At 61.0% G+C, this 56969-nt stretch carries 52 protein-coding genes; 31 read left to right on the top strand and 21 right to left on the bottom strand.

Features of this window, described 5'->3' with window-relative positions:
• Positions 1-81 precede the first annotated feature (81 nt).
• The 4 genes from ptsP (at position 82) to ACSSNI_RS08330 (ending at position 8191) form a co-directional block, all read left to right on the top strand.
• A complete protein-coding gene (gene ptsP / locus ACSSNI_RS08345) occupies positions 82-2964 on the top strand; it encodes a phosphoenolpyruvate--protein phosphotransferase (protein ID WP_200636574.1) in 2883 nt (960 codons plus the stop codon).
• Complete coding sequence (pfkB, locus tag ACSSNI_RS08340) at positions 2964-3902, top strand: 1-phosphofructokinase (protein ID WP_200636572.1); 939 nt, start codon at positions 2964-2966, stop codon at positions 3900-3902. The genes ptsP and pfkB overlap by 1 nt, the downstream gene beginning before the upstream one ends.
• Positions 3903-3922: 20 nt before the next feature.
• A complete protein-coding gene (locus ACSSNI_RS08335) occupies positions 3923-5662 on the top strand; it encodes a PTS fructose-like transporter subunit IIB (RefSeq protein WP_200636570.1) in 1740 nt (579 codons plus the stop codon).
• A 123-nt stretch (positions 5663-5785) separates the two neighbouring features.
• Positions 5786-8191: a membrane-bound PQQ-dependent dehydrogenase, glucose/quinate/shikimate family gene (locus ACSSNI_RS08330; RefSeq protein ID WP_200636568.1), complete on the top strand. Its 2406-nt coding sequence runs from the start codon at positions 5786-5788 to the stop codon at positions 8189-8191.
• A gap of 126 nt (positions 8192-8317) precedes the next feature.
• On the opposite strand, the gene ACSSNI_RS08325 is transcribed toward ACSSNI_RS08330, so the two are convergent.
• Both ACSSNI_RS08325 and ACSSNI_RS08320 read right to left on the bottom strand, forming a co-directional pair.
• Positions 8318-8770 carry an REP-associated tyrosine transposase gene (locus ACSSNI_RS08325; RefSeq protein WP_102836906.1) on the bottom strand — a complete coding sequence of 151 codons (453 nt, stop codon included), beginning with the start codon at positions 8768-8770 and terminating at the stop codon, positions 8318-8320.
• Between the two features lie 101 nt (positions 8771-8871).
• Entirely contained in the window at positions 8872-10455 is a 1584-nt protein-coding gene (locus ACSSNI_RS08320) for a peptide chain release factor 3 (RefSeq protein WP_148925128.1), read from the bottom strand.
• Positions 10456-10893: 438 nt separating this feature from the next.
• On the opposite strand from ACSSNI_RS08320, the gene ACSSNI_RS08315 reads away from it, so the two are divergent.
• Positions 10894-12057: a type III PLP-dependent enzyme gene (locus tag ACSSNI_RS08315; RefSeq protein WP_102836904.1), complete on the top strand. Its 1164-nt coding sequence runs from the start codon at positions 10894-10896 to the stop codon at positions 12055-12057.
• Between the two features lie 157 nt (positions 12058-12214).
• On the opposite strand, the gene ACSSNI_RS08310 is transcribed toward ACSSNI_RS08315, so the two are convergent.
• Positions 12215-12910: an SIMPL domain-containing protein gene (locus ACSSNI_RS08310; protein ID WP_448259098.1), complete on the bottom strand. Its 696-nt coding sequence runs from the start codon at positions 12908-12910 to the stop codon at positions 12215-12217.
• Between the two features lie 149 nt (positions 12911-13059).
• Between ACSSNI_RS08310 and ACSSNI_RS08305 the strand changes: the two genes are divergently transcribed.
• The 3 genes from ACSSNI_RS08305 to ACSSNI_RS08295 all read left to right on the top strand — a co-directional run bounded on the left by ACSSNI_RS08305 (position 13060) and on the right by ACSSNI_RS08295 (position 15981).
• Positions 13060-14316, top strand: coding sequence for an ATP-binding protein (locus ACSSNI_RS08305; protein ID WP_102836902.1), 1257 nt, complete (start codon positions 13060-13062; stop codon positions 14314-14316).
• Positions 14317-14348: 32 nt separating this feature from the next.
• Positions 14349-14909, top strand: coding sequence for a response regulator transcription factor (locus tag ACSSNI_RS08300; protein WP_102836901.1), 561 nt, complete (start codon positions 14349-14351; stop codon positions 14907-14909).
• Positions 14910-15039: 130 nt separating this feature from the next.
• A complete protein-coding gene (locus tag ACSSNI_RS08295; protein ID WP_448259096.1) occupies positions 15040-15981 on the top strand; it encodes an AEC family transporter in 942 nt (313 codons plus the stop codon).
• Between the two features lie 17 nt (positions 15982-15998).
• Here ACSSNI_RS08295 and ACSSNI_RS08290 read toward each other — a convergent pair whose 3' ends face one another.
• From ACSSNI_RS08290 to gatC, 6 genes are all read right to left on the bottom strand, one after another.
• Positions 15999-17090: a calcium/sodium antiporter gene (locus ACSSNI_RS08290; protein WP_448259094.1), complete on the bottom strand. Its 1092-nt coding sequence runs from the start codon at positions 17088-17090 to the stop codon at positions 15999-16001.
• Between the two features lie 37 nt (positions 17091-17127).
• Complete coding sequence (locus tag ACSSNI_RS08285) at positions 17128-18210, bottom strand: calcium/sodium antiporter (RefSeq protein ID WP_102836898.1); 1083 nt, start codon at positions 18208-18210, stop codon at positions 17128-17130.
• A gap of 28 nt (positions 18211-18238) precedes the next feature.
• A complete protein-coding gene (locus tag ACSSNI_RS08280) occupies positions 18239-18619 on the bottom strand; it encodes a septal ring lytic transglycosylase RlpA family protein (RefSeq protein WP_102836897.1) in 381 nt (126 codons plus the stop codon).
• Between the two features lie 169 nt (positions 18620-18788).
• Complete coding sequence (gene gatB, locus ACSSNI_RS08275) at positions 18789-20234, bottom strand: Asp-tRNA(Asn)/Glu-tRNA(Gln) amidotransferase subunit GatB (protein WP_448259092.1); 1446 nt, start codon at positions 20232-20234, stop codon at positions 18789-18791.
• 11 nt (positions 20235-20245) lie between these two features.
• The gene (gatA, locus tag ACSSNI_RS08270) at positions 20246-21697 is read right to left on the bottom strand and encodes an Asp-tRNA(Asn)/Glu-tRNA(Gln) amidotransferase subunit GatA (RefSeq protein ID WP_448259090.1); all 1452 of its coding nucleotides are present in this window, start codon (positions 21695-21697) and stop codon (positions 20246-20248) included.
• A 14-nt stretch (positions 21698-21711) separates the two neighbouring features.
• Positions 21712-21999 (bottom strand): Asp-tRNA(Asn)/Glu-tRNA(Gln) amidotransferase subunit GatC, encoded by a 288-nt coding sequence (gatC, locus tag ACSSNI_RS08265; protein ID WP_148925119.1) that lies wholly within the window; start codon positions 21997-21999, stop codon positions 21712-21714.
• Between the two features lie 300 nt (positions 22000-22299).
• On the opposite strand from gatC, the gene mreB reads away from it, so the two are divergent.
• The 8 genes from mreB to tldD all read left to right on the top strand — a co-directional run bounded on the left by mreB (position 22300) and on the right by tldD (position 33320).
• Positions 22300-23337 (top strand): rod shape-determining protein MreB, encoded by a 1038-nt coding sequence (mreB, locus tag ACSSNI_RS08260; protein WP_045424672.1) that lies wholly within the window; start codon positions 22300-22302, stop codon positions 23335-23337.
• Positions 23338-23433: 96 nt separating this feature from the next.
• Positions 23434-24432 (top strand): rod shape-determining protein MreC, encoded by a 999-nt coding sequence (mreC, locus tag ACSSNI_RS08255; protein ID WP_448259161.1) that lies wholly within the window; start codon positions 23434-23436, stop codon positions 24430-24432.
• On the top strand, positions 24429-24917 hold the full coding sequence (gene mreD, locus ACSSNI_RS08250; protein WP_102836893.1) for a rod shape-determining protein MreD: 489 nt from the start codon (positions 24429-24431) through the stop codon (positions 24915-24917). Before mreC ends, mreD begins: the two co-directional genes overlap by 4 nt.
• A 79-nt stretch (positions 24918-24996) precedes the next feature.
• A complete protein-coding gene (locus ACSSNI_RS08245) occupies positions 24997-25587 on the top strand; it encodes a Maf family protein (RefSeq protein ID WP_448259087.1) in 591 nt (196 codons plus the stop codon).
• Between the two features lie 89 nt (positions 25588-25676).
• Complete coding sequence (rng, locus tag ACSSNI_RS08240) at positions 25677-27134, top strand: ribonuclease G (RefSeq protein ID WP_159967228.1); 1458 nt, start codon at positions 25677-25679, stop codon at positions 27132-27134.
• A 49-nt stretch (positions 27135-27183) separates the two neighbouring features.
• On the top strand, positions 27184-30984 hold the full coding sequence (locus tag ACSSNI_RS08235) for a YhdP family protein (RefSeq protein WP_448259085.1): 3801 nt from the start codon (positions 27184-27186) through the stop codon (positions 30982-30984).
• Between the two features lie 45 nt (positions 30985-31029).
• On the top strand, positions 31030-31875 hold the full coding sequence (locus tag ACSSNI_RS08230; protein WP_448259084.1) for a carbon-nitrogen hydrolase family protein: 846 nt from the start codon (positions 31030-31032) through the stop codon (positions 31873-31875).
• Between the two features lie 2 nt (positions 31876-31877).
• The gene (gene tldD / locus ACSSNI_RS08225; RefSeq protein WP_448259082.1) at positions 31878-33320 is read left to right on the top strand and encodes a metalloprotease TldD; all 1443 of its coding nucleotides are present in this window, start codon (positions 31878-31880) and stop codon (positions 33318-33320) included.
• Between the two features lie 37 nt (positions 33321-33357).
• Here the strand turns inward: tldD and yjgA are convergent, their stop codons facing one another.
• A complete protein-coding gene (gene yjgA, locus ACSSNI_RS08220; RefSeq protein ID WP_148925113.1) occupies positions 33358-33879 on the bottom strand; it encodes a ribosome biogenesis factor YjgA in 522 nt (173 codons plus the stop codon).
• A gap of 105 nt (positions 33880-33984) precedes the next feature.
• On the opposite strand from yjgA, the gene pmbA reads away from it, so the two are divergent.
• A complete protein-coding gene (gene pmbA / locus ACSSNI_RS08215; RefSeq protein ID WP_148925112.1) occupies positions 33985-35331 on the top strand; it encodes a metalloprotease PmbA in 1347 nt (448 codons plus the stop codon).
• A 92-nt stretch (positions 35332-35423) separates the two neighbouring features.
• Here pmbA and ACSSNI_RS08210 read toward each other — a convergent pair whose 3' ends face one another.
• The 10 genes from ACSSNI_RS08210 to ACSSNI_RS08165 all read right to left on the bottom strand — a co-directional run bounded on the left by ACSSNI_RS08210 (position 35424) and on the right by ACSSNI_RS08165 (position 42549).
• On the bottom strand, positions 35424-35696 hold the full coding sequence (locus tag ACSSNI_RS08210) for an HPr family phosphocarrier protein (protein ID WP_148925111.1): 273 nt from the start codon (positions 35694-35696) through the stop codon (positions 35424-35426).
• 8 nt (positions 35697-35704) lie between these two features.
• Complete coding sequence (rapZ, locus tag ACSSNI_RS08205; protein ID WP_102836884.1) at positions 35705-36562, bottom strand: RNase adapter RapZ; 858 nt, start codon at positions 36560-36562, stop codon at positions 35705-35707.
• Positions 36563-36693: 131 nt separating this feature from the next.
• Positions 36694-37158 carry a PTS IIA-like nitrogen regulatory protein PtsN gene (gene ptsN / locus ACSSNI_RS08200; protein ID WP_448259080.1) on the bottom strand — a complete coding sequence of 155 codons (465 nt, stop codon included), beginning with the start codon at positions 37156-37158 and terminating at the stop codon, positions 36694-36696.
• Between the two features lie 6 nt (positions 37159-37164).
• Positions 37165-37473: a ribosome hibernation-promoting factor, HPF/YfiA family gene (gene hpf / locus ACSSNI_RS08195; protein ID WP_102836882.1), complete on the bottom strand. Its 309-nt coding sequence runs from the start codon at positions 37471-37473 to the stop codon at positions 37165-37167.
• A gap of 78 nt (positions 37474-37551) precedes the next feature.
• Entirely contained in the window at positions 37552-39069 is a 1518-nt protein-coding gene (locus ACSSNI_RS08190; protein WP_448259079.1) for an RNA polymerase factor sigma-54, read from the bottom strand.
• Positions 39070-39214: 145 nt separating this feature from the next.
• Positions 39215-39940, bottom strand: a complete 726-nt coding sequence (gene lptB / locus ACSSNI_RS08185; RefSeq protein WP_102836880.1) for an LPS export ABC transporter ATP-binding protein — start codon at positions 39938-39940, stop codon at positions 39215-39217.
• Positions 39940-40485 carry a lipopolysaccharide transport periplasmic protein LptA gene (gene lptA, locus ACSSNI_RS08180; RefSeq protein ID WP_342407306.1) on the bottom strand — a complete coding sequence of 182 codons (546 nt, stop codon included), beginning with the start codon at positions 40483-40485 and terminating at the stop codon, positions 39940-39942. Before lptA ends, lptB begins: the two co-directional genes overlap by 1 nt.
• Entirely contained in the window at positions 40472-41044 is a 573-nt protein-coding gene (gene lptC, locus ACSSNI_RS08175; protein WP_448259076.1) for an LPS export ABC transporter periplasmic protein LptC, read from the bottom strand. The genes lptA and lptC overlap by 14 nt, the downstream gene beginning before the upstream one ends.
• An 8-nt stretch (positions 41045-41052) precedes the next feature.
• A complete protein-coding gene (locus tag ACSSNI_RS08170; protein ID WP_448259074.1) occupies positions 41053-41574 on the bottom strand; it encodes a KdsC family phosphatase in 522 nt (173 codons plus the stop codon).
• Positions 41575-42549 carry a KpsF/GutQ family sugar-phosphate isomerase gene (locus ACSSNI_RS08165; RefSeq protein WP_102836876.1) on the bottom strand — a complete coding sequence of 325 codons (975 nt, stop codon included), beginning with the start codon at positions 42547-42549 and terminating at the stop codon, positions 41575-41577.
• A gap of 258 nt (positions 42550-42807) precedes the next feature.
• Between ACSSNI_RS08165 and ACSSNI_RS08160 the strand changes: the two genes are divergently transcribed.
• From ACSSNI_RS08160 to hisC, 11 genes are all read left to right on the top strand, one after another.
• Positions 42808-43623 (top strand): ATP-binding cassette domain-containing protein, encoded by an 816-nt coding sequence (locus tag ACSSNI_RS08160; RefSeq protein WP_159967239.1) that lies wholly within the window; start codon positions 42808-42810, stop codon positions 43621-43623.
• Positions 43616-44413, top strand: a complete 798-nt coding sequence (gene mlaE / locus ACSSNI_RS08155) for a lipid asymmetry maintenance ABC transporter permease subunit MlaE (RefSeq protein WP_448259071.1) — start codon at positions 43616-43618, stop codon at positions 44411-44413. The genes ACSSNI_RS08160 and mlaE overlap by 8 nt, the downstream gene beginning before the upstream one ends.
• Positions 44413-44871 (top strand): outer membrane lipid asymmetry maintenance protein MlaD, encoded by a 459-nt coding sequence (gene mlaD, locus ACSSNI_RS08150; RefSeq protein ID WP_019342622.1) that lies wholly within the window; start codon positions 44413-44415, stop codon positions 44869-44871. Before mlaE ends, mlaD begins: the two co-directional genes overlap by 1 nt.
• 11 nt (positions 44872-44882) lie before the next feature.
• Entirely contained in the window at positions 44883-45533 is a 651-nt protein-coding gene (locus ACSSNI_RS08145) for an MlaC/ttg2D family ABC transporter substrate-binding protein (protein WP_448259069.1), read from the top strand.
• Entirely contained in the window at positions 45526-45852 is a 327-nt protein-coding gene (locus ACSSNI_RS08140) for an STAS domain-containing protein (protein ID WP_448259066.1), read from the top strand. The genes ACSSNI_RS08145 and ACSSNI_RS08140 overlap by 8 nt, the downstream gene beginning before the upstream one ends.
• A complete protein-coding gene (locus ACSSNI_RS08135; protein WP_102836870.1) occupies positions 45852-46334 on the top strand; it encodes a phosphate-starvation-inducible protein PsiE in 483 nt (160 codons plus the stop codon). Before ACSSNI_RS08140 ends, ACSSNI_RS08135 begins: the two co-directional genes overlap by 1 nt.
• A gap of 100 nt (positions 46335-46434) precedes the next feature.
• A complete protein-coding gene (locus tag ACSSNI_RS08130; protein ID WP_073298764.1) occupies positions 46435-46674 on the top strand; it encodes a BolA family protein in 240 nt (79 codons plus the stop codon).
• A 102-nt stretch (positions 46675-46776) separates the two neighbouring features.
• Positions 46777-48042 carry a UDP-N-acetylglucosamine 1-carboxyvinyltransferase gene (gene murA / locus ACSSNI_RS08125; protein WP_102836869.1) on the top strand — a complete coding sequence of 422 codons (1266 nt, stop codon included), beginning with the start codon at positions 46777-46779 and terminating at the stop codon, positions 48040-48042.
• Positions 48043-48153: 111 nt separating this feature from the next.
• A complete protein-coding gene (hisG, locus tag ACSSNI_RS08120) occupies positions 48154-48783 on the top strand; it encodes an ATP phosphoribosyltransferase (protein ID WP_102836868.1) in 630 nt (209 codons plus the stop codon).
• A 131-nt stretch (positions 48784-48914) separates the two neighbouring features.
• Positions 48915-50225 carry a histidinol dehydrogenase gene (hisD, locus tag ACSSNI_RS08115; protein ID WP_448259063.1) on the top strand — a complete coding sequence of 437 codons (1311 nt, stop codon included), beginning with the start codon at positions 48915-48917 and terminating at the stop codon, positions 50223-50225.
• Between the two features lie 127 nt (positions 50226-50352).
• Complete coding sequence (gene hisC, locus ACSSNI_RS08110) at positions 50353-51408, top strand: histidinol-phosphate transaminase (RefSeq protein WP_448259061.1); 1056 nt, start codon at positions 50353-50355, stop codon at positions 51406-51408.
• 265 nt (positions 51409-51673) lie between these two features.
• On the opposite strand, the gene algW is transcribed toward hisC, so the two are convergent.
• Positions 51674-52831, bottom strand: coding sequence for a Do family serine endopeptidase AlgW (algW, locus tag ACSSNI_RS08105; protein WP_448259059.1), 1158 nt, complete (start codon positions 52829-52831; stop codon positions 51674-51676).
• 213 nt (positions 52832-53044) lie between these two features.
• Between algW and ACSSNI_RS08100 the strand changes: the two genes are divergently transcribed.
• From ACSSNI_RS08100 to cysN, 3 genes are all read left to right on the top strand, one after another.
• Positions 53045-53803: a Nif3-like dinuclear metal center hexameric protein gene (locus tag ACSSNI_RS08100; RefSeq protein ID WP_448259057.1), complete on the top strand. Its 759-nt coding sequence runs from the start codon at positions 53045-53047 to the stop codon at positions 53801-53803.
• Positions 53804-53981: 178 nt separating this feature from the next.
• Positions 53982-54899, top strand: a complete 918-nt coding sequence (gene cysD / locus ACSSNI_RS08095; RefSeq protein ID WP_148925102.1) for a sulfate adenylyltransferase subunit CysD — start codon at positions 53982-53984, stop codon at positions 54897-54899.
• Positions 54900-54911: 12 nt separating this feature from the next.
• Positions 54912-56810, top strand: coding sequence for a sulfate adenylyltransferase subunit CysN (gene cysN, locus ACSSNI_RS08090; RefSeq protein WP_448259054.1), 1899 nt, complete (start codon positions 54912-54914; stop codon positions 56808-56810).
• Positions 56811-56969 lie beyond the last annotated feature (159 nt).

The following is a 56969-nucleotide window of genomic DNA, read 5'->3' as shown; positions in this document are numbered from 1 at the left end:
TCTGAAGCGCCAGCCCAGGATTCGGGCAATGCCGACGCAGCCGTCGGCCACAACAATCGCGAGCCCCGCAGGAGTTCTCCCATGCTTGAGTTGAATGCACAGCACATCCACATGCATCAAGCCGCAGCAGATAAGCCCGCGGCGCTGGCTCTGCTGGGCGAGGTGCTGGTCGCCGACGGGCTGGTGGCGCCCGGTTACCTCGACGGTTTGCGCGCGCGCGAAGCGCAAGGCTCGACCTTTCTCGGTCAGGGCATCGCGATTCCCCACGGCACGCCGGAGACCCGCGATCAGGTGTTCACCACCGGCGTACGGCTGCTGCACTTTCCCGCAGGTGTGGCTTGGGGAAACGGTCAGCAGGTGTACCTCGCCATCGGCATTGCCGCGCGTTCGGATGAGCATCTGCGGTTGCTGCAGCTGTTGACCCGAGCGCTGGGCGAAGGCGATCTGAGCGAGGCGCTGCAAAAGGCGCAGAGCCCCGAGGCGATCATTGATCTGCTGCAGGGTGCGCCGCAGGCACTGGCGCTCGATGGCGAGCTGGTCGGGCTGGGCGTCGTCGCCGATGACTTCGATGAGCTGGCCTGGCAGGGCGTCAAGCTGCTCAAGCGGGCGCAATGCGTGGAGCCTGGCTTCAATGCCAGTCTGCCGCTCGGCCAGTCGCTGCCGCTGGGGGATGGCCTGTGGTGGCTCAGCAGCGAGCAGTCGGTGCAGCGTCCTGGCCTCGCTTTCGTCACGCCAGTCTCGAATCTCGAGCATCAGGGCCAGCCGCTCAATGGGCTGTTCGTGTTGGCCAGCATGGGTGAGGCGCATCAGGCCATGCTCGAGCGGCTGTGCAACCTGCTGATCGAAGGCCGCGGGCAGGAGCTGAGTCAGGCGACTTCCAGCCGCACGGTGCTCGAAGCTCTGGGCGGCGAGGTGCCCGCCGACTGGCCAAGCGCGCAGGTGCCGCTGGCCAACGCCCATGGTCTGCACGCGCGCCCGGCCAAGGTGCTCACCGAAATTGCCCAGTCCTTCGAGGGAGAGATTCGCGTCCGTCAGGCTGGCAGCGAAAACGCCGGCGTGTCGGTCAAGAGCCTGAGCAAACTGTTGGCGATGGGCGCGCAGCGCGGTCAGGTTCTGGAATTCATGGCCGAGCCCGGCATTGCCGGCGATGCGCTGCCGGCGCTGGTGCGCGCTGTCGAGGAAGGCTTGGGCGAAGAGATCGAACCGCTACCGGTGGCGGGGAACGCGAGCGAGCCCCTCGAGATCACCGAGGGGCCTGCAGCGTCAGCCATCGAGCAGGCCGCGCTGCGCGCCGGTGAGCAGGTGAACGGCATCGCCGCGTCGCCGGGCATCGCCATCGGTCCGGTGCTGGTGCGAAAACCGCAGGTGATTGATTACCCGAAACGCGGCGAGTCGCCGGCAGCTGAACTGCAACGGCTGGACGCCGCGCTGGACAAGGTTCATGCGGAAATCGGCACGCTGATCGAAGAAAGCCAGGTTGCCAGCATCCGCGACATCTTCACCACTCACCAGGCCATGCTAAAAGACCCGGCGCTACGCGAAGAAGTCCAGGTGCGCTTGCAGAAGGGCTTGAGCGGCGAAGCAGCCTGGATGGAGGAAATCGACAGCGCAGCGCAGCAGCAGGAAGCCCTGCACGACAAGCTACTGGCCGAGCGTGCTGCGGACCTGCGTGATGTGGGTCGCCGCGTGCTGGCCTGTCTGACCGGTGTCGAAGCCGAGCAGGCGCCGGACGAACCCTACATTTTGGTGATGGACGAGGTAGCGCCCTCGGACGTCGCCACGCTCAATGCCCAGCGCGTCGCCGGCATCCTTACCGCTGGCGGCGGCGCCACCTCCCACAGCGCGATCATCGCCCGCGCACTGGGCATTCCCGCGATTGTCGGAGCCGGGCCGGGTGTGCTCGGGCTGGCACCCAACACCTTGTTGTTGCTCGACGGCGAGCGCGGCGAGCTGCTGGTCGCGCCGACCGACGCGCAGCTGGAACAGGCCCGTAGCGAGCGTGATACCCGCGAGGAGCGCAAGCGCCTGGCAAATGAGCGTCGCCTGGAACCGGCCATCACCCGCGACGGACATCCGGTGGAGATTGCCGCCAATATCGGCGCGGCAGGCGAAACCCCTGAAGCCGTGGCGATGGGGGCCGAGGGCATCGGCCTGCTGCGTACTGAACTGGTGTTCATGAACCATGCCCAGGCGCCGGATCAGGCCACCCAGGAAGCCGAGTATCGCCGTGTACTGGAAGCCCTCGAAGGGCGCCCGCTGGTGGTGCGAACCCTGGATGTCGGCGGCGACAAACCGCTGCCGTACTGGCCGATGCCGGCCGAAGAAAACCCCTTCCTCGGCGTGCGCGGCATTCGCCTGAGCCTGCAGCGTCCGGACATTCTCGAAACCCAGCTACGCGCCTTGCTCGCCTCGGCCGAGGGCCGTCCGCTGCGGATCATGTTCCCCATGGTCGGCAACATTGACGAGTGGCGCAGCGCCAAGGCCATGGTCGATCGCCTGCGTCAGGAGCTGCCAGTGGCCGACCTGCAGGTCGGCATCATGATCGAGATCCCCTCCGCTGCGCTGATCGCCCCGGTGCTGGCGCAGGAGGTCGACTTCTTCAGCATCGGCACCAACGATCTCACGCAGTACACCCTGGCCATCGACCGTGGGCACCCGACGCTTTCGGGGCAGGCCGACGGCTTGCACCCGGCCGTGTTGCGCCTGATCGGCATGACCGTCGAGGCCGCTCACGCCCATGGCAAGTGGGTCGGCGTCTGCGGCGAGCTGGCCGCTGATGCGCTCGCCGTGCCGATGCTGGTCGGCCTGGGTGTGGATGAACTCAGCGTGTCGGCGCGCAGTACTGCGTTGGTGAAGGCGCGGGTGCGCGAGCTGGATTTCACCGCCTGCCAGCAACTGGCCAAGCAAGCGCTGATGTTGCCCGGTGCACATGAAGTCCGTGCCTTCGTTGGGGAGCACTGCTGATGGCTCGCGTCCTCACTGTCACGCTTAATCCGGCCCTCGACCTGACGGTGCAGCTGCCGTCGCTGCGCCTGGGCGAGGTCAATCGCAGCGACAGCCTGCAGGTGCATGCCGCCGGCAAGGGCCTGAACGTGGCGCAGGTGCTGGCCGATCTCGGCCACCAGCTGACCGTTACTGGCTTTCTCGGCGAAGGCAACCCGCAGGCCTTCGAGCAGCTGTTCGCTGCACGGGGCTTTGCCGACGAATTTGTCCGCGTGCCGGGTGATACCCGTAGCAACATCAAACTGGCCGAAGCGGGCGGGCAGGTCACCGACATCAACGGACCGGGGCTGATGGTGAGCGAGGCGCACTGCGCCGAGCTGCTGGCACGCCTGGAGCGCCTGGCGCCTGTCCATGACCTGGTGGTGGTCGCTGGCAGCTTGCCTCGCGGCATCGCCAGCCAGTGGTTCGTCCAGCTACTCAGCAGGCTCAAAGCGCTCGGCGTGCGGGTGGCGCTGGACACCAGTGGCGATGCCCTGCGTAAAGGTCTGGCGGCCTCACCCTGGCTGATCAAACCGAACGAGGAAGAGCTGGCCGAGGCCCGTGGCATCGCGCTGAACAAGTCGTCGGAGCTGACCGCCGAAGCGAGACGACTGCAAGCCCAAGGCATTGAGCATGTGGTGGTTTCGCAGGGCGCAAACGGCGTCAGCTGGTTCTCGCCGAACGCGGCATGGCACGCCCATCCGCCCAAGGTTCGGGTCGTCAGCACCGTCGGCGCCGGTGACTCGCTGCTCGCCGGCATGCTCCACGGCCTGCTGGAAGGATGGCCCGCCGAGCGCACCCTTGCGCAGGCCACCGCGATTGCCGCGCAGGCAGTCGGGCAGGTCGGCTTTGGTATCACCGACACGACACAACTGGCCGACCTCGAGGCCGCTGTGCGCCTCCAGCCGCTGAGCCAATAAATCGAACAAGAGGTGAAGGAATGAATCTTCTCATCGTCACGGCCTGCCCCAACGGAATGGTCACCAGCGTGCTGACGTCACGCCTGCTCGAAGCGGCCGCCCAGCGTCTGGGCTGGTCGACCGCCGTGGAAGTCCACGACCCCAAGGCCATCGGCTCGCCACTGACTCCCGCACAGATCGCCAACGCCGACCTGGTCGTCGTGGTAAAGACCGGACCGTTATCGCTGCAACGCTTCGTCGGCAAGCGCGTCGCCCAGTCCACGCCATCCGAAGCATTGCTCGATCCGGAAGCCTTCCTGCGCAGCGCTGCCGAGGCGGCGACCGAGTTGCAGGCGGCAGATGATGCCGAGCCCACGCCCGCCACCGGCAAGCCCAAACTGGTCGCCATCACCGCCTGCCCAACCGGAGTCGCGCACACCTTCATGGCAGCCGAAGCGCTGCAGCAGGCGGCCATCCGTAAAGGCTATGACCTGCAGGTCGAGACGCGCGGCTCGGTAGGCGCACGTAACGTGCTCGAACCCCAGGCCATTGAGGACGCCGATGTGGTGCTGCTCGCCGCCGACATTGAGGTGGATGTGGCCCGCTTCGCCGGCAAGCGCGTGTATCGCTGCGGCACCGGCGTCGCGCTCAAGCAACCCGAGGCAACGCTGGACCGCGCACTGAAGGAAGGCGCTGTACTCAGCGGTGGCACTGCGGCAAGTGATGCCGGTGGTGAACAGAAAGGTGAGAAGACAGGCGTCTACAAGCACTTGCTGACCGGCGTGTCTTACATGCTGCCGATGGTCGTCGCGGGCGGCCTGCTGATCGCGCTGTCGTTCGTCTTCGGCATCGAGGCGTTCAAGGAAGAGGGCACGCTGGCCGCCGCGCTGATGAAGATCGGTGGCGAAACGGCCTTCCAGTTGATGGTGCCGCTCTTGGCGGGCTACATCGCCTACTCCATCGCTGACCGACCCGGCCTTGCGCCCGGCATGATCGGCGGCTTGCTGGCGGGCACGCTCGGCGCCGGCTTCATCGGCGGCATCATCGCCGGCTTTGTCGCCGGCTATGCAGCCAAGGCCGTCAGTCGCTGGATTCCCTTGCCAGCCAGTATCGAATCGCTGAAGCCGATCCTGATCATTCCGCTGCTGGCGAGCCTGGTGACTGGCCTGGTGATGATCTACATCGTCGGCACGCCGGTGGCCAAGCTGCTCGCCGGGCTGACCGATTTCCTCGACACCATGGGCACTTCCAACGCCATCCTGCTCGGGCTGCTGCTCGGCACCATGATGTGCGTCGACCTCGGTGGGCCGGTGAACAAGGCAGCATACGCCTTCTCGGTCGGGCTGCTCGCGTCGCAAAGCTACGCGCCGATGGCCGCCACCATGGCCGCCGGCATGGTGCCGCCAATCGGCATGGGCATCGCCACGCTGATTGCGCGACGCAAGTTCGCGCAGACCGAACGCGAAGCCGGGAAGGCGGCGCTGGTGCTGGGCTGCTGCTTCATCTCCGAAGGCGCAATTCCCTTTGCGGCGAAAGACCCGCTGCGGGTGATTCCGGCCAGCATCGCTGGCGGCGCCCTGACCGGCGCGCTGTCCATGGCCTTCGGCGCGAAGCTGCTGGCGCCTCACGGTGGGCTGTTCGTGCTGCTGATCCCTAACGCCATCAATCATGCGCTGTTGTACCTGGTCGCGATCCTCGCGGGCAGCCTGGTGACCGGGCTGATCTATGCGGTGATCAAGCGGCCGGAAGCTCAGCCGCTTGCCGTTAGTGCAGCGAGTTGATCGGCAGACCGAAACCGCTGAACTAAAGGCCCTGCTGCCGCATCCACTTAAGGCCGGCGAAACTTGTGTCAAGAAGTTTCACCGGCCTTTTTGATTTAGACCCAACCGGCTGGAGCGTTTTACATGAGCATCGATTATGGGCCGAGGCCCTTGCGGATCACCCTGACGGCCGTCGTCGTTCTGGTGCTGGGTGTGCTGATGACAGGCGGGGGCGGATACCTGGCCGTGCTCGGTGGCTCCTGGTACTACCTGCTGGCTGGCATTGGCTTGCTGGTGGTGGCCGGTTTGCTGTTGGCACGACGCCGTGCGGCGATCTGGTTGTACGCGGTGTTGCTGCTGGCAACCCTGGCGTGGACGTTATACGAGGTGCGTTTCGACTGGTGGCAGCTGGCGCCGCGGATCGATCTCTGGTGCATCCTCGGCCTCTGGCTGATCCTGCCCTTTGTCAATCGCTACGTCAGCGACCGGTTGGTCTGGCGAGATGGCGCGAGCGGGTTGCTCGGGATCGGCTTGCTGGCCGGTGCGCTGATGGCGGGCTACTCGCTGACGCAGGATTACCACTCGATCTCGGGCGAGTTCAGCGATGCGCAGATGCAGGGTCTGGACCCACAGGGCCAGGCCGGTCGCTCGAATAGCGAATGGCCCTCGTACGGCGGATCGGAACAGGGCGACCGCTATTCCACTGCTGACCTGATCACGCCGGATAACGTCGGCAACTTGGTTAAAGCCTGGGAATACCACACCGGCGACCTGCCGGGGCCGAACGATCCGGGCGAATTCACCTATGAGGTCACACCGCTCAAGGTGGGCAATAGCCTGTTCATCTGCACGCCGCACAGCATCGCTATCGCCATTGATGCCGATACCGGCGAAGAGCGCTGGCGTTATGACCCGAATATCAACCGCGAGGCCGGGTACTACCAACACATGACCTGCCGTGGCCTGGCCTACCACGATGGGGCCCGCTATCTCGCCGCAGCCACGAATGGCGGTCAGTCAAATCAACCCGCGGCTCGCTGTGCGCGTCGGCTGTTCTTGCCCACCAACGATGCCACGCTGGTCGCCCTCGACGTCGAGGATGGAAAACCCTGTGAGGATTTCGGCAATGGCGGCGTGGTCGATCTGAAGTTGCGGCTGGGTGAAGGAGCGCTGGGCGTTTATCTACCGACATCGCCGCCGGTGGTCACGGAAAAGCTGGTCATCATTGGCGGTGCCGTCACCGATAACGGCGCTGTGGATTCGCCCGGCGGCTTGGTTCGCGCCTACGACGTGAACACAGGTCGTTTGGTCTGGAATTTCGACCCGGGCAATCCGGACGCCACCGAGCCGTTGCCGCCAGGTGAAACCTACACGCGCAGCACGCCGAACTGGTGGACGACTGCGACGGCCGACGAATCCCTCGGCCTGGTTTATATCCCTACCGGCAACCAGACACCGGACCAGTGGGCCATCGAGCGTTCCGCGCAGGCTGAGCGCTTTACCGACAGCCTGGTTGCGCTGGACTTGGCAACCGGCCAGGTACGCTGGGAGTTCCAGACCGTTCACCATGATCTCTGGGACCGCGATCTTCCGTCCCAGCCAACACTGGTCGACATCGACCGGCCGGAAGGCAAAGTGCCTGCCATCATCCAGCCGACCAAGCGCGGCGACCTGTATGTGCTAGACCGCCGTACCGGTGAGCCCATCGTGCCGGTCACAGAGGTGCCTGTACCGCAAGGCACCGATTATGGCGATTTCACCGCGCCCACTCAGCCGGTCTCGGCGCTTACCTATGCGCCGCAGGAGCCGCTGTACGAGAAGGACATGTGGGGCGGGACGCCGCTGGATCAGATGATGTGCCGCATCCAGTTCCGTCAGCTGCGCTATGAGGGCGACTTCACGCCGCCCTCTCAGAAGGGCTCGCTGATCTATCCAGGCAACGTCGGTACCTTCAACTGGCCATCGGTGGCGGTCGATCCAAGCCGGCAATTGCTGTTCGGTGCGCCTAATTACCTGGCATTCGTCTCGAAGATGTACAAGCGCAGCGAGGTCGATCCCGAAGCGCGTACCGGCGGTGGCGAAACCGGCCTGCAACCCAATCTTGGTGCGCCCTATATGGTCAGCCTGAAGCCTCTGCTATCAGTGTTGGGCCTGCCTTGCCAGAGCCCGCCGTGGGGCTATGTCACCGCCGTGGATCTGCGCACCATGAAAAAGGTCTGGATGCACAAGAATGGCACCAGCCGCGATAGCGCGCCGCTTGGCCTTCCGTTTCCTGTGGGCACGCCCGCGCTCGGAGGGCCCATCGTGACGGCAGGTGGCGTGGCTTTTATGAGCGGTACGCTGGACTACTACCTGCGCGCCTATGACCTGCAGAACGGCAGAGAGCTCTGGAAAGCGCGCCTGCCAGCCGGCGGCCAGGCCACGCCGATGACCTATGTGTCCGAGCAGACCGGTAAGCAGTACGTGGTGCAAGTGGCCGGCGGGCATGGGTCGTTCGGGACGAAGATTGGGGATTCGGTGGTGGCTTTTACCTTGGGGGAGGAGCAGTAGCAAGGCGAGTTGGTTCAACGGCTATTCGCGAGCAAGCTCGCTCCTACAGATACAGCGTGGGGCTTGGACTGCGGATGTAGGAGCGAGCTTGCTCGCGAAGCTGTTTAACGTCGACCAGCAGCCTCGTCACAACCAGGCCGCATCCCAGAACGGGTAATCACCAAGGCGCTTGACCAACCCGGCGCGCAGCGGGTTCGCGACGATGTACCGGGCAACGTTGCGCAGGTCTTCCTCACTACGGACGGCTCTGTCGTGGTAACCCTTTTGCCAGATCGGGCCATGGTCGCCACGAAGCCTGTTGGTGGTGATTGCGCTCCGCGATTTTAGGCTCTGCATCACCTGGCTGAGCGAACCAGTTTTCAGCTGCACGAGCCAATGCAGATGGTCGGGCATGACGACCCAGGCTAAAGACTGAACGGGTCCGGAATTGCCGATCATGTGAATCTCACGCGCCAGTGTCGCCGCTGCGCCTGCCTCTATAAAGATGGACGATCGGTCCAGCGTTACACAGGTCAGTACGTAGGCCTGGTTTGGGAGGCTGACTCGCCCTTTGCGTAAGTCCCGTCCATGAAAGCGCATTCCGTTGCGTCCTTCTGTTGATAGCTGGGAGAGCGATCGTCACCTCATTCGCGAGCTTGCTCGCGAAGCCTTTGATGCATGCATGCTGGCGTGTTGCTGACTCAATGATGCTCGCGCGTCGCCCTGAATTTCACATCCGGCCAGCGCTCTTCCATCAGGCTCAGATTCACTCGAGTCGGCGCGAGATAGGTCAGGTGACCGCCACCATCGACCGCCAGGTTCTCGTAGGCCTTGTCGCTGAATTCCTTCAGCTTCTTCTCGTTATCACACTCGATCCAGCGCGCGGACCAGACGTTGATTGCCTCGTAGGCGCACTCGACCTTGTACTCCTCCTTCAGCCGACTGGCGACGACGTCGAACTGCAGCACGCCGACCGCGCCGAGGATGATGTCGTTGTTGCGCTCGGGGAAGAACACTTGGGTGGCGCCTTCTTCGGCCAGTTCCTGCAGGCCCTGGCGCAGCTGCTTGGATTTCAGCGGATCCTTCAGGCGCACACGGCGGAACAGTTCCGGGGCGAAGTGCGGAATGCCGGTGAACCCGAGGTTTTCGCCTTCGGTGAAGGTGTCACCGATCTGGATGGTGCCGTGGTTATGCAGGCCGATGATGTCGCCAGCCCAGGCCTCTTCCAGCTGCTCACGCTCGCTGGAGAAGAAGGTCAGGGCATCGGCGATGCGGATGTCCTTGCCGATGCGGGCGTGACGCAGCTTCATGCCTTTTTCATACTTGCCCGAGCAGATGCGCATGAAGGCGATGCGGTCGCGGTGCTTGGGGTCCATGTTCGCCTGGATCTTGAAGACGAAGCCGGTGAACTTGTCCTCCACCGGCTCGACAACACGCTCGTTGGCTTCACGCGGCAGCGGGCGCGGCGCCCAGTCGACCACGGCGTCTAGCACATGGTCGACACCGAAGTTGCCCAGCGCGGTGCCAAAGAACACCGGGGTCAGTTGCCCCTTGATGAACTCGTCCTGATCGAATTCATGGCAGGCGCCCTGGACCAGCTCAAGTTGCTCGACGAAGCGGTCGTACTCGTCGCCGATGTGCTTGCGCGCTTCGTCGGAGTCGAGGTTCTGGATGATCTTCACGTCGGTGCGTTCATGCCCGTGGCCCGGCGTGTAGACGATGATGTAGTCGTCCTTGAGGTGATACACGCCCTTGAAGTCGCGGTAGCAGCCGATCGGCCAGGTGATGGGCGCGGCCTTGATCTTGAGGACCGCCTCGATCTCATCGAGCAATTCGATAGGGTCGCGGATGTCGCGGTCGAGCTTGTTGATGAAGCTGACGATGGGCGTGTCGCGCAGCCGGCAGACGTCCATCAGGGCGATGGTGCGTGGCTCGACCCCTTTACCGCCGTCAAGAACCATCAGCGCCGAATCCACCGCGGTCAGGGTGCGGTAGGTGTCTTCCGAGAAGTCTTCGTGGCCGGGGGTGTCGAGCAGGTTGATCATGTGCTCGCGGTAGGGGAACTGCATCACCGAGGTGGTGATGGAGATGCCGCGCTGCTTTTCCATTTCCATCCAGTCGGAGGTCGCGTGACGGTCGGATTTACGCGACTTCACGGTGCCGGCCACGGCAATCGCCTTGCCCATCAGCAGCAGCTTTTCGGTGATGGTGGTCTTACCCGCGTCGGGGTGGGAAATGATGGCGAAGGTGCGGCGCTTCGCGACTTCGGCGGCCTGAGAGGTCATGGCGGTCCCGGTATAGAAAGCGTGTCGGAAAAAGCCGGCGATTATAGCGCAAAGGGCGCCGGAGGACTGCCGTGGCTGAAGCCCGCTCAGCCGCCGCGGGGCGAGACGGATGGAACATCCCCGCAGCGTATCTGTCGGTTTGAATACGGTAGGTTTGCCTGGAGCGATAAAAAAGGGAGTGAGTGCGGATTTTTCATTGATCTGAAACAGCTGTGGTTCTAAAGTTCGCGCCCGAACGTCCATGCTGGCAACGATCCATCCGGCTCAAGTACTGACGACGAGAGATCAGGATTTACCAGGTCGCCGCGCGGTTGCGACGATTTGGCCATGATACTCGGCGACATGCCTTGGGAAGTAGGCGAACCAAAGTGGGGAAACTGATCAGGCGTTCTTGCTCACCCCTAATCCGACTTTACGTTTCCCGATTTGGAGCCTTGCATGTCGATCAAGATCGAAGACTATTATTCCCGATCCACCTTCCAGAAGATGAAGTCCTTCGCTGACCAGCACGAAACGCCGTTTGTGGTCATCGATACCGAAACCATCGACAAGGCGTACGACGATCTGCGCGCCGGTTTCGAGTTTGCCAAGGTCTACTACGCCGTGAAGGCCAACCCGGCGGTTGAAATCATCGACTTGCTGCGTGACAAGGGCTCGAGCTTCGACATCGCCTCGATCTACGAGCTGGACAAGGTCATGTCCCGTGGTGTCGGCCCGGAGCGCATCAGCTACGGCAACACCATCAAGAAAGCCAAAGACATCCGATACTTCTACGACAAGGGCGTGCGCATGTTCGCCACCGACTCGGAAGCGGATCTGCGCAACATCGCCAAGGCCGCTCCGGGTTCGAAAGTCTACGTCCGCATCCTCACCGAAGGTTCGACCACCGCCGATTGGCCGCTATCGCGCAAATTCGGCTGCCAGACCGACATGGCCATGGACCTGCTGATCCTCGCCCGTCAGCTGAAGCTGGAGCCCTACGGCATCTCCTTCCACGTCGGTTCGCAGCAGCGTGATATCTCGGTGTGGGACGCAGCGATTGCCAAGGTCAAGGTGATCTTCGAGCGATTGAAGGAAGAAGATGGCATCGAGCTGAAGATGATCAACATGGGTGGCGGCTTCCCGGCCAACTACATCACCCGCACCAACAGCCTCGAAACCTACGCTGAAGAAATCATCCGCTTCCTCAAGGAAGACTTCGGCGACGAACTGCCGGAAATTATCCTCGAACCGGGTCGTTCATTGATTGCCAATGCGGGCATTCTGGTCAGCGAAGTGGTACTGGTGGCACGCAAGTCGCGCACCGCAGTAGAGCGCTGGGTCTACACCGACGTCGGCATGTTCTCCGGCCTGATCGAAACCATGGGCGAAGCCATCAAGTTCCCGATCTGGACCGAGAAGAAGGGCGAGATGGAAGAAGTGGTGATCGCCGGCCCGACCTGCGACAGCGCCGACATCATGTATGAGAACTACAAGTACGGCTTGCCGCTGAACCTGGCCATCGGTGATCGCATGTACTGGATTTCCACCGGAGCCTACACCACCAGCTACAGCGCGGTGGAATTCAACGGCTTCCCGCCGTTGAAAGCCTTCTACATCTAAGCCTCTGCGCTAACACAAAACGCCGCGAAGTTCGCGGCGTTTTTGTTTCCGCCTTTCGGCCGCTTCAGAGGCTCTGTCAGTGTCGGCTGATCGATGCTTATTGTGGGCCGTGCTTGCTCGCTAGAGACGCGGCCCGTGAGGGCCAAGTGGCATGGCTTCAGGGCATCTGGACTTCGATCACGCCGTCGGCGTTGATGCTGATTTGCCGGGTCCCGGCCTCGACATCAGGCGTCGGCATGGCATCCATGCTCTTCATCGATACGCTGCGCATCATCTCCGGCTGAAAGTTGCCGCCGCTGTTCAGGTTCAGGCTGACGATCTTGTAGTCATTTCCGCCCAGCGCCTCGGTGGCCAGCTGCGCGCGGGCGCGGAAAGCGGTTACAGCGTCCTTGAGCAGGGCGTCTTCGTTCTGTTGGCGGATCGAGTCGGATACGCTGAAGTACATGCCGCCCATCTGCAAGTCTTGCATCAGCTCTCCGGTGAGCTTCGAGAGCGTGGCAAAGTCTCCGCTTTCCAGGCGCAGTTCGGCGCGTTCACGCCAGGCGGTGATCTTCTGGCCTTTTTCCTCATAGACCGGGTAACTGCTACGGCTGCCCTGGCTGACTTCGACCTCTTTTACCTTCCGGGCGCGTTGCAGTGCCTTATTCATTGCACGGGTGGTTTGCGCTGCCAGCTGCGCAGGGTCTTCGTGCTGCGACTCGGTGAACAGCGTTACATGCATGCGGTCCTGGGCGACCTCGCTGCTGGCCTCGGCGCGCAGCGAAATCTGATGGTAGTGTTGCTCGTCGGCTACGGCGGGGAGGCAGGCAATGCAGGCCAGCAGCGCAATGCTGCGAGGAACGGAAACAAACATGAGAGCTCCTGAATTCGAGGCACCAGCGGTGCGGCGCAAAGACTTTAGCCCTTTGCTCGCGAGTGCGCAGTTTTTCCGTGCGGCGCGTTGCCGCAGACAGGCTGTGTTTCGGGCGGCTTGGTTATACTCGCGGCTTCTTTGGAGACCCCATGCACGCATCCGTTCACCTGCTGTCTGCCAGCCGCCAGAACCTCCGTCTGCTCACCCTGATCCGCGTCCTCGTGCTGGCTGCCCAGGCAGGCGCGGTAGGGCTTGCGTACGCCACCCAGCTGTTCGGTCTGCCGTGGTTTCATCTAGGGGTCACGCTTGGTGTGTCGGCGCTAATCTGTTTGGGTACGGCGCTGCGGCTTCGCGGGCCTTGGCCGGTTACAGAGCTTGAGTATGCCGGGCATCTGGCGACCGATCTGTTGATCCACAGCGCCCTGTTGTATTACTCGGGCGGCTCGACCAATCCGTTCGTTTCCTACTATCTGGTGCCGCTTACCATTGCGGCGGCAACGCTGCCGTGGCTGTATTCGGTGGCCTTGTCCGGACTCGCGCTTGCTGGGTACACCTTGATGCTGGTCTGGTATGACCCTGTCATTGTGCCGCCGGTTGATCGCACCACGCTGCTGGTCTATGGCATGTGGTTGAGTTTCGCGCTGGCGGCGGCGTTGATCACTTTTTTCGTAGCGCGCATGGCCGAACAACTGCGGCGTCAGGAGCAGCTTCAGGCTCAGCGTCGTGAAGAAAGCATGCGCGACCAACAGCTGTTGGCCGTGGCGACCCAGGCCGCCGGTGCTGCTCATGAGCTGGGCACGCCGCTGGCGACCATGAGTGTGCTGCTCAAGGAGTTGCGTCAGGATTACAAGGAGCCTGCGGAGCTCAGCGAGGACCTGGCATTGCTGCAATCGCAGGTCCAGTTGTGCAAGGACAGTCTGCGCCAGTTGGTCCGTGCGGCCGAAGCCGATCGGCGTCAGGCCATCGTCGAGCAGACCGTCCGCGAATGGGTCGAGTTGGTGTTACAGCGCTGGCACCTGATGCACCCGGAAGCCACCTATCGCTTCCAGTGCCTCGGCAAGGGCACGCCCCCGCGGCTGATGCCGCCGGCGGATTTGGGGCAATCGCTGCTCAATCTGCTGAACAACGCCACCGATGCCAGCCCGGACAATCTGGACATTCGGCTGGACTGGGACGCACAGTGGATCAGATTGACCATCCGCGACCACGGCGCTGGCGTACCGCTCGCCATTGCCGAGCAGATCGGCAGACCGTTTATCACGACCAAGGGCAAGGGGTTTGGTCTTGGCCTTTTCCTAAGTCAGGCAAGCGTTACGCGCGCGGGTGGCACCGTGAAGCTTTACAATCACGAAGAGGGTGGCACCCTGACCGAGCTGCGTCTGCCGCACGGCTCGGTACGGGCCTGACCAGACGCGATCATTACGCGAGGAATGCAAACATGACCGAAGAGTTGCAGCACGAAGGCGAAGAACAGCCTCATCTGCTGCTGGTAGACGACGACCCGACCTTTACTCGCGTCATGGCACGCGCCATGAGCCGCCGCGGTCTCCACGTCAGCATCGCCGGGTCGGCGGAAGAGGGCCTGGAGATGGCCAAGCAGGACCTGCCTGACTACGCCGTGCTGGACCTGAAGATGGAAGGCGACTCCGGACTGGTGCTGCTGCCCAAGCTGCTCGAGCTGGACCCGGAGATGAAGGTGCTGATCCTGACCGGATATTCGAGCATCGCCACAGCTGTGGAAGCGATCAAACGTGGGGCCTGCAACTATCTGTGCAAGCCCGCCGACGCTGACGATGTGCTGGCTGCGTTGCTGTCCAAGCATGCCGATCTGGATACGCTGGTGCCGGAAAACCCGATGTCGGTGGACCGTTTGCAGTGGGAACACATTCAGCGCGTGCTCGCCGAGCACGACGGCAACATTTCCGCGACTGCCCGTGCGCTGGGCATGCACCGGCGGACGCTGCAGCGCAAACTGCAGAAGCGCCCCGTGCGGCGCTGACCGCACCCAGCGCCAATGGCTCCGGCTGTTGGCGCAGTGTTCTTTCAATGCCGGATCGATAGCCTGCCAAGGCTCGATCCGGCATCGTCGTTATCGTATCGTCCTCTGACTTTTGTTCTCGAGCCTCGCCATGTTGCCCGTGGTTCTGCAGACCCTGAGCGTCACAGCTCCGGTATTCGTGATGCTGTTTATCGGCGTCGCCTTGATGCGCCTGCGCTTGATCGACGCCACGTTCATTCATACCGCATCGACACTGGTGTTCAAGGCTACGATGCCAACCCTGCTGTTCCTGTCGGTCATCAAGGCGGACCTGAGCGCTGCGTTACAGCCAGGGCTGCTGATCTACTACGTTGGCGCTACGGTGGGTGGGTTTCTACTGGCGTGGGGCTGGGCAATCTGGCGCTGTCCGGTTGCCGATCGCGGCGTCTATGTTCAGGGCGCGTTTCGCGGCAATAACGGTGTAGTGGGACTGGCCTTGGCGACCAGCCTCTACGGAGACTATGGGCTGTCACTCGGCGGTGTGCTGGCTGGTCTGGTGATCCTCTTGTACAACAGCCTGTCTGCCGTGGTACTGGCCATCTATAGCCCGGACGGGGAGGCCGATGCGGGCGCGATCGTTCGCAGCATCTTGCGCAACCCTTTGATCATCGGCGTGACAGCGGCGCTACCTTTTGCCTACTGGCAAATCGCATTGCCCGACTGGCTGATGACGTCTGGACAGTATTTCGCTCAGCTGACCCTGCCTCTGGCTCTGATCTGCATCGGCGGCACGCTGTCGATTTCCGTGCTGCGCGAGAGCAGCAGCGTGGCGATGAGCTCGAGCCTGATGAAGATGGTCTGGTTCCCTGCGTTGGCAACGCTGGGTGCCTGGCTATGCGGCTTTAGAGGCGCCGAGCTGGGCATTCTGTTCCTTTACTTCGGCTGCCCGACAGCATCGTCCAGCTTCGTCATGGCGCGTGCGGTCAACTCCAATCACCAGTTGGCCGCGACCATTATCGTCATCACCACGCTCGGCGCGGCGCTGACCATCAATGCCGGGTTGTTTCTGCTGGGCTGGGCCGGCTGGATCTGACCAGCCGGCCCTGTGCGTCAGTTGCGCTGGGTCTTCCAGGCCCGACCGGAGATCACAAGCAAGGTCACCATGGTCAGAGGCACTACGTAGCCGATCATCGCGTCGCCGAAAACCTCAGCCAACGGCCGGCCGGTGCTGACCAGCACCAGGTAGACGGTATAGGCGACGTAGTACGCGACGAAAAGCAGACCTTCCCAGCGATTAATGGCGTAACCGGTAAAGAAGATCGGCAGGCAGGCCAGGGCGACGGCGATCATGACCGGGAAGTCGAAAGCCAGTGCATTGGCAGCCACGCCGATCGCATCGGGTGAGACCAGCGACGCCAGGCCCAGGACGCAAAGCAGGTTGAAGATATTGCTGCCGACGATGTTGCCGACTGCGATATCACGCTCGCCGCGTATGGCTGCGAGGATTGATGTGGCCAGTTCCGGCAGCGAGGTGCCGATGGCGATTACGGTCAGCCCGATGACCAGTTCCGACAGTCCCAGTGCGCGAGCCAGCGACACGGCGCCCTCCACCAGGAAATTCGAGCCGGTCACCAGCAGAACCAGGCCGGCAACGACCAGGCCGGCGTTGATCAAAGAAGCGTAAGGCTTGGGTGTTTCGTCGAGACCGAACTCCTTGGCGAACTCGTCGTCGGCTGTGGCCGCTGCAGTGGCGCGGCGGCTGCTGATGATCAGAAACGCCGTGTAGGCGATCACAGCCGAAAACAGCAGTGCGCCGTCAAGGCGGCTAAGCGAGCCATCCCAGGCCAGGGCATAGGTGACCAGACTGGCCCCGATCATGATCGGCACGTCGAGTCGAATCAGCTGGCGGGAGACGATCAGCGGCGCGACCAGCGACGTCACGCCAAGAATCAGCAGAACGTTGGCGATGTTGCTGCCGAGCACGTTGCCGATGGCGATGTCACCGCTGCCGTTAAGGGCGGCCTGCACGCTGACTGCGGTTTCCGGTGCGCTGGTGCCGAAAGCGACCACGGTGAGGCCGATGATCAACGGCGGGATACCGAACTGAGCGGCCAGTTTTGCGGCGCCACGGACAAGTACCTCAGCTCCAGCCACGAGCAGTACCAGACCGGTTATCAAGTAAACAAACGTCATCGCGGACACGATGGGTAACTCCAAATGGGACAGGAAACGAAGGGACTTAGCGCTGGTGTTTCCAGGCGCGCAGAAAGATCACCAAAAGCGTGATGGCGGTCAAGGGCAATACGTACCAAGTCATTGCATGGCGCAGCAGGTTGATCGCCGGTAGGCCAGTGGAAAACATGATGAGGTAAAGCGTATAGGCGACGTAGTAGCCAAAGAACATCGTGCCTTCCCAGCGGTTGATCCGGTAACCAGAGAAAAAGATCGGCAGGCAGGCGGCGAACACGGCAAGCATCACGGGCAGATCGAACGCCAGCGCATTGGGAGAAATGGACAGGCCTTCAGGCGAAATCGCAGCACCGGCACCTAGCACCAGCAGCAGGTTGAAGATGCAACTGCCTACGATATTGCCCACGGCGATGTCGCGTTCGCCGCGATAGACCGCTAGCAGCGAGGTCGCGAGCTCGGGCATGGATGTTCCAACGGCGATTACGGTCAGCCCGATGACCAGCTCCGACAGTCCCAGCGTCCGAGCCAAAGCCACCGCACCCTCGATGAGCAGGTTTGAACCCAGAATCAGCAAACCCAGACCGACCAGCACCAGGGTCAGTTGAAGCACCCAGCCGAGCGGCTTGGCGTTACGGTCTGGGCCGTATTCGTCCCGAAATTCGTCAGCCTGAACACGTGCTTCCCGCTTGCTGGCGATCACCAGAAAGCCCGTATAGAGCAGCAGCAATGCGAGCAGGATCAACCCGTCAAGCTGGCTGATGCGACCATTCCACGCCAGCGCGAAGGTCAGCAGGCCTGCGCCGATCATCACGGGTACGTCGAGGCGCACCAATTGTCGAGACACCACCAACGGCGCGACCAGCGCCGATAGACCGAGGATGAGCAGGATGTTGGCAATGTTGCTGCCGATCACATTGCCAACGGCGATATCCCCGCTGCCGTTCAGCGAGGCTTGGATGCTCACCGCCGTTTCCGGTGCGCTGGTACCGAACGCGACAACGGTCAAGCCAATGATCAGTGGCGAAATGCCGAAGCGTGCAGCCAGTTTGGAGGCGCCTCGTACCAACGCTTCGGCGCCAGCAACCAGCAGCACCAGGCCGCCGATCAGGTAGGCCAGGGTCATCAAACTCATCAGTGTTCCTTAGAAAGCAGTTCGGCAATCAGTCCAGTGTTTCGATCCTTACTGGCGCGATACCGTCTTCGAGCAGATCGATTCGATTCGCCGCCACTCGTGAGAGATCGATGATCCGGCCCGGTTTGAAAGGCCCGCGATCATTGATGCGTACGGTGACTTGCTTGCCGTTCTCCAGGTTGGTGACTTCAACGCGCGTGTCGAAGGGAAGCGTCTTGTGTGCGGCCACCAGCTCGTTCTGGTTGAAGGTTTCGCCGCTTGCGGTTTCCTTGCCTTGAAAACTGCGAGCGTAGTACGACGCCTTGCCTTTCTGGACAACAGTGCTTTCGGTGGCATCCGCCTCTGGCGACTCGGAACAACCAGCGGCGAGGGCGAGCAGGATCGGGGCGGTCAGCATTCGGGTTTGCATAAGCAATCCTTCCTGAACGGATCAGGCTGCGGTTACGGGTTCAATCTCGTCAGTGTTGGATCGTCAATGGGCGCGGCCGTTCACTCGCTCATGAAGGTGCAGCGGGCGAGGTTGGCATCAGTAAAGGAGTGAAGGAGTAAAGGAACGGGCCCTGTCGGGCCCGTATCGGTCAGCCTTCCAGCTTGCTTTTGAGCAACTGGTTGACCTGAGCGGGGTTGGCTTTGCCTTTCGAGGCCTTCATGGCCTGACCGACAAAGAAACCAAACATCTTGCCGCGCTTGGCTTCGTCACTGGCGCGGTACTGTTCGACCTGCTCTGCATTGGCAGCCAGAACCTCATCAAGCATCTTCTCGATCGCACCAGTGTCGGTGACCTGCTTGAGGCCCTTCTTTTCGATGATCTCGTCGGCCGAGCCTTCGCCAGCCGCCATCGCTTCGAAGACCATCTTGGCGATCTTGCCGCTGATGGTGTTGTCCTTGATGCGCTGAATCATGCCACCCAGTTGCTCGGCGGAAACCGGCGACTGCTCAATAGCCAGGTTGTCCTTGTTGAGCAGGCTCGACAGCTCGCCCATTACCCAGTTAGCAGCCAGCTTGGCGTCGCCGCAAACCCTTTGCACAGCTTCGAAGTAATCGGCCATCTCACGGCTGGCAGCCAGTACGTCAGCGTCGTAGGCGGACAGGCCGAACTCGCGCTCGAAGCGCTCGCGCTTCTCGACCGGCAATTCCGGCAGGCTGGCGCGCACTTCGTCGAGAAAGCTCTGTTCAATTACCACTGGCAGCAGGTCGGGGCAGGGGAAGTAACGGTAGTCGTTGGCTTCTTCCTTGCTGCGCATGGAGCGCGTCTCGTCCTTGTTCGGGTCGTACAGGCGGGTTTCCTGCACCACTTTGCCGCCGTCTTCGATCAGCTCGATCTGACGTTGGACTTCGTGGTTGATCGCCTTCTCGATAAAACGGAACGAGTTGACGTTCTTGATTTCGGCACGAGTGCCGAACTCGGTCTGGCCTTTGGGGCGTACCGATACGTTGCAGTCGCAGCGCAGCGAACCTTCGGCCATGTTGCCGTCACAGATGCCGAGGTAGCGCACCAGGGCGTGGATCGCCTTGACGTAGGCCACGGCTTCCTTGGCTGAGCGGATGTCCGGCTCGGAAACGATTTCCAGCAGCGGCGTGCCGGCACGGTTGAGGTCGATACCGCTCATGCCCTGGAAGTCTTCGTGCAGGCTTTTGCCGGCGTCCTCTTCCAGGTGCGCGCGAGTGATGCCAATGCGGCGGGTGCTGCCGTCTTCCAGGGTGATGTCCAGATAGCCTTTGCCGACGATCGGGTGATCCATCTGGCTGGTCTGGTAGCCCTTGGGAAGGTCCGGGTAGAAGTAGTTCTTGCGCGCGAAGACGTTCTTGTCAGCGATCTCGGCATCAATCGCCAAACCGAACTTGCAAGCCATGCGCACGGCTTCGGCGTTTAGCACCGGCAGGGTGCCGGGAATGCCGAGGTCGACCAGGCTGGCCTGGGTGTTGGGCTCAGCACCAAAGGTGGTGGCGCTGCCCGAAAAGATCTTCGACTGAGTGGCGAGCTGAGCGTGGATTTCCAGCCCGATGACGGTTTCCCATTGCATGTTTTTCGTCCTCAGAATCCGCTCGGTGCTTGTTTGTGCCACTCGGTGACCTGCTGGTACTGATGAGCGACGTTGAGCAGGCGACCTTCCTGGAAGTACGGGGCCAGCAGCTGCACACCTACCGGTAAGCCGTCGATGAAACCGGCTGGCATGGAGAGGCCCGGGATGCCGGCCAGGTTGGCGGTGATGGTGTAGATGTCTTCGAGGTAGGCCGACACCGGGTCGTTGTTCTTCTCGCCAAGCTTCCAGGCCAGGTTCGGCGTGGTTGGGCCGAGGATGACGTCGACTTCGTCGAATGCGCTGACGAAGTCATTCTTGACCAAGCGGCGGATCTTCTGTGCCTTCAAGTAGTAGGCGTCGTAATAACCCGCTGACAGCGCATAGGTGCCGACCATGATGCGGCGGCGGACTTCGTCGCCAAAGCCTTCGGCACGGGAACGCTTGTAGAGGTCGGTCAGGTCTACGGGGTTCTCGCAGCGGTAGCCGAAGCGCACACCGTCGAAGCGTGACAGGTTCGAAGAGGCCTCGGCCGGGGCGATCACATAATAGGAAGGGATCGCGTGCTGCATGTTTGGCAGGCTGATTTCCTTCACCGTGGCGCCCAGCTTCTTCAGCTCTTCGACCGCAGCCATTACCGCGTCGGCAATCTTTCTATCGAGACCTTCGCCGAAATACTCCTTCGGCAGGCCGACGCGCAGACCGGTCAGCGGCTTGGTCAATACCGAGAGGTAATCATCCAGTGGCTGATCGACGCTGGTCGAATCCTTCGGGTCGAAACCGGCCATGGCGCCCAGCATCAGGGCGCAGTCTTCTGCCGTTCGGGCAATCGGGCCGCCCTGGTCGAGGCTGGAGGCGTAGGCAATCATGCCCCAGCGCGAAACGCGGCCGTAGGTAGGCTTGAGGCCCGTCAGGTTGGTCAGCGCCGCTGGTTGGCGGATCGATCCGCCAGTATCGCTGCCGGTGGCGGCAGGCAAGAGGCGCGCCGCGACGGCTGCCGCGGAACCGCCGGACGAGCCGCCCGGTACGCGGCTCATGTCCCAGGGGTTCTTCACTGCGCCGTAGTAGCTCGACTCGTTAGCCGAGCCCATGGCGAATTCGTCCATGTTCAGCTTGCCCAACGAGACCGCGCCAGCGGCAGAAAGCCGTTCAACGACGGTGGCGTCGTAGGGTGCTTGGAAATTGTCGAGAATCTTCGAGCCGCAACTGGTGCGAATGCCCTGCGTGCAGAACAAGTCCTTGTGACCGATAGGCGCACCTAGCAGCGCACCATTTTCACCCTTGGCGCGGCGTGCGTCGGCGGCCTTGGCCTGGGCGATGGCCTGCTCTTCGGTGACGGTGATAAAGCTGTTGAGCTGTGGGTCGAGCTGCTGGATGCGGGTCAGCAGCGAGCGGGTCAGCTCTTCGGCCGAGAACTGTTTAGCAGCCAGTGCGCGAGTAATCTCTGCAAGGGTCAATTGATGCATGTCGGCGTCCTTCATTACTCGATCACCTTTGGAACCAGGTACAGGCCATCTTCCACGGCCGGGGCAATGGCCTGGTAGGCATCGCGCTGGTTGGTTTCGGTGACCGTGTCGGCGCGCAGGCGTTGGCTGGTCTCCAGCGGGTGGGCCAGAGGCTCGATGCCAGTGGTGTCCACGGCCTGCATGCGATCGATCAGGCCGAGGATGTTGTTCAAGGTCTCGGTGGTGCGGGGCAGGTCGTCTTCATTCAGACCCAGGCGGGCCAGATGAGCGATCTTTTCCACCTCGGAGCGTTCAAGCGCCATCGGAATTCTCCAGCGGGAAGCGAGTCGGGTGCCTTTCGTCGGCAAAGCGCGGCGAGTGGCGGCGGGTTCGAGTCGCAGCGGTGGGCATTCGAGCCCGGAAAAGCCGTCAATCTTACATGCCTGAGGGGCTTCTCGGTAGCGCAGCTGCGGCTTGCGGGGTTTTTCAGGGATGGCTGTATTTCGCGCAGTGGCTCACGTGTGCCCCGATAACCGCGGACTCTCGCCTTGCCCTAACTTCGCACCATTGTTAGAGTTTGCGGCACTTTTTTCCCCACGCGTTTGCCCCAGGGCCCTTTTCCCATGTTCAAGAAACTGCGTGGCATGTTTTCCAGCGATTTGTCGATCGACCTGGGCACTGCCAATACCCTTATTTATGTGCGCGATCGCGGCATCGTCCTGAACGAGCCTTCAGTCGTTGCCATCCGTACCCATGGCAACCAGAAAAGTGTTGTCGCCGTGGGCACCGACGCCAAACGCATGCTTGGTCGTACCCCGGGTAACATCAACGCCATCCGCCCGATGAAAGATGGCGTCATCGCCGATTTCAGCGTCTGCGAAAAGATGCTTCAGTACTTCATCAACAAGGTTCACGAAAACAGCTTCCTGCAGCCCAGCCCCCGAGTATTGATCTGCGTTCCCTGCAAATCCACTCAGGTTGAGCGTCGTGCGATTCGCGAATCCGCTTTGGGCGCGGGCGCGCGTGAAGTGTTCCTGATTGAAGAGCCCATGGCCGCCGCCATCGGTGCCGGTCTGCCAGTAGACGAAGCACGTGGCTCCATGGTTGTGGATATCGGTGGGGGCACCACTGAAATTGCTCTGATTTCTCTGAATGGCGTGGTCTACGCCGAATCCGTTCGCGTCGGTGGTGACCGTTTCGACGAATCCATAGTGACCTACGTGCGCCGTAACTACGGCAGCCTGATCGGCGAGTCCACTGCCGAGCGCATCAAGCAGGAAATCGGTACCGCTTTCCCCAGCAGCGACATCCGTGAAGTCGACGTTCGTGGCCGCAACCTGGCCGAAGGCGTGCCGCGTAGCTTCACCCTCAATTCCAATGAGGTCCTCGAAGCGCTGCAGGAGTCCCTGGCCACCATCGTCCAGGCAGTCAAGAGTGCGCTGGAGCAATCACCACCAGAGCTAGCTTCCGATATCGCCGAGCGTGGTCTGGTCCTGACCGGCGGCGGCGCGCTGCTGCGTGATCTGGACAAGCTGCTGGCGCAGGAAACCGGTTTGCCGGTCATCGTCGCTGAAGAGCCGCTGACCTGCGTAGCGCGTGGCGGCGGCCGCGCACTGGAAATGATGGACCGTCACGCCATGGACCTGCTGTCCACCGAGTGACCTAGAAGCGGTAAGCTCCAAGCGACAAGCCGACAGCAGGCTCTGCTCTCGGCTTGTCGCGTTTAGTTTGAAGCCTGCAGCTGCGAGGATCCCTCCATCAAACCACTATTCGCAAAAGGACCGCTGCTCGGTGTGCGCCTGCTGGTGCTCGCTGTGCTTTGTGTCGCGCTGATGGTGGTGGATGCGCGCTTCGATACCTTGAAGCCACTGCGCAGTCAGATGGGGTTGGTTCTCACACCCTTCTATTGGCTTGCCGATCTGCCGGTGCGCACCTGGCAGCGCGCCACCGAGCAGATCAGCAGCAGCACCAGCCTGGTGGCCGAAAACGAAAAGCTGAAGGCCGAAGCATTGCTCATGCAGCGGCGTTTGCAAAAGCTCGCGATGCTGACGGAGCAGAACGTGCGCCTGCGCGAGCTGCTCAATTCTGCTGCGCTGGTGGATGACAAGGTAATCGTCAGTGAGCTTATCGGCCTGGACCCGAACCCGTTCACGCACCGCATCCTGATCGACAAGGGCGAGCGCGACGGCGTGTTTCTTGGCCAGCCAGTGCTTGATGCCAGCGGGCTGATGGGGCAGGTCGTTGAGGTCATGCCTTATGCCGCACGGGTACTGCTGTTGACCGATGTGACACACAGCATTCCTGTGCAGGTCAATCGCAACGGATTGCGCGCCATCGCGGTCGGTACGGGCAGCCCCGACTATCTGGAACTGCGCCATGTCGCCGAAACGGCAGACATCAAGGAAGGCGATCTTCTGGTCAGTTCCGGTTTGGGGCAGCGTTTCCCCAGTGGCTATCCGGTTGCCCAGGTTACTGAGGTGGTGCGGGGCTCCGGTCAACCCTTCCTGATCGTTCGTGCCATTCCCACTGCCATGCTCAACCGCAGCCGCTACCTGCTGCTGGTGTTCAGTGACTCGAGAACACCTGAAGAGCGGGCCACTGCTGCTGCCCAGGCCCAGGAGTCCGCCGACCGCCAGGCAGAGGAGGGAGCAGCCGCTGAAAGTCCTGCATCAGGGTCGCCGGCCTCCGTCGAGCCCGCCGCATCAACAGCGACCGATGCGCCGACGCCAGCGCCGGAACCGGAGGAACGACTATGATCCACGGTCGTTCAAACAACGGTTGGGTTATCTGGCTGTCGCTGTTGTTGGCGCTGCTGCTCAGCGTAGCCCCCATGCCCCAGAGCTTCGGCCTGGCGCGTCCGCTCTGGCTCGGTATGTTCATCGCCTACTGGGCAATTGCCCTGCCTCATCGTGGCGGCATGGCGGCGGCGTTTTTCTTTGGGTTGATGCTGGACGTGCTGTCCGGGACCCTACTTGGGCAGAACGGCCTGCCGCTGCTGCTGATTATCTTTCTGGTGCTGAGCCTGCAGCAGCGCCTACGCATGTTCCCATTGCTGCAGCAGAGTTTGGTGCTGCTGGTGATTCTCGGCATCGGGCAATTGGTGCAGTTGTGGCTCAACACCCTGACCGGAAATCGTCCACCGACACTGTTGTTCCTTGTCCCCGTGCCGGTGAGCGCACTCTTCTGGCCTTGGGTTTTCGTCGGGCTGGAATGGGCGCGTCGGCGCTTCAACGTTTACTGAGCCTTCCGTCCACGCTGGACGGCTTTCGGTCGTTGTCCGGATGTGTGAATCTGCTGCGCTCGCCCACCAAGGAGCCGGCATGTCCACTTTGTTTCTCGCCTCCGCGTCGCCACGACGCCGTGAATTGCTGACCCAGATCGGCGTTCCATTCTCCCTTCTTGCTGTTTCCATCGACGAAACGCCCAGTGCGGCGGAAACGCCCGACGACTATGTTCAGCGCTTGGCGCGGGAGAAGGCCTTGGCCGGCCTTTCACTCGTCAGCGACGGCTCGGCCTGTGTACTGGGTGCAGACACTACGGTCGTACTGGATCAGCGAATCCTGGGCAAACCAGTCGACAAGGCCGATGCGCTGGCAATGTTGGGTGCATTATCCGGACGTGAGCACCGGGTCATGACCGCCGTTGCGATAGCTAACAACTCGGGTTGCGAGGTGCGTCTGGTTACCAGTCGGGTGCGATTCCGTCCGATCAGTGTCGATGAAGCCGAGGCGTACTGGGCCAGCGGCGAACCCCAGGACAAGGCCGGCAGTTACGCAATTCAGGGCTGGGGCGCGGTTTTCGTCAGTGCGCTGGAAGGCAGCTATTCGGCCGTGGTCGGGCTGCCGTTATGTGAAACAGCCCAGCTGCTCGAGGCATACGGACTTCCGTACTGGTGTAAAAGCTCGGTATAGAGCCTGTGGCTTGGCGGCTTATGCCGTTAGAATCGAGGCAACTCGTCAGCTTCGGCTGCTATACCCACCGCCATCGGCCGAGAACAATAATGAGCGAAGAAATCCTGATGAACATCACCCCCATGGAGTCACGGGTCGCGGTGGTGGAAAACGGTGTTCTGCAGGAGGTGCATGTCGAGCGCACCCAGCGCCGGGGCATTGTTGGCAACATCTACAAAGGCAAGATAGTGCGGGTACTGCCTGGCATGCAGGCGGCTTTCGTCGATATCGGACTGGAGCGCGCAGCCTTCATCCATGCGTCGGAGATTTCCAGTCGCGAGGGTAACGCTGTCGAACCTATCAGCGCCCTGGTCCATGACGGGCAGGCGCTGGTCGTGCAGGTTACCAAGGATCCGATCGGCACCAAGGGCGCGCGGCTGACGACCCAGTTGTCGATCCCTTCGCGCTACCTCGTGTACATGCCCAAGACCAGCCATGTCGGCATCTCACTGCGGATCGAGGACGAAGCTGAGCGTGAGCGCCTCAAGCAAGTTGTGGCTGAGTGCGTTGCGGCCGAAGGCATCAAGGAAACCGGCGGTTTCATTCTGCGTACCGCAGCGGAAGGCGCCGGCAGCGATGAGATCCTGATGGACATCCGCTACCTGCGCCGCCTGTGGGAGCAGATCGACGGGCAAATAAAAACCGCTGGCGCGCCTTCGGTCATCTATGAAGACCTGTCGCTGGCCATGCGCACCCTGCGGGATCTGGTTAATCCACGTATTGAAAAAATCCGTATCGACTCCCGGGAAAACTTCCAGAAGGTCAGCCAGTTTGTGGGCGAGCTGATGCCCGAGCTTGGTGAGCACCTTGAGCATTACCCCGGTGAGCGGCCGATTTTCGACCTGTACAGCGTGGAGGACGAAATACAGAAGGCGCTCGAGCGTAAAGTCATGCTCAAGTCCGGCGGTTATCTGATCATCGACCCGGCCGAAGCGATGACCACCATCGACGTCAACACCGGCGCCTTCGTCGGTCATCGCACCCTCGAAGAAACCATTTTCAAGACCAATCTCGAGTCCGCGACAGCAATTGCACGCCAGCTGCGCCTGCGTAACATCGGCGGAATCATCATCATCGATTTCATCGATATGGAGGACGAGGAGCATCGACGCCAGGTGCTGCGAACGCTGGAAAAGCAGCTGGAGCGCGATCACGCCAAAACCAACATCATTGGCATCACCGAGCTTGGGCTGGTGCAGATGACCCGCAAACGCACCCGCGAAAGCCTTGAGCAGGTGCTGTGCGAGCCGTGCATGTGTTGCCAGGGGCGGGGCAAGTTGAAAACCCCGGAGACTGTCTGCTACGAGATCTTCCGCGAAATTCTACGTGAGGCCCGCGCCTATCAGCCGGAAGGTTATCGGGTGCTGGCGAACCAGAAGGTTATCGACAGGCTGCTCGATGAGGAATCGGGCAACGTTGCCGACCTTGAGAGCTTCATCGGTCGCTCGATCAAATTCCAGGTCGAGACCATGTATTCCCAGGAACAGTACGACGTGGTGCTGCTCTGAAGAGAGGCAAGCCTGACCGTTCGGGCCTAGGTGTGCGGGGCATTTCCGTATGAGTCGGCTCTTGGCTTTCGTACTCGCCGCACTGCGCCGCAGTCTCTGGCTGGGTGCAATGGGCCTGATATTGCTTGCGCTCTATGTGAGCCTTGGCCGGCAGCTGGTGCCGCTGGCGGCTGAATATCGCCTCGAGGTACAGAACGCCGCTCGCGACCTGCTCCATATGCCGGTTACGCTCGGCGAACTGGAAGGCCGCTGGCAGGGTTTATCTCCAGAGCTGGTGGCGCACAACGTGATGCTTGGTGTAGGCGACGGGGCGGTACGGCTGGATCGCTTGGCACTGGTCCCCGACGTTTCAGGCAGTCTCATGGCGCGACAGCTGAAGCTGGATACCGTGGAATTTGCCGGCCTTCACCTCAGCATGGTGCAAACCGCTGACGGTCGATGGCGGGTTGATGGGCTGCCCGAGCGTGGCGATCAGCCGCCGCCGGATCTGCAGAAGCTGGTCACCCAGTTGCAGAGCGTCGGGCGTCTGCGGCTGCTGGACAGTCAAGTTACCGTCGAGGCTCGCAATCAAGCGCCGATGACCTTGACCTATGCCAACCTTCAGTTGCGAACCCAACGGGAGCGTCTGTGGCTGGACGGCCGTCTGCTGCTGCCCGACGGTCAGCCCCTGAGCTTGCATGCCGAGGCGTGGGCTCAGTCGAACGACTGGCTGGGGAGTAGAGCAGAACTGTACCTCAGCCTGCCGCAAAGTGATTGGGCCAACTGGCTGCCGGCCAGTCTGACGGGCAGCTGGAACCTCGCAAAACTCCAGGCGGGTGGCGAGATGTGGTTCGAGTGGCACGACCGCCGCTTGTCCCGGGCGGTGGCTCGGCTGAATGCACCAGCTTTGCGGCTGGGTCGGCTGTCCCGTGATCCGGTGCAGATGAATGATCTGGTGGTCAACGCCTACCTGGATCACGCGAGCGATGGCTATCGACTTCAACTTGACGGGTTGGCTTTTACCTTCGAGGAAGGTCGCTGGCGGGATACGACGCTAATAGCCAAGCAAGACATGGCCGAAGACAGTTGGCATCTGCTGGCTGACCGCATCGCTGTCGCCCCTGTGGCTGAGCTTGTCCACGCAATGATGCCGCTGCCGGAGCGGGCCAGTGAATATCTGCAAGGCCTTGCGCCCAGCGGAACGCTGCGCAATCTGCAAGTCGACTACCGGCCTGCGCTGGGTGGCGACGAGCGTCTGGCTTTCACTGCCAATCTTGATGCGATCAGTATCGCTGCGCATGAATGGGTGCCGGCGATTCGTAATGTGAGCGGCGCGGTACGAGGCAATCTGGGCGGTGGAGAGCTGCTTTTCGACAACCGTGATTTCGAGCTGCATCTGGCCAAGCTATTTCCACGTCCCTGGGACTATCGGCGTGCCCGTGGGACCTTTCGTTGGGCCCTTGATGATGAGGCGGTCACCCTTGCTGCTCCTTACTTGCAGGTAGAGGGAGAGGAAGGCGATATCGCCGGTGATTTCCTGATACGTCTGATGCGCGATCCCGCAGCAGAAGACTACATGGACCTGCGTGTCGGGCTCTCGGACGGCGATGCGCGCTTCACCGAAAAATATTTGCCGACACGTTCGCCGGCGCTAAGCCCGGCTTTGACCGAGTGGCTCAATACGGCGATTCGAGGCGGCACCGTTGAACAGGGTTATTTCGAGTATCAGGGGGCGCTGGCCGGCGAAGCGGCTGCCACAGCGCGCAGCTTGAGTCTGTATTTCAAAGTCAGAGACGCCGAGCTGGCGTTTCAGCCCGGTTGGCCAGTGTTGCGTGAAGGTCGCGGAGAGGTGCTCATCGAGAACAGCGGTGTGCGCGTGCGCCTCGCCGAGGCCCGGATGCTCGACAGCCGCGTTCACGACGCCACGGCTGAGATTCTCCGCAACCATGACGGTCAGCCGCCTAGGCTGGATATCGATGGACAGGTGGACGCCCATGTTCGGGATGCGTTGACCCTGATGCAGGTCGCGCCCATCGGCACAAACGGGATGTTCGCCGACTGGCGAGGCGATGGGCCCCTGAACGGTACGCTCAGGCTGGGGATTCCATTGGCAAAAGGCGGACAGCCTCAGGTTGATGTCGAGTTTTCCACCGCCAATGCCTCACTGTTCATTGCGCAGGCGAATCTGCAGGTTGACGCGTTAGAGGGTGACTTTCGCTATGAAAGCGAGCGCGGGTTCAGCGCGAAGACGTTCAGTGGCCAAGCCTTGGGCAGTGCGATCAAGGGCAGGGCGATGGCGACCGGCGCGCCGGGCACGCCATCCACGCGAATCGAGGCGGCAGGAACAGTTGGTGTGTCACCCTTGTTGGCATGGCGAAAGATTGAACAGCCCGTCCCCGTGTCTGGGCAACTACCCGTTCGGTTGAGTCTCTTTCTGAGCAGCGCTGACAATCATCTGCAGGTTGATTCTTCGCTATTGGGAACCTCTCTGGCGTTGCCTGAACCCTTCGGTAAATCAGCTGGGGATCGGCGCGACACTACATTGCGAATGACCTTTGGCGGTGAGCGACAGCGTTATACGCTCCGATATGACGCCCTCGCAGCACTCACCTTTGTTGCGCCAGGCGAAAACTGGCGCGACGGGGGCGGCGAGCTGGTGCTCGGTGGCGCCGCAGCGAACCTGCGCACCGACCAGGGATTCTACGTGCGTGGCAGTGTGCCGCGGTTTGATCTGAGCGAATGGCAGGCGTTGAGCGATCAATATGCTGGCGCGGCGACAAATCCAGGTAGCTCGATGTTACGACGAGCACAGCTCCAGATAGGCGTTTTCTCCGGATTCGGCACCGAGGTTGATGATCTTCGTGTCGACTTGCGGCGTCGTTCTGCGGGGTGGCTGCTTGGCTTGCAGAGCGAGACCGTGGCCGGGAACGTCCGCTTGCCGGATGCCGAAGACCGCCCGATTGTGTTGGGCCTCTCGCACTTGCGCTTTCCTGCAGCCGAGCCAAAAGAAGGTGACGCGCCGCCGCAGGACCGCCTGGCCGGCGTCGATCCAAAGGATCTTCCAGCAGTGGATATCTCGGTAGACAGGTTGTTCTTGGGCAATGAGCTGCTGGGGGCGGGCGCAATGAAAATTCGCCCCAGCGCCGAGGGGGTCTCATTTCAGGACCTCGACCTGGATCTCAAGGGGATCAAGCTCAAGGGGAGCGGCGGATGGGACGGTGAAAGAACCACCTACAAGGGGCGGCTTGCGGGCGGCAATCTGGCCGACGTGTTGCAGGCCTGGGGTTTTGCTCCTTCGACCACAAGCGAGGACTTCAGGCTGGACGTGGACGGGGGCTGGTCCGGCTCACCGGCTTTCTTCGCCTTGAATCGATTCTCCGGCCGGCTCGACGCCCGGTTGCGTAAAGGTCAGCTCAGGGAGGTGGATGGTGGCGCGCAGGCGCTGCGGGTCTTCGGTTTGCTGAATTTCGACTCGATTGGTCGACGGCTGCGGCTGGATTTTTCCGATCTGTTCAGCAAGGGGTTGAGCTATGACCGAATCAAGGCCGAGTTGCGTGCGACAGACGGCGTTTACGTGACGGCTGAGCCGCTAACGGTCGACGGGCCGTCCAGCAACCTGGAGCTAGACGGTCGGTTGAATCTTGTCGAAGATCGGATCGATGCCAAGCTGTTGGTGACACTCCCTGTCAGCAACAACCTGCCGTTGGCCGCGCTGATTGTCGGCGCGCCAGCCATCGGCGGCGCGCTGTTTGTGGTCGACAAATTGCTTGGCGATAAGGTCGCACGCTTCGCGACTGTTCAATACAACGTCGAGGGACCCTGGAAGTCGCCAAAGATCACCTTCGGCAAGCCCTTTGAAAAGCCCAACTGAGCCTCGTTCCGGCAGTCGGGCGCTGCGTTCAAGTGAGCACCTAACATGACCCTCGCGGTTATTCAGATGGCCAGTCAGGCCGACATTCAGGCGAATCTCGCTAACGCCAGAAGGCTTTTGGAAAGCGCCGCTGAAGCGGGTGCGCAGCTCGCTGTGCTACCGGAAAACTTTGCAGCCATGGGGCGAGCCGATCTGCCGACGGTCGGACGCGCCGAAGCCGAGGGCGCCGGACCGATTCTTCCGTGGTTGAAACAGGCAGCGATAGACCTCAGGTTATGGATAGTGGCTGGCACCTTGCCGCTGCCCGCCGATGGGCAGCCACGTTCACAGGTCAGGGCGTGCTCTCTGCTCGTTGATGATCAGGGGCAGCAGGTGGCGCGCTACGACAAGCTGCATCTATTCGATGCGCAGGTCAGCGATTCACGCGGTCGCTATAGGGAGTCGGATGATTACGCGGCCGGCGATCGCCTGGTGGTGGTCGATACGCCGTTCGGTCGGCTGGGCATGAGTGTCTGTTACGACTTGCGTTTTGCCGAGCTGTATACGGCCCTGCGTCTGGCCGGGGCCGAGCTGATCAGTGTGCCATCGGCGTTCACTACCGTGACTGGCCAGGCGCATTGGGAGATGTTGTTGCGTGCGCGGGCTATCGAGACGCAATGCTATATGCTGGCGGCAGCGCAGGGTGGCGAACACCCGGGCGGACGGTTGACCCATGGCCATTCGTCTATCGTGGATTATTGGGGGCGTGTGATAAGCGAGCAAGCTGTCGGCGAGGCGACGTTGGTTGTCGGACGAGACACAGCTGAGCAGGTGGCGACGCGTCAACGTATGCCGGTGGTGGATCATCGTCGTTTTACCGCGCCCCGTATCGTTTCGGGGACTTTGGAGTAGATATGAGTGAACTGTTGTTACCTGTCACCGAGCGTTTGCTGACCCCCGGCGGGCTGGGTCTTGATGATCTGCCCGAGTTGCTTGGCGAATTGGCGGGCCCAGGCATCGACGCCGCCGATCTGTATTTTCAGGATCAGGTCACCGAATCCTGGGTGCTGGAAGATGGAATCGTGAAGGAGGGTGGCTTCCATCTCGAGCAGGGCGTGGGTGTTCGCGCGCTCTCCGGCGAGAAGACCGGTTTCGCCTACAGCAATGCAATCACCGCTGAAGCGCTACGGCAAGCCGCCGAGGCGGCGCGATCAATCGCCAGAAGCGGTGAGCAGGGGCGCGTCAAGGTCCTGTCCAAAGCCGCTTTTTCGCCGCTGTACGGTCAGGATAATCCGCTGGACGGACTTGGTCGGGCGGAAAAGGTCGAGTTGCTCAAGCGGATCGACGTTGCCACTCGGGCCCTGGATCCGCGTATCAAGCAAGTCACGGTGAGCTTGGCGGGCGTCTGGGAGCATATTCTGGTGGCCGGTCTGGACGGCGGTATGGCAGCCGACATAAGACCCCTGGTGCGCTTCAATGTCAGTGTCATCGTCGAGCAGAACGGGCGTCGCGAGCGCGGCGGCCAGGGCGGTGGCGGGCGTACCGGTTATGAGTATTTTCTCAGTGAGGATCGGGCGATGGGCTATGCCCGTGAGGCCCTGCGTCAGGCACTGGTGAATCTGGAAGCCATTGCTGCTCCCGCCGGCACACTGCCGGTGGTGTTGGCACCCGGCTGGTCCGGGGTCTTGCTGCACGAGGCAGTCGGACATGGGTTGGAAGGCGATTTCAATCGCAAGGGCAGTTCGGCCTATAGCGGCCGGATGGGCCAGCAGGTTGCGTCCAAGCTGTGCACTATCGTCGATGACGGCACGCTGGCCAATCGTCGTGGCTCGCTGAGCGTGGACGATGAAGGCACGCCGACCCAGTGCACCACGCTGATCGAGAACGGAATACTCAAGGGGTATATCCAGGACAAGCTCAACGCGCGCTTGATGGGGGTTGCCCCTACCGGAAACGGGCGTCGCGAGTCCTATGCGCATCTGCCCATGCCGCGGATGACCAACACCTACATGCTGGCGGGCGAAAGCGACCCCGAGGAGATCATTCGTTCGGTCAGGAAGGGCATCTACTGCGCGAGTCTTGGCGGCGGGCAGGTGGACATCACCAGCGGCAAGTTCGTGTTTTCGACCAGCGAGGCGTACCTGATCGAGGACGGCAAGATTACCGCGCCGGTGAAGGGCGCGACCCTGATCGGCAACGGACCGGAGGTCATGAACAGGGTTTCAATGGTGGGTAACGATCTGGCGCTGGACAGCGGCGTCGGTACCTGCGGAAAAGACGGCCAGTCGGTACCGGTCGGTGTAGGCCAGCCGACTGTGAAAATCGATGGGATCACAGTCGGAGGAACCGGGGCCTGAAGCGCCGTGCTGGACGCGAGTAGACCTGCGCTATCGGTTAGCGCAAGCCTCGTTGGGTTTCGTCCAGCTCGCGGATGTATTTGAAAATCTTGCGGCTGGCCGCCGGCGGTTTGTTTCGCGCCGCTTCGTGCTGGGCATGACGGATGAGGCTACGCAGGTGCTGACGGTCAGTCTCGGGATATTCGGTGACGAAGGCTTCGAGGGTCTCGTCGTTGCCCGCGATCAAGCGGTCTCGCCAGCGTTCCAAAGCGTGGAAGCGCTCGTTGTACTGGCGGGTCGAGGCATCGAGTTGATCAACCAGGGCGAGAATGGCGTCGACATCCTGATCACGCATCAGCTTGCCGATGTATTGCAGATGGCGTTTGCGCGCGATATGCGCGGTGTGTTTTGACGCGTCAGCGAGTGCTTTGCGCAGTGCATCGGTAAGCGGCAGACGGTCTAGCACATCGGGTTTGAGGGTAGTAAGGCGTTCACCCAGATCCTGGAGAGCATGCAGTTCGCGCTTGACCTGGGTTTTGCTTTTTTCCTCGAAACCGTCGAGATCGGAAATATCAGACATGGGGCTGGTCCAGTAGGTAATGCCGCCATGATAACAGCAGCCTGGCGACAGGGCTCAGCCGAGCACAGCTGGCTGCAACTTGATCGAATCAGCGTTGGAGTATGTATGAATGAAGTCGAGGGTATCGGTCCGCACGCGTTGCCAGGCTTGCGTGAACAGGTCGCGAAAATCCTAGAAGAGGCCAGCCGACAAGGGGCCAGTGCCTGTGAAGTCTCGGTCTCGATGGAGCAGGGCCTGTCGACGACGGTTCGTCAGCGGGAAGTGGAAACAGTCGAATTCAATCGCGATCAGGGCTTCGGTATCACGCTTTACGTCGGCCAGCGCAAAGGGTCGGCGAGCACCACCGGCAGCGGCGACGAAGCGGTTCGCGAAACCGTGGCGGCGGCGCTGGCGATTGCCAAACATGCGTCGGCCGACGAATTTGCCGGGCTCGCCGACCCGGCACTGATGGCTCAAGATGTGCCGGATCTGGACCTTTATCATCCCTGGCAGATCGCCCCCGACCAAGCAATCGAACTCGCGCTCAGCTGCGAGGAGTCGGCCTTCGCCACGGACAAACGCATTCTCAATGCCGACGGTACCAGCCTGAGCACGCATCAGGGCTGCCGCGGTTATGGCAATAGCAATGGCTTCATAGGGGCTTACTGCAGCTCGCGTCACAGCCTCAGCTGCGTGATGATCGCCGAGTCCGATGGGCAGATGCAGCGGGACTATCACTACGACGTCTCCCGCGTAGCAGGTGACTTGGCCTCGGCGGAGTCGATTGGCCGGCGTGCTGCCGAGCGCGCCGTTCGCCGCTTGGGCGCGCGTCCCGTACCGACCTGCGATGTGCCGGTGCTGTTTTCTGCGGAGCTTGCTACGGGGCTGTTCGGGCACTTTCTTGCGGCGATTTCTGGAGGCAATCTCTATCGGCAATCGTCCTATCTGGAAGGCTCGCTGGGGCAGACGCTGTTTCCTGAATGGCTCAATCTGGACGAGCGACCGCTTCTGCCTCGTGGTCTGGCCAGCTCGGCATATGACAGCGATGGCTTGGCGACCTATGCCAAGCCGTTTGTCGAAAATGGCCAGCTGGTCTCCTATGTGCTGGGCACCTATTCAGGCCGCAAGCTGGGCATGCCCAGCACCGCCAATGCGGGCGGGGTGCATAACCTGTTCGTTACCCAGGGTAACGAGGACCAGGCTGAGCTTATCCGCCGTATGGGCCGCGGGTTGTTGGTCACCGAGCTGATGGGGCAGGGCTTGAATCTGGTGACCGGGGACTATTCGCGTGGTGCTGGCGGCTTCTGGGTTGAGAACGGCGAAATCCAGTTTCCTGTGCAGGAAGTCACCATTGCGGGCAACCTGCGAGACATGTTCCGCCAGATCGTTGCGGTGGGTTGTGATGTTGAACGGCGCAGTAGCATTCACACCGGGTCGGTATTGATCGAGCGAATGAAGGTGGCGGGGCAGTAGCAATTAGCTGCAAGCGGCATGCAGAGCAACAAGGTAATAACTAGGAGATGCCGGCAGGTATCTGGCCCGAAATAGCGGCCGCGCTAGCAGCGTTATTCACCTTCCTCGAAATAGTCTTCGATCAAGGCGATCATCGCTGCAAGCGCCTCGTGCTCCTGGTCGCCCTGGGTGTGCAGGTGCAGCGTGGTGCCTTTGCTGGCGGCAAGCATCATGACTGCCATGATGCTTTTGCCGTCCACCCTGCTTGCAGGGCTGCGACCGACCCGAATGTCACAGGGAAACTGATTGGCAACTCCGACGAACTTCGCTGCCGCTCGGGCATGCAGGCCAAGCTTGTTGATGATGGTAACTTCGCACGAAGGCATGTGGGTTCCTAAGCCAGGTCGCGATGCCGGACCTGGACGTTCTTCAGAGGTTCGCGCAGCGCTTGGCCCAGCCGCTCGGCCAGATACACCGAACGGTGGTGCCCACCGGTACAGCCAATGGCGACAGTGACATAGGCGCGGTTGCTGGCAGCGAAGCGCGGAAGCCATTTGCTCAGGTAGGCAAGGATGTCCTGAAACATTTCCTCTACGTCCGCCTGCCCGGAGAGATAGTCGATCACGGGCTGGTCCAGTCCGGAAAAATCGCGCAGATCGGCTTTCCAGTAAGGGTTAGGCAAACAGCGCACATCAAACACCAAATCGGCATCGACAGGCATGCCTCGCTTGAAACCGAAGGACTCGAAGAGAAAAGCGGTACCCGGTTCAGGCTTGTTCAGCAGGCGCAGCTTTAGCGTGTCTCGTAGCTGATAGAGATTCAGGTGTGTGGTGTCGATCTTCAGGTCGGCATGATCGATGATGGGCGCTAGAAGCAATTCTTCGTCACGGATAGCTTCGGCTAGGGAGCGGTTCTGATTGGTCAGCGGATGCCGCCGACGCGTCTCTGAAAAGCGTTTCAGCAGCGTCTCGTCCGCCGCATCTAGATAAAGCACATCGCATTGGATGTAGCGGGCACGGACGTCCTCGAGCAGCTCGGGGAAACGTTTCAGCTGACTCGGCAGGTTGCGCGCGTCGATCGACACTGCGACTTGGGGCTGCAGCAACTCTGTGTGCAACAGGGCCCTTTCCGCCAGCTCTGGAAGAAGGCCAGCGGGCAGGTTGTCGATGCAGTAGAAACCATTGTCCTCAAGTACGTTCAGGGCAGTGCTCTTGCCGGATCCAGAGCGCCCACTGACGATGATCAGGCGCATCGAGCAGCGCCGAAGGGCCGGGCTCGGCCACGAGTGATTTGCTGCGCGTAGCCGCAGCAGGTGGTGTGCAGGCAGATAGGGGGCACGTCTCTTTCCTCACTCAGCGTTGGGCGATGGTGGGTTGCTGCGCCCTAGTGACCGTTCTGGATGTCGACCACGGCCTGGTACAGCTCATGACCCGTCGTGGCGCGGCGTAGCCGGTCACGAACTTCCTCGCGGTCCAGCATGCTTGCAATCTGACGGAGTAGCTCGAGATGTTCGTCGGTGGCTGCCTCCGGCACCAACAATACAAACAAGAGGTCGACAGGCGCGCCGTCGATGGCGTCGAAGTCCACCGGTGTATCGAGCTTCAGCACTGCACTGAGCGGTGATGTGCAGCCAGGCATACGGCAGTGCGGTATCGCGATGCCGTTGCCGAAGCCGGTGGAGCCAAGTTTTTCCCGGGCGATGAAGCTTTCGAAAATCGCTTGGCTGTCGATATCGGGCAGGTCCGCGCCGAGAACCTTGGCAATCTGTTCCAGGACACGCTTTTTGCTGCCGCCCGGAACGCTAACCAGGGCGCGTCCGGGGGTCAGTATGTTTTCAATACGGATCATGATGGGTCAGCGAGCCAGGGCGCCCTGATGGTGGTCGAGCTGCTTTTCTTTATGTTTGATCAATTGCCGATCGAGTTTGTCGGCAAGCAAGTCGATGGCTGCGTACATATCCTCATGCTCGGCATTGGCAACGACCTCTCGCCCCGCTACGTGCAGCGTGGCCTCGGCCTTTTGCCTGAGCTTTTCGACTTGAAGGATGACTTGTACGGCAATGATGCGGTCGAAATGGCGTTCTATCCGCTCGAATTTCTCCTCGACGTAGTCACGCAGGGCTTCAGTGATTTCAAGGTGAAGGCCAGTGATGTTGACTTGCATACTGCATCTCCTATTGCCACGTGCGAATTGACGGGCTGAACACCCGTCGCCGGAACAAATCCACCAGGTCGCCTGGTGTTACATCAACCGCTTGCGCTCGCTTGAGGGTGCGATCCCGAGTGACTCGCGGTACTTGGCTACGGTGCGGCGCGCAACTTGAATCCCTTGTGCTTCCAGTAGACCAGCGATCTTGCTGTCGCTCAATGGCTTTTTCTGGTTTTCCGCGGCTACCAGTTTCTTGATGATTGCGCGAATGGCGGTGGATGAGCACTCGCCGCCTTCAGCAGTGCTCACATGGCTCGAGAAGAAGTATTTGAGTTCGTAGATGCCGCGGGGCGTGTGCATGAACTTCTGCGTGGTGACCCGTGAGATCGTCGACTCATGCATGCCCACCGCTTCGGCGATATCGTGCAACACCAGTGGTTTCATGGCTTCGTCGCCATGTTCGAAAAAGCCACGCTGGTGTTCGACGATTTGGGTGGCCACTTTCATCAGCGTTTCGTTGCGGCTGAGCAGGCTTTTGATGAACCAGCGGGCTTCTTGAAGCTGGTTGCGCATGAAGGTGTTGTCGGCGCTCGAGTCGGCACGTTTGACGAACCCGGCATACTGAGCGTTCACCCGCAGGCGCGGCATCGCCTCCTGATTCAGTTCGACCAACCAGCGGCCATTGTGCTTGCGCACGATTACGTCAGGCACGACATACTCAGGCTCTCCGGCTTCGATCTGCGAGCCCGGGCGCGGATTGAGGCTCTGGATCAAGTCGATGATCTGGCGCAGCTCGTCTTCTTTGAGCTTCATGCGACGCATCAGCAGGCTGTAGTCACGCACGCCAAGAATATCCAGGTGATCGCTGACCAAGCGCACCGCTTCGCTTAGCCACTCGGTACGCTCGGGGAGCTGGCGAAGCTGCAGCAGCAGGCATTCGCGCAAGTCGCGCGCGCCGATGCCGGCGGGCTCGAACTGCTGGATGCGGCGTAGCACCACTTCGACCTCATCGAGTTCGATTCCAAGTTCCGGGTCAAACGACTCGAGGACTTCCTCGAGCGTTTCGTCGAGATAACCCTGGGGGTTGATGCAGTCGATCAGGGTGGCTGCTATGAGACGGTCGGTGTCGCTCATCGGTGCGAGGTTGAGCTGCCAGAGCAAGTGGCTTTGCAGGCTTTCCCCTGATGATGTGCGGGTAGTGAAATCCCATTCATCATCGTCGTTGCTCGGCAGGCTGCTGGCGCTGGTCTGGTAGATGTCTTCCCAGGCGGTGTCGACTGGAAGCTCGTTGGGGATACGGTCGGCCCAATCGCCGTCCTCGAGGTTCTCCACCGTGTTGATGGGCTCCTCGTAATGATTGTCGGGCTCGCTGTGCTCGGGCGAGTCGGTCGTCGGGCTTTCGCTTTTCTTTTCGATCGACTCGGCCATCGGGTCGGAGTTATCGAAATCTTCTCCGTCTTCTTCGCGCTCGAGCATGGGGTTGGAATCCAGCGCCTCCTGAATCTCCTGCTGAAGATCGAGTGTGGATAGCTGGAGCAATCGTATGGCTTGTTGCAGCTGCGGTGTCATCGTCAGCTGCTGGCCCATCTTCAGGACTAGCGATGGTTTCATGGCAGAGGACTTCGAACCTTGTTTGCCGGCGCAACCGCGCCTGTTCCGATTTCGCTGGCGCCGCGCGCCGATGTAAGCAAATTATATGCCTGGCAACGAAGCCTTTGCCTAGCCCTGTAGGTGCGTAGAGCAGAAAAAACCGCTATCAAAGTCGGAATTCGTGTCCCAGATAGACTTCCTTCACCAGTTGGTTGGCGAGGATGGTCTCTGCATCGCCCTCGGCGATCAACTGGCCGTCATTCACGATATAGGCGGTTTCACAGATATCCAGAGTTTCGCGGACGTTGTGATCGGTGATTAGGACGCCGATGCCCTTGGCCTTGAGATGATGGATGATCTGCTTGATGTCGCCGACCGAAATAGGGTCAACGCCGGCAAAGGGTTCATCGAGCAGGATGAACTTGGGCGCCGTGGCCAGCGCGCGGGCAATTTCAACGCGGCGCCGTTCGCCACCCGATAGGCTCATGCCGAGACTGTCGCGGATGTGATGGATGTGAAATTCCTGCAGCAGACCTTCCAGCGCCTGTTGGCGGCCGTTGCGGTCAAGGTCCTTGCGCGTCTCCAGGATGGCCATGATGTTGTCGGAGACCGAAAGCTTGCGAAAGATCGATGCTTCCTGCGGTAGGTAACCAATGCCCGCGCGTGCACGGCCATGCATGGGGAGGTGCGTCACATCCTGGTCGTCGATCAGTACACGGCCCTGATCGGCTTTGACCAATCCCACGATCATGTAGAAGCAAGTGGTTTTGCCGGCGCCGTTAGGCCCCAGCAGTCCGACGATCTGTCCGCTTTCGATGGACAGGCTGACATCACGTACGACCTGACGGCTCTTGTAGCTCTTCGCCAAATGCTGGGCCTTGAGAATCGCCATTACTCGGGCTGCTCCGTTGCCGGCTCTTTCTTGCGAGGCTGGATGACCATGTCCACGCGTGGGCGGGGTGTGGTGACATCAGTATTGGTGGCGCGACCAGCATTGACGATCTGTCGCTGGGTGTCATAGACGATCTTCTCGCCTTCGAAGGTATTGCCTTCCTGAACGACCTTGGCCTGGTCGATCAGGACGATGCGTTCGTTCGCGGCAAAATACTGAATCGTCAGGCCGTAAGCCTTGACGATCTCCTTGTCTGCAGCTGGCTTCTGTTCGTAGTAGGCAGGTTTGCCGATGGAGGTGAACACCTCGACATCGCCATTCTGGTTCTGAGTGATGGTCACAGTGTCGCCTGTGATCTTCATTGTTCCCTGGGTGATGACCACGTCGCCGCGGTACACGGCTACGCCTTGCCGGTCGTCCAGCTCAGCGGTATCGGCCTGAACACGGATAGGCTGGTTGCGATCCTCGGGAAGTGCGTGGGCGTTCGCGCCAAGTAGAAAAATGCCTAAACCGATCAGGAGGGGGAGGGTCTTAACGCAGCTCATGCTGGCCTCTTACGTTGGATAGCAGGAGCATCCTGCCTTCGTCTAGATACGCTTTCATGCCCGTAGCGGTCGTCACACCGTTTGCGGCGACGATTCTAACGGGTTGCCGGGTCTCGGCATAATCCTTCTCGGGAAGGACGGTCATCCGGCTGGTAGTGATGATGGTCGGGCGCCCCTTGGCATCGTTGCGTTCGACCTTGACGTTATCGATCAATTCGACTTCCTTGCCTTGCGGGCCGACCTCGCCGCGTTCACTGGTGACCTGCCACGGCAGCCCGGAACCGCGAAATGAGCGCAGGTTCGGGCGGGTCAGTAAACTGACATCGCTGGCCTTGATATGCTCCACCTTTTCCGCAGTCAGCTCATAGTTACGCTTGCCGTCCGGCTGGTATTGGACTGTGCGTGAATTGGTGACGTAGAAGTCAATGGGCGACGCTATGCCCTCGGTTATCGGCGCCTCCTGCATAAAGCTCTCAGGGCGAACGTTCCAGTAGCCGATCGCGACCAGAAGCAGTGCGATCAGCAGCAGAATGGCGGGGAAGCGGAGCCTGCTTAGCATGGTTGCCTCTAGAGGTAAGCGGCCTGAGCCGCGTCGAGATTGCCCTGGGCGCGCATGATCAGTTCGCAGAACTCTCGCGCCGCGCCCTCGCCACCACGAGCGGCTGTCACGCCGTGGGCGTGCTGGCGAACGAACGCATCGGCACTGGCGACCGCCATGCCAAGGCCTACCCGGCGCATTACCGGCAGGTCAGGCAGGTCATCGCCCAAGTAGGCGACTTCAGCGTAGTCGAGACCGAGTTCGCCGAGCAATTCGTCGAGCGCCACCAGCTTGTCTTCACGGCCCTGATACAGGTGCTGAATGCCCAGGTTTTGCGCTCGGCGCTCAACCACAGGCGTCTTGCGGCCGCTGATGATCGCGGTGCGTACGCCGGAGTTGATCAGCATCTTGATGCCGTGGCCGTCCAGGGTATTGAACGTCTTGAATTCGCTGCCGTCGACAAGAAAGTACAGCTTGCCGTCGGTTAGCACGCCGTCCACATCAAATATGGCCAGGCGAATGTCGCGGGCACGTCGTAGCAGATCGTTCACTTACATCACCCCTGCGCGCAATAGATCGTGCATGTTCAGCGCACCGATTGGCCGGTCGTTTTCGTCAACCACCACCAGCGCGTTGATCTTGTTGTCTTCCATGATTTTCAATGCTTCGGCGGCAAGCATGTCGGCATGCGCTGTCTTGCCGTGAAGCGTCATGACCTGATCGATGCTTGCCTGGCGAACGTCGATGCCCTTGTCCAACGTGCGGCGTAGGTCGCCATCGGTGAAGATTCCGGCCAGGCGGCCGTCTGCCTCCACAACCGCCGTCATGCCGAGGCCTTTTTGAGTCATTTCCAACAAGGCTTCGCGCAGCGATGTGCCGCGGCTGATCAGAGGTAGACGATCACCAGCATGCATCACGTGCTCAACTTTCAGCAGAAGGCGTCTGCCCAATGCGCCGCCCGGGTGTGAAAAAGCGAAGTCCTCGGCGGTGAAACCGCGTGCTTCCAATAGCGCGATTGCCAGCGCGTCACCCAGTACCAGGCTGACAGTGGTCGATGAAGTCGGTGCCAGGTTCAGCGGGCAGGCTTCAATGGCGACGCTCGCATCGATGTTGACCGCCGCCGCCTTGGCCAGCACCGACTCGGGATTGCCCGTCATGCTGATCAGGGTGATACCGAGGCGCTTGATCAGCGGCAGTAATGTCACGATTTCGCTGGTGGTCCCTGAATTGGACAGGGCCAGCACCACGTCGTCATGCGTGATCATGCCCATGTCACCGTGGCTGGCCTCGGCTGGGTGGACGAAGAATGCCGTGGTGCCGGTGCTGGCGAGCGTGGCGGCGATCTTGTTGCCGACGTGCCCAGACTTACCCATGCCGACGACAACGACGCGGCCCTTGCACTGCAGGATGAGCTCGCAGGCTTTGACGAAATGTTCATCGATGCGTGTGCTGAGTTGCTCCACCGCCTCAATTTCCATGCGAATGGTGCGCTGGGCAGTCTCGATCAGCTGGCTGCTCTGGCTCATGTCTGTGATCGCCTGAATGAAAACGCGGGATTATAGCGGCAAACCTCGCACTGCCCACTGAAAAGCGTCGTGCTGATCGTCGCGCCTGTAACTGAACCCAGGCTGAACAAATGTGCGCTCGCTCATGCATCGATACAGAGACTGGCTTGGGAGGCCCATAGCGCGGTGCTATAGTTCGCGCCGCTAAAAACGGCTCTGCGAAGTACCTCCGAAAGAGCGGAGGGCGTCTGATTCGCAGGCTGTATCCGAGGAGATCCAATGAGCGCCGCCAACGCTAACGCCGTCGAGCTGAAGGGTGTCACCTTCAAGCGCGGTGAGCGGAGCATTTTCAATAACGTTGACATAGTCATTCCCCGCGGCAAGGTGACGGCCATCATGGGCCCTTCCGGCTGCGGCAAGACTACGTTGCTGCGCCTGATCGCTGCCCAACTCAAACCGACCCATGGCGAGGTCTGGGTGGCGGGCACCAATTTGCCGACGCTGTCGCGCCGCGAGCTGTTCGACATGCGCAAGCAGATGGGTGTGCTCTTCCAGAGCGGCGCCTTGTTCACGGACCTCGATGTGTTCGAAAACGTCGCCTTTCCGCTGCGCGTTCATACCAAACTGCCTGAAGAGATGATCCGCGACATCGTTCTGATGAAGCTTCAGGCGGTTGGCTTGCGCGGCGCGGTCGAGCTGATGCCCGAAGAGCTGTCGGGAGGGATGAAACGGCGGGTAGCGTTGGCGCGCGCGATCGCGCTGGATCCTCAGATTCTGATGTACGACGAGCCGTTCGCGGGCCAGGACCCCATCGCCATGGGCGTTCTGGTGCAGTTGATTCGATTGCTTACCGACGCGCTGGGGATCACCAGCATCGTTGTCTCCCACGATTTGGCCGAAACGGCGAGCATCGCTGACTACATCTATGTGGTTGGAGACGCCCAGGTACTGGGGCAGGGCACGCCGGCAGAGCTTCACGAGTCGACCAATCCGCGGATTCGGCAGTTCATGAAAGGGGCCGCGGACGGTCCGGTGCCTTTCCACTTTCCGGCGCCGGCGTATGCCGATGATCTGTTGCGAGGCACCGATGCGTAAGCGTTCCTTGATCGAACGGATCCGTCTGGTTGGTAAGGGTGGAATGAATGTGGTCGCAGCGCTAGGGCGTGCGACACTGTTTCTTTTTCACGCCTTGTTCGGTCCCAGTGGCCTGGATAATCGATTTTCGCTGTTGGTGCGGCAGCTCTATTCCGTAGGTGTGCTCTCGCTTGCGATTGTTGTGGTCTCCGGTGTGTTCATCGGCATGGTGCTAGCCCTTCAGGGCTATAGCATTCTCAGCAGCTATGGCTCTGAGCAGGCCGTTGGCCAGATGGTGGCGCTTACGCTGTTGCGCGAACTGGGACCTGTGGTTACCGCGCTGTTGTTCGCCGGCCGCGCGGGATCCGCGTTGGCAGCCGAAATCGGCAACATGAAGTCCACCGAGCAGCTGTCCAGTCTGGAAATGATCGGTGTCGATCCGTTGAAGTACATCGTCGCACCGCGACTATGGGCCGGCTTCATATCCCTGCCATTGCTCACCCTGATTTTCAACGTGGTCGGCATCTGGGGCGGGGCTATGGTTGCGGTGGACTGGCTCGGAGTTTACGAAGGCTCGTTCTGGGCCAACATGCAGAACAGTGTTGTCTTTGCCACTGACGTGCTCAACGGCGTCGTCAAGAGCCTGGTATTCGCCGTTGTGGTGACCTGGATCGCGGTGTTTCAGGGCTATGACTGCGAGCCCACTTCCGAAGGCATCAGTCGCGCCACCACACGAACCGTCGTCTATGCCTCGCTGGCCGTGCTCGGCCTCGACTTTATTCTGACCGCCTTGATGTTTGGAGATTTTTGATGCGTATCCGCACCCTGGAAATAGGTGTTGGTCTGTTCCTGCTGGCGGGCGTTCTGGCCTTGCTGTTGCTGTCGCTGCGGGTCAGTGGCCTGAACGTCGACAGTACCGACACCTACAAGCTTTATGCCTATTTCGACAATATTGCCGGTCTGAGTGTCCGATCCAAGGTCACCATGGCTGGCGTGACCATCGGTAAGGTGACCGCCATCGATCTGGACCGCGAAAGCTATACGGGACGTGTCACGCTGGAGGTTCAGAAGGACGTCGATATCCTGCCGACGGACTCAACCGCTTCGATCCTGACGGCCGGGTTGCTCGGCGAGAAATACGTCGGCATCAGCGTCGGTGGTGAAGAAGAAACGCTTGGTGATGGCGATACGATCCGCGATACCCAGTCCTCTTTGGTGCTGGAAGAGCTGATCGGCAAGTTTCTACTCAATTCGGTCAATAAAGAGTGAGGTGCAACCCCATGATGACTGCCCTGCGTCGCGGTTTGCTGGTACTGCTGGCGGCCTTTCCACTGCTGGTCCAGGCAGCGCCTAGCGCCCATGAGGTGATCCAGCGGACCACCGACGAACTGCTTGCCGATCTCAAGGCAAACAAGGAGCAGTATCGACAGGACCCTAGTGCGTTCTACGATTCGCTCAACGACATTCTCGGGCCGGTGGTGGATGCCGAAGGGATTTCACGGAGCATCATGACTGTGAAGTACTCGCGCAATGCCACTCCGGCGCAGATGACGCGCTTCCAGGAAAACTTCAAGCGCAGTCTGATGCAGTTCTATGGAAACGCGTTGCTGGAATACAACAATCAGCAGATCAAGGTCCTGCCCGCCAGTGGCAGGCAGGATCCCGAGCGCACCAGTGTCGGCATGGAGGTGACCGGTCGCCAGGGTGAGATCTATCCGGTCTCCTACACCATGGTCAATCATGGCGGCAATTGGATGGTTCGCAACGTGATCATCAACGGCATCAACATTGGCAAACTGTTCCGTGACCAATTTGCCGACGCCATGCAGAAGAACGACGGCGACCTGGACAAGACCATCGATGGCTGGTCCGAGGTGGTGGCGCGCGCCAAGGACACCGAGGCGGGCCAACGGGCGGCGGGCGATGAGTGACGGGCGGGTTGAGCGAGGCGCTGGCGGTGAGCTTCGCCTGGCCGGCGTGCTTGACTACCAGTCCGGCCCGGCTCTTCGACGGCAAGGCCAGGCACTGATTCGTCAGGCCAAGGGCACACGTATCTCGGTTGATTGCAGTGCGGTTGAGCGATCCAGCAGTGTCGGCTTGTCGTTGCTGCTGGCTTTCACGCGCGACGCGCAGAAACAGGGCGATGAGCTCGTCGTTACCGGGCTGCCTGGAGATATGCGGGAGCTCGCCCGGGTGTCCGGTTTGCTTGATGTTTTTTCATTTGAGAGCGAAACAGAGGGAGCTGTCTGATGTTGCTGCGCTGGGCGGAATCGACGCGGGCCAAGGTGCATTCGGCCGCTGAGTCGCTGGGTAATCTTCTGGTCGAGACCTTCCACTACCTGTCGCTGTTCGCGATTGGAGCTGTGACCGCCTGGGCTGGTCTAGTCGCGTTTCTGGGCATGGTGGAAAAAGGCAGCATCAGCGTTGATGACATTCTGCTGCTGTTCATCTATCTCGAACTCGGTGCGATGGTGGGTATTTATTTCAAGACCAACCACATGCCGGTGCGGTTCTTGATCTATGTGGCGATCACCGCATTGACCCGGCTGCTGATCTCCGACGTCTCGCACCATCACCGTCCGGACATGGGGGTCGTCTATATTTCCGGAGCTATCCTGCTGCTGGCGGTGGCTATCCTGGTGGTGCGCTTCGCGTCATCCCGCTTCCCCGCTGTAACGCCAGCCAGCCGGCATCCGCAGCGGCGTGACGCCGATGCCGAAACGCTCGACTGATATGCGGCTTCGTCAGCCAGCGTGGCTGCGGGGTTCGCAGTCTCTGGGCTTTTTTGTATGATGGCCGGCCGTGCGCGTCCGGCGCCGATCGAGGTTGAACATGCAGGCCGTAGAAGTTAAGAATTTCCTGGAAGAAAAACTTTCAGGCGCTCAGGTGGAAGTCGAAGGCGAGGGCTGCAACTTCCAGTTGAATGTGATCAGCGACGAATTGGCAGGCCTGAGCCCGGTCAAGCGTCAGCAGCAAATTTATGCACATCTGAATCCGTGGATTGCGGATGGCAGCATCCACGCCGTTACGATGAAATTCTTCAGTCGTGCCGACTGGCTTGCGCGCAGCTGATTGCCGGTCACTACAGGCATCTCTCCGTCCGCGTGCGATTGCTGATATCGCGCACGGCTCTTCTTCGCCAGTGCTTCGAGCCTGCGGGTTACGGGAACATTCATGGATAAATTGATCATTACCGGCGGTGCCCGCCTCAATGGCGAGATTCGCATCTCCGGCGCGAAGAACTCGGCTCTCCCGATTTTGGCCGCTACCTTGCTGGCCGACACCCCGGTGACCGTGTGCAACTTGCCGCACCTGCACGACATCACCACCATGATCGAGCTGTTCGGTCGCATGGGCGTGCAACCGGTTATCGACGAAAAACTCAGCGTTGAAGTCGACGCCAGCAGCATCCAGACACTGGTCGCGCCTTACGAGCTGGTCAAGACCATGCGGGCTTCGATCCTCGTTCTGGGACCAATGGTGGCTCGGTTCGGCGAAGCCGAAGTGGCCCTGCCTGGCGGTTGCGCCATTGGCTCGCGTCCTGTGGATCTGCACATTCGCGGTCTGGAGGCGATGGGCGCTCAGATTGACGTCGAGGGCGGCTACATCAAAGCCAAGGCGCCAGCCGGTGGCTTGCGCGGTGCCCACTTCTTCTTCGACATCGTCAGCGTCACAGGTACCGAGAACATCATGATGGCCGCGGCACTGGCCAACGGCCGTTCCGTGCTGGAGAACGCCGCGCGTGAGCCGGAGGTGGTCGACCTGGCCAACTTCCTCAACGCCATGGGGGCGCAGATCTCCGGCGCCGGCACCGATACCATCACCATCGACGGCGTGAAGCGTCTGGGGGGCGGCCGGTACAGCGTGATGCCCGACCGCATCGAGACCGGCACTTATCTCGTGGCTGCTGCCGCTACCGGCGGACGGGTAAAGCTCAAGGACACCGATGCAACCTTGCTTGAGGCGGTGTTGCACAAGCTCGAGGAGGCCGGTGCCCACATCGATACTGGCAGCAACTGGATCGAGCTCGACATGAAGGGCAATCGGCCCAAAGCGGTAAATCTCCGGACAGCGCCGTACCCGGCTTTTCCGACCGACATGCAGGCGCAGTTCATTGCCATGAATGCGGTTGCTGAAGGTACTGGGACAGTTATCGAGACCGTGTTCGAAAACCGCTTCATGCACGTTTACGAAATGAATCGCATGGGCTCGCAGATTCTCGTCGAAGGCAATACCGCTATTGTGACCGGTGTACCCAAGCTTAAAGGTGCTCCGGTCATGGCGACCGACCTGCGCGCGTCAGCGAGCCTGGTCATCGCGGGCCTGGTGGCTGAGGGCGATACCTTGATCGACCGCATCTACCACATCGACCGCGGTTACGAGTGCATCGAGGAAAAGCTGCAATTGTTGGGCGCCAAGATTCGCCGCGTCCCGGGCTAGTTGCCGGAATAGGCCGCCGACTCACTGCTGGCGGCCAGGGCCGAGACCTGCTGCACCTGTGCGGGCCGCTGCCAAGGTCGCCATCAATAGGCTTCAAGGAATAAACCGTTAATGCTCACCATCGCCCTGTCCAAAGGCCGCATCCTCGACGATACCCTGCCGTTGCTTGCGGCCGCCGGTATCGTACCCACCGAGAACCCGGAAAAAAGCCGCAAGCTGATCATCCCGACGACGCAGGACGACGTGCGTCTGCTGATCGTGCGGGCCACCGATGTGCCGACCTATGTCGAGCACGGCGCAGCGGATCTCGGCGTCGCGGGCAAGGATGTGCTGATGGAATACGGCGGCCAAGGGCTATACGAGCCCCTCGACCTGCGGATCGCCAACTGCAAGCTGATGACGGCCGGAAAGGTCGGCGCAGCAGAGCCCAAGGGACGACTGCGGGTCGCGACTAAATTCGTCAACGTTGCCAAGCGCTATTACGCCGAGCAAGGGCGGCAGGTCGACATCATCAAGCTTTACGGCTCTATGGAACTCGCGCCGCTGGTGGGATTGGCAGACAAGATCATTGACGTTGTCGACACCGGCAATACGCTGCGCGCCAATGGATTGGAGCCTCAGGAGCTGATCGCAATGATCAGCTCGCGCCTGGTGGTCAACAAGGCCTCGATGAAAATGCAGCATGCGCGCATCCAGGCCCTGATCGATGCGCTCCAGAGCGCCATTGCACACCACGATTGATCAAAGGCCGGACGGTTCACAGCCGGCCAGCCGATCCGCGTCATAGCCTAAATTTTCAGGTGCCCGCGCGGTCGGCTTGTTAGTCTAGGGCGCCTGACCATCGCTGTACTCATCCCTTCATGAGGCCCGTTATGACTGCTCCCATCGACATCCGCCGACTCAATGCTGCTGATCCCGATTTCGCGCGACATCTGGATCATCTGCTGAGCTGGGAAAGCGTGTCTGATGATGGCGTCAATCAGCGTGTGTTGGACATCATCAGGGCAGTACGCGAGCGTGGTGATGACGCGTTGGTGGAGCTGACCCAGCGCTTCGACGGCCTTGAAGTCGCCTCCATGGCTGACCTGATACTGCCGCGCGAACGACTTGAACTTGCGCTGACGCGGATCAGCCCGGCGCAGCGTCAGGCGTTGGAAGCCGCCGCTGAGCGTGTCCGCATCTACCATGAAAAGCAAAAACAGGACTCCTGGACCTACACCGAAGCAGACGGCACCGTGCTTGGTCAGAAGGTGACGCCGCTCGATCGCGCGGGGCTTTACGTGCCGGGTGGTAAGGCATCGTATCCTTCATCGGTACTGATGAACGCCATTCCGGCAAAGGTTGCCGGGGTGCCGGAAGTCGTGATGGTGGTCCCCACGCCTCGCGGTGAGATCAACGAACTGGTCTTGGCAGCGGCGTGCATCGCTGGCGTCGACCGGGTATTCACCATCGGTGGCGCGCAAGCCGTCGCGGCGCTGGCCTACGGGACCGAAAGCGTGCCGCCAGTCGACAAGATCGTCGGGCCAGGCAACATCTACGTCGCGACGGCCAAGCGTCATGTATTCGGCAAAGTCGGCATCGATATGATCGCTGGCCCTTCCGAGATTCTGGTGGTGTGCGACGGTCAGACCGATCCCGACTGGATCGCCATGGATCTGTTTTCCCAGGCCGAGCACGACGAGGATGCGCAGTCGATACTGGTCAGTCCGGATGCAGCCTTTCTTGATCGTGTCGCTGAAAGTATTTCCCGTTTGCTGCCCAGCCTTGAGCGTTGCGAGATCGCTCGCGCGTCGCTGCAAGGGCGTGGGGCATTGATTCAGGTTGCCGATATGCAGCAAGCGATCGATGTCGCTAATCGCATTGCGCCGGAGCACCTCGAGCTGTCGGTGGCTGATCCCGATGCGTGGCTGCCGCAGATTCGACACGCAGGGGCGATCTTCATGGGCCGCTACACGGCCGAGGCGTTGGGCGACTATTGCGCGGGTCCGAATCACGTCCTGCCCACGTCGGGGACTGCGCGCTTCTCGTCACCCTTGGGCGTGTACGATTTCCAGAAGCGCTCGTCGATCATCAACTGTTCGGCTGAAGGCGCGTCAGAATTGGGCAAGGTCGCCTCGGTGCTGGCGCGCGGCGAGTCGCTTACCGCTCACGCCCGCAGCGCCGAGTACCGAATCAAGGGCTAACTGAGAGTCGCAACCAAGCGGAGCGGTTGAGGCTTCGCTTGTTCTGTTTTGCCAGCCCGACCGGTAGGGAGCTGTTCGTCGCTTCCACTGGCGGCAAATCGATCATTTTCTGAGGAGAGAAGGGCGGATGAGCAAATTCTGGAGCCCCTTCGTCAAGGCGCTGGTTCCCTATGTGCCAGGTGAGCAGCCAAAGCTGACCAATCTGGTCAAGCTCAACACCAATGAGAACCCCTACGGCCCTTCGCCCAAGGCGCTTGCAGCGATGCAGGCCGAGCTGAATGACAACCTGCGGTTGTATCCCGATCCGAACGGCGAGCGCCTCAAGCGCGCTGTTGCTGATTACTACCACGTTCGCCCTGATCAGGTTTTCGTCGGCAATGGCTCCGACGAGGTGCTCGCCCACGTTTTCCACGGGCTGTTCCAGCATGGCAAGCCGCTGCTGTTCCCCGATGTGACCTACAGCTTCTACCCGGTCTATTGCGGCCTGTATGGCATCGACTACGAGACCATCGCGCTGGACGACCGTTTTCAGATCGAGGTAGCCGATTACGCCCGGCCCAATGGGGGCATCATTTTCCCCAATCCCAACGCGCCGACGGGTTGCTTGCTGGCGCTTGAGGCGATTGAGCAGCTGCTGCAGGCAAACCCCGATTCGGTGGTTGTGGTCGACGAGGCCTACATCGACTTTGGCGGTGAGTCAGCAATCGCGCTAGTGGACCGCTACCCGAACCTGCTGGTCACCCAGACGCTTTCCAAATCGCGCTCCCTGGCAGGGCTGCGAGTCGGTCTGGCGGTAGGGCATCCGGATCTGATCGAGGCGCTGGAGCGGATCAAGAACAGTTTCAACTCTTATCCGTTAGACCGTATTGCCATTGCTGGCGCAGCGGCTGCATTCGAAGATCGCGCCTATTTCGAGCAAACCTGTCAGCAGGTAATTGCGAGTCGTGAGGCTGTCACGGTGGCAATGCAGGCGTTGGGCTTCGAGGTACTGCCCTCGGCGGCGAACTTCATCTTCGCGCGCCATCCGCAGCACGATGCTGCTGCGATGGCGGCCGGGCTGCGCGAGCACGGCGTCATCGTGCGGCATTTCAAGATGGGGCGAATCGACCAGTTTCTGCGGATCAGTGTCGGGGCGCCGGAGCAAAATCAGGCATTGCTCGATGCGCTAAAGCGCATCGGCTAACCCGTGCGCGCTGCGAGCCTCGTGTTGCTTGCAGCGCCTGCCTCTGGTCGGTGGCGATTGCAGCGCGGCTCGCTGTCTCCGAGCCTTGTGCTCGGTGCAGAAACCGGGCAATAAGGTAATTGCAAGAGCGTATCGAGCTCCTGCGGCGGCCTCTCTACCCTGTTGAGGCGGCGCTAAGGGTTTCGCTTTGTGGCAGCTCGAAGAAACCTATTTGAGGAGCGTCGAGTGCGATTAGCGACAGTGACCGCTTTGGCCGAACAGGCGGTTACTGCGGAGTTTTCTCCACCAGTGGCCGCATGCCCACTTCGGCCGTCAGCGTCAGCGGCTTGCCGTTGCGCAGAATGTCGATATCGATCTTGTCTCCAGGTCGCACACGGGCAACCTGGTTCATCGAGCTGCGACCGTCGCTGGCTTGGTGCCCATCAATGCTGAGGATCAGGTCGCCCGGCAGCAGGCCGGCGCGCTCAGCAGGCCCATCCCGATACACGCCGGCCACCACGATCCCGGGCCGGCCGGCCTGACCGAAAGATTCAGCCAGCTCCGGTGTGAGCGATTGCACCTCCACGCCGAGCCAGCCGCGGATGACCTGGCCGTGCTCGATGATGGACTTCATCACGTCCATGGCGAGCTTCACCGGGATGGCAAATCCTATGCCTTGCGAGCCGCCGGACTCGGAAATGATCGCGGTATTGATACCAATCAGTTGACCTGCAGTGTCCACCAGTGCGCCTCCCGAGTTACCGCGGTTGATCGCTGCGTCCGTCTGGATGAAATCCTCGTAGGTATTGAGGCCAAGCTGGTTGCGGCCGGTCGCGCTGATGATGCCCATCGTCACGGTTTGCCCAACGCCAAACGGGTTACCGATTGCCAGCGTCACGTCCCCGATCCGGATGCCGTCTGAGTGTCCGATGGTTATCGCAGGCAGCTTTGCCAGGTCGATCTTGAGCACCGCAAGATCAGTTTCCGGGTCGCTGCCGATCACTCGGGCAAGCGTCTCCCGGCCATCGCGCAGGGCCACGACGATCTGCTCGGCATTCGCCGTCACATGGTTGTTGGTGAGCAGGTAGCCCTCCGGGCTCATGATCACTGCCGAACCCAGGCTTGATTCCATGCGACGTTGACGCGGCAGGTTGTCCCCGTAGAAGCGCCGAAACAGCGGATCGTCCTTGAGCATCGGCGGCTGGCTGGCGCTATCGATCACCTTGGTGGTGTAGAGATTAGCCACTGCGGGCGCAGCGCTGCTGACCGCATTGGCGTAGGAGTAGGGGCCTTGCTGGGGGATGCCGATCAGCGGTGCTTGCTGCAGGCTGTAATCCGGCTCGGCGCCAAGCCCAACCAGATGTGGGTAACGCTGAATGATCAGCAGGGCCACTAGCAGGCCTGCCAGCAACGGCCAGCCAAAAAAACGCAGGGCATTGATCATCGCGATGGGAAGTCCGGACAGGTTGCGGAAGGCAAGAGCGCCTCTTAAGGTGGCGGCATTATACGAAGCTGGCCGTGAAATGCAGCCTTGCCGGCGGCAAAACTGCAACGCGACCTGTGGAATGCTTAATCCGCAACATATCTGCTGTTTGTCCCGTCTGCTATTCGCCGATGAACCCACTTCGATTCACTGATCCCATAGGAGAACGACTGCATGGCCGTCGCGCTGACCACCCTGGTCGATGAAACCGACCGATTCCTGAACGCCGCAAAGATTCCCGACTATTGTCCCAACGGCCTGCAGGTAGAGGGGCGTCCCCAGGTTCGGCGAATCGTCAGTGGCGTGACAGCCAGTCAGGCGCTGCTCGATGCCGCGGTCGAGGCTAACGCCGATGTGGTGCTGGTGCACCATGGCTATTTCTGGAAGAACGAAGACCCACGTCTAGTGGGTATGAAGCAACGCCGGCTTAAAACGCTGCTCTGCAATGACATCAGCCTGCTGGCCTACCATCTGCCGCTCGACGTTCATCCGGAGGTCGGCAATAACGTGCAGCTGGCTCGCCTGCTTGGGTTGACTGTCGAGGGTGCGCTGGAGCCGGATAATCCTCGTTCGGTCGGGCTTGTCGGTTCCCTTGATACGCCCCTCGCGCCTGTCGAGTTCATGCGGCGGATTCAAAGCGCGCTCGGACGTGAGCCGGTGATGGTCGAAGGCCCTGGCTTGATCAGGCGGGTCGCCTGGTGCACCGGTGGCGCACAGGGCTATATCGACCAAGCGGTAGCAGCAGGCGTCGATGCGTACCTGACGGGAGAAATTTCAGAGCCGACGGCGCACATCGCGCGCGAAAATGAGCTGAGTTTTTTTGCCGCCGGCCATCACGCCACTGAGCGTTACGGCGTGCAGGCGTTGGGTGAGTATCTGGCGAAGCGGTTTGCCATCGAGCATCTGTTCATCGATTGCCCAAACCCCGCGTGATCGGCGCTATGGAAGGTTGAGGCGCTGGTTGAAGTGCAACTGAGGCAGGGTTTTGCCCGGCATAAAGCTAGAGCATTTAGATCTAAGTGGCGTCCTGATTAGAATCTAATGCCGTGTTAAAGTTGCGCCCTCGTTCCGGCCGTGCCGGCCGTCCCACCTGCAAAATTCGTGAGTAGCCATGGTCGACAAACTGACGCATCTGAAACAGCTGGAGGCGGAAAGCATCCACATCATCCGTGAGGTGGCCGCCGAGTTCGACAACCCAGTGATGCTCTATTCCATCGGCAAGGATTCGGCCGTGATGCTGCATCTCGCGCGCAAGGCCTTCTTCCCCGGGCGCCTGCCGTTCCCGGTGATGCACGTCGATACCCGCTGGAAATTCCAGGAGATGTATCGCTTCCGCGAGCAGATGGTCAACGAGATGGATCTGGACCTGATCACGCACATCAACCCGGATGGCGTGGCGCAAGACATCAATCCGTTCACTCACGGCAGCGCCAAGCACACCGACATCATGAAGACCGAGGGCCTCAAGCAGGCGCTGGACAAACATGGTTTCGATGCCGCTTTCGGCGGCGCTCGCCGCGACGAAGAGAAGTCCCGTGCCAAGGAGCGTGTCTACTCCTTCCGTGACAACAAGCACCGTTGGGACCCAAAGAATCAGCGCCCGGAACTCTGGAACGTCTACAACGGCAACGTGAAGAAGGGCGAATCCATCCGCGTCTTCCCCCTGTCGAACTGGACGGAGCTGGATATCTGGCAATACATCTATCTGGAACAGATCCCAATCGTGCCGCTGTACTTCGCCGCCGAGCGCGAAGTCATCGAGAAGAACGGCACCCTGATCATGATCGACGACGAGCGCATCCTCGAGCACCTCACCGATGAGGAAAAGGCGCGCATCGAGAAGCGCATGGTTCGCTTCCGTACCCTCGGCTGCTACCCGCTGACCGGTGCGGTGGAGTCGACTGCATCGAGCCTGCCGGAAATCATCCAGGAAATGCTCCTGACGCGTACTTCCGAACGTCAGGGCCGCGTCATCGACCACGATGGCGCAGGTTCGATGGAAGAAAAGAAACGTCAGGGCTACTTCTAAGGATTCTGCACCATGTCTCATCAGTCTGATTTGATCAGCGAGGACATCCTCGCGTACCTGGCCCAGCACGAGCGCAAAGAGCTGCTGCGCTTCCTGACTTGCGGCAACGTCGACGACGGCAAGAGCACCCTGATCGGGCGCCTGCTGCACGACTCAAAGATGATCTATGAAGATCACCTTGAAGCCATCACCCGCGATTCGAAGAAATCCGGCACTACGGGCGATGACGTCGACCTGGCGTTGCTGGTCGACGGCCTGCAGGCCGAGCGCGAGCAGGGCATCACAATCGATGTCGCCTACCGCTATTTCTCCACCGCCAAGCGCAAGTTCATCATCGCCGACACCCCCGGCCATGAGCAGTACACGCGCAACATGGCGACCGGCGCTTCGACCTGCGACCTGGCGATCATCCTGGTCGACGCCCGCTACGGCGTGCAGACCCAGACCAAGCGGCACAGTTTCATTACCTCGCTGCTGGGCATCAAGCACATCGTCGTGGCCATCAACAAGATGGACCTAATGGACTTCGACCAGTCCGTATTCGAGCGCATCAAGGCCGACTACCTGGCCTTTGCCGAGCGTATCGAGCTCAAACCGTCGTCGCTGCACTTTGTGCCGATGTCCGCGCTCAAGGGTGACAACGTGGTCAACCGTTCCGAGCGCGCGCCCTGGTATGAAGGGCAGCCGCTGATGGAGATTCTCGAAAGCGTCGAGATCGCGGGCGACCGCAACTTCGAGGACCTGCGCTTCCCGGTGCAGTACGTCAATCGTCCCAACCTCAACTTCCGTGGTTTCGCTGGCACACTGGCCAGCGGCATCGTGCGCAAGGGTGACGAGGTGGTGGTACTGCCGTCCGGCAAGCGCAGCACCGTCAAATCCATCGTCACGTTTGACGGCGAGCTGGAGCAGGCGACTCCGGGCGAAGCCATCACGCTGACGCTTGAAGACGAGATCGATGTGTCGCGCGGCGATATGCTCGTGCACGCCGACAACCAACCGCGCATCACGGACAGCTTCGACGCCATGCTGGTGTGGATGGCCGAAGAGCCCATGCTGCCGGGCAAGAAATACGACATTAAACGTGCCACCAGTTATGTACCGGGCTCGATTGCCAGCATCACTCATCGGGTTGACGTGAACACGCTGGAGCATGGCCCGGCCAGTAGCCTGCAACTGAACGAGATCGGGCGGGTCAAGGTCAGCCTCGACGCGCCGATCGCGCTGGACGGGTATGCGAGGAACCCCGCTACCGGGTCGTTTATCATCATCGACCGCCTCACCAACGGTACTGTCGGCGCGGGCATGATCATTGCCGACCCGGTCGCCCACGGCTCATTCGGGCACCACGGTGCGCTGGCTCATGTCTCCACCGAAGAGCGTGCAAGCCGTTTCGGTCAGCAGCCGGCAACCGTGCTGTTCACCGGCTTGTCCGGTGCCGGCAAGAGCACCCTGGCCTATGCGGTCGAGCGCAAGCTGTTCGACATGGGCCGCGCCGTGTATGTGCTGGATGGCCAGAACCTGCGCCACGACCTGAACAAAGGTCTCCCGCAGGATCGTGCGGGCCGTACCGAAAACTGGCGCCGTGCCGCCCACGTGGCGCGTCAGTTCAATGAGGCCGGTCTGCTGACCCTGGCTGCGTTTGTCGCTCCGGATGCAGAAGGGCGTGAGCAGGCCAAGGCGCTGATCGGCAGCGGCCGGGCTATCACCGTGTATGTTCAGGCTTCTCCGCAGACCTGCCAGCAGCGCGATCCGCAGGGGTTGTACGCGGCTGGCGGCGACAACATCCCAGGCGAATCCTTCCCCTACGATGTGCCGGTAAATGCTGATCTGGTGATCGACACGGAGTCGCTTACGGTCGAAGAGAGCGCCAAGCAGGTGATCGATCTGATGCGCAAACGCGGCGCTATCTGATCAATGAGATGAGGCGTTATGCCCTGGGCAGCCAGGGCGTTCAGGCTGATGATCAACCCCGTCCATGTGGCGGGGTTTCTTTTTGGTGCGCCAGGCATGGCGCGTTGCGCGCAAGCGCAACCAGCTTGGCTGTGGTGGCCACGCTGGTGACTGGGAGGT

It is taken from the genome of Stutzerimonas tianxiuensis (genome assembly GCF_053470365.1).
This window is presented reverse-complemented; position numbering and strand designations above follow the sequence as displayed.

Bases quoted from the DNA above. Each gene is read 5' to 3' on its own strand.
- ptsP (WP_200636574.1), top strand. From the start codon at position 82: ATGCTTGAGTTGAATGCACAGCACATCCACATGCATCAAGCCGCAGCA.
- pfkB (WP_200636572.1), top strand. From the start codon at position 2,964: ATGGCTCGCGTCCTCACTGTCACGCTTAATCCGGCCCTCGACCTGACG.
- ACSSNI_RS08335 (WP_200636570.1), top strand. From the start codon at position 3,923: ATGAATCTTCTCATCGTCACGGCCTGCCCCAACGGAATGGTCACCAGC.
- ACSSNI_RS08330 (WP_200636568.1), top strand. From the start codon at position 5,786: ATGAGCATCGATTATGGGCCGAGGCCCTTGCGGATCACCCTGACGGCC.
- ACSSNI_RS08325 (WP_102836906.1), bottom strand. From the start codon at position 8,770: ATGCGCTTTCATGGACGGGACTTACGCAAAGGGCGAGTCAGCCTCCCA.
- ACSSNI_RS08320 (WP_148925128.1), bottom strand. From the start codon at position 10,455: ATGACCTCTCAGGCCGCCGAAGTCGCGAAGCGCCGCACCTTCGCCATC.
- ACSSNI_RS08315 (WP_102836904.1), top strand. From the start codon at position 10,894: ATGTCGATCAAGATCGAAGACTATTATTCCCGATCCACCTTCCAGAAG.
- ACSSNI_RS08310 (WP_448259098.1), bottom strand. From the start codon at position 12,910: ATGTTTGTTTCCGTTCCTCGCAGCATTGCGCTGCTGGCCTGCATTGCC.
- ACSSNI_RS08305 (WP_102836902.1), top strand. From the start codon at position 13,060: ATGCACGCATCCGTTCACCTGCTGTCTGCCAGCCGCCAGAACCTCCGT.
- ACSSNI_RS08300 (WP_102836901.1), top strand. From the start codon at position 14,349: ATGACCGAAGAGTTGCAGCACGAAGGCGAAGAACAGCCTCATCTGCTG.
- ACSSNI_RS08295 (WP_448259096.1), top strand. From the start codon at position 15,040: ATGTTGCCCGTGGTTCTGCAGACCCTGAGCGTCACAGCTCCGGTATTC.
- ACSSNI_RS08285 (WP_102836898.1), bottom strand. From the start codon at position 18,210: ATGAGTTTGATGACCCTGGCCTACCTGATCGGCGGCCTGGTGCTGCTG.
- ACSSNI_RS08280 (WP_102836897.1), bottom strand. From the start codon at position 18,619: ATGCAAACCCGAATGCTGACCGCCCCGATCCTGCTCGCCCTCGCCGCT.
- gatB (WP_448259092.1), bottom strand. From the start codon at position 20,234: ATGCAATGGGAAACCGTCATCGGGCTGGAAATCCACGCTCAGCTCGCC.
- gatA (WP_448259090.1), bottom strand. From the start codon at position 21,697: ATGCATCAATTGACCCTTGCAGAGATTACTCGCGCACTGGCTGCTAAA.
- gatC (WP_148925119.1), bottom strand. From the start codon at position 21,999: ATGGCGCTTGAACGCTCCGAGGTGGAAAAGATCGCTCATCTGGCCCGC.
- mreB (WP_045424672.1), top strand. From the start codon at position 22,300: ATGTTCAAGAAACTGCGTGGCATGTTTTCCAGCGATTTGTCGATCGAC.
- mreD (WP_102836893.1), top strand. From the start codon at position 24,429: ATGATCCACGGTCGTTCAAACAACGGTTGGGTTATCTGGCTGTCGCTG.
- ACSSNI_RS08245 (WP_448259087.1), top strand. From the start codon at position 24,997: ATGTCCACTTTGTTTCTCGCCTCCGCGTCGCCACGACGCCGTGAATTG.
- rng (WP_159967228.1), top strand. From the start codon at position 25,677: ATGAGCGAAGAAATCCTGATGAACATCACCCCCATGGAGTCACGGGTC.
- ACSSNI_RS08235 (WP_448259085.1), top strand. From the start codon at position 27,184: ATGAGTCGGCTCTTGGCTTTCGTACTCGCCGCACTGCGCCGCAGTCTC.
- ACSSNI_RS08230 (WP_448259084.1), top strand. From the start codon at position 31,030: ATGACCCTCGCGGTTATTCAGATGGCCAGTCAGGCCGACATTCAGGCG.
- tldD (WP_448259082.1), top strand. From the start codon at position 31,878: ATGAGTGAACTGTTGTTACCTGTCACCGAGCGTTTGCTGACCCCCGGC.
- yjgA (WP_148925113.1), bottom strand. From the start codon at position 33,879: ATGTCTGATATTTCCGATCTCGACGGTTTCGAGGAAAAAAGCAAAACC.
- pmbA (WP_148925112.1), top strand. From the start codon at position 33,985: ATGAATGAAGTCGAGGGTATCGGTCCGCACGCGTTGCCAGGCTTGCGT.
- ACSSNI_RS08210 (WP_148925111.1), bottom strand. From the start codon at position 35,696: ATGCCTTCGTGCGAAGTTACCATCATCAACAAGCTTGGCCTGCATGCC.
- rapZ (WP_102836884.1), bottom strand. From the start codon at position 36,562: ATGCGCCTGATCATCGTCAGTGGGCGCTCTGGATCCGGCAAGAGCACT.
- ptsN (WP_448259080.1), bottom strand. From the start codon at position 37,158: ATGATCCGTATTGAAAACATACTGACCCCCGGACGCGCCCTGGTTAGC.
- hpf (WP_102836882.1), bottom strand. From the start codon at position 37,473: ATGCAAGTCAACATCACTGGCCTTCACCTTGAAATCACTGAAGCCCTG.
- ACSSNI_RS08190 (WP_448259079.1), bottom strand. From the start codon at position 39,069: ATGAAACCATCGCTAGTCCTGAAGATGGGCCAGCAGCTGACGATGACA.
- lptB (WP_102836880.1), bottom strand. From the start codon at position 39,940: ATGGCGATTCTCAAGGCCCAGCATTTGGCGAAGAGCTACAAGAGCCGT.
- lptA (WP_342407306.1), bottom strand. From the start codon at position 40,485: ATGAGCTGCGTTAAGACCCTCCCCCTCCTGATCGGTTTAGGCATTTTT.
- lptC (WP_448259076.1), bottom strand. From the start codon at position 41,044: ATGCTAAGCAGGCTCCGCTTCCCCGCCATTCTGCTGCTGATCGCACTG.
- ACSSNI_RS08165 (WP_102836876.1), bottom strand. From the start codon at position 42,549: ATGAGCCAGAGCAGCCAGCTGATCGAGACTGCCCAGCGCACCATTCGC.
- ACSSNI_RS08160 (WP_159967239.1), top strand. From the start codon at position 42,808: ATGAGCGCCGCCAACGCTAACGCCGTCGAGCTGAAGGGTGTCACCTTC.
- mlaE (WP_448259071.1), top strand. From the start codon at position 43,616: ATGCGTAAGCGTTCCTTGATCGAACGGATCCGTCTGGTTGGTAAGGGT.
- mlaD (WP_019342622.1), top strand. From the start codon at position 44,413: ATGCGTATCCGCACCCTGGAAATAGGTGTTGGTCTGTTCCTGCTGGCG.
- ACSSNI_RS08145 (WP_448259069.1), top strand. From the start codon at position 44,883: ATGATGACTGCCCTGCGTCGCGGTTTGCTGGTACTGCTGGCGGCCTTT.
- ACSSNI_RS08140 (WP_448259066.1), top strand. From the start codon at position 45,526: ATGAGTGACGGGCGGGTTGAGCGAGGCGCTGGCGGTGAGCTTCGCCTG.
- ACSSNI_RS08135 (WP_102836870.1), top strand. From the start codon at position 45,852: ATGTTGCTGCGCTGGGCGGAATCGACGCGGGCCAAGGTGCATTCGGCC.
- ACSSNI_RS08130 (WP_073298764.1), top strand. From the start codon at position 46,435: ATGCAGGCCGTAGAAGTTAAGAATTTCCTGGAAGAAAAACTTTCAGGC.
- murA (WP_102836869.1), top strand. From the start codon at position 46,777: ATGGATAAATTGATCATTACCGGCGGTGCCCGCCTCAATGGCGAGATT.
- hisG (WP_102836868.1), top strand. From the start codon at position 48,154: ATGCTCACCATCGCCCTGTCCAAAGGCCGCATCCTCGACGATACCCTG.
- hisD (WP_448259063.1), top strand. From the start codon at position 48,915: ATGACTGCTCCCATCGACATCCGCCGACTCAATGCTGCTGATCCCGAT.
- hisC (WP_448259061.1), top strand. From the start codon at position 50,353: ATGAGCAAATTCTGGAGCCCCTTCGTCAAGGCGCTGGTTCCCTATGTG.
- algW (WP_448259059.1), bottom strand. From the start codon at position 52,831: ATGATCAATGCCCTGCGTTTTTTTGGCTGGCCGTTGCTGGCAGGCCTG.
- ACSSNI_RS08100 (WP_448259057.1), top strand. From the start codon at position 53,045: ATGGCCGTCGCGCTGACCACCCTGGTCGATGAAACCGACCGATTCCTG.
- cysD (WP_148925102.1), top strand. From the start codon at position 53,982: ATGGTCGACAAACTGACGCATCTGAAACAGCTGGAGGCGGAAAGCATC.
- cysN (WP_448259054.1), top strand. From the start codon at position 54,912: ATGTCTCATCAGTCTGATTTGATCAGCGAGGACATCCTCGCGTACCTG.